At 51.2% G+C, this 57,671-nt stretch carries 51 protein-coding genes (1 of these 51 running past the window's edge); 31 read left to right on the top strand and 20 right to left on the bottom strand.

The window, feature by feature from the left end; all coding sequences use genetic code 11:
- The 3 genes from PGL02S_RS24580 to PGL02S_RS24570 all read left to right on the top strand — a co-directional run.
- Positions 1–205, top strand: partial view of a TerB N-terminal domain-containing protein gene (locus tag PGL02S_RS24580; RefSeq protein WP_036644290.1) — the end only. 1,799 nt of this gene lie to the left of the window's left edge; the window shows 205 of its 2,004 coding nt (coding positions 1,800–2,004); its start codon lies off the left edge, out of view; the stop codon is at positions 203–205.
- Between the two features lie 62 nt (positions 206–267).
- The gene (locus tag PGL02S_RS24575) at positions 268–1,605 is read left to right on the top strand and encodes an ATP-binding protein (protein ID WP_036644292.1); all 1,338 of its coding nucleotides are present in this window, start codon (positions 268–270) and stop codon (positions 1,603–1,605) included.
- Positions 1,602–3,794: a DEAD/DEAH box helicase gene (locus tag PGL02S_RS24570; RefSeq protein ID WP_036644294.1), complete on the top strand. Its 2,193-nt coding sequence runs from the start codon at positions 1,602–1,604 to the stop codon at positions 3,792–3,794. The genes PGL02S_RS24575 and PGL02S_RS24570 overlap by 4 nt, the downstream gene beginning before the upstream one ends.
- Before the next feature lie 103 nt (positions 3,795–3,897).
- Here PGL02S_RS24570 and PGL02S_RS24565 read toward each other — a convergent pair whose 3' ends face one another.
- A complete protein-coding gene (locus tag PGL02S_RS24565) occupies positions 3,898–4,584 on the bottom strand; it encodes a hypothetical protein (RefSeq protein ID WP_051449359.1) in 687 nt (228 codons plus the stop codon).
- Between the two features lie 19 nt (positions 4,585–4,603).
- Complete coding sequence (locus tag PGL02S_RS24560) at positions 4,604–5,092, bottom strand: DUF7689 domain-containing protein (protein ID WP_051449360.1); 489 nt, start codon at positions 5,090–5,092, stop codon at positions 4,604–4,606.
- A 333-nt stretch (positions 5,093–5,425) separates the two neighbouring features.
- Here PGL02S_RS24560 and PGL02S_RS24555 point away from each other — a divergent pair, with 333 nt between their 5' ends.
- The 5 genes from PGL02S_RS24555 to PGL02S_RS24535 all read left to right on the top strand — a co-directional run bounded on the left by PGL02S_RS24555 (position 5,426) and on the right by PGL02S_RS24535 (position 11,680).
- Positions 5,426–6,445, top strand: coding sequence for a LacI family DNA-binding transcriptional regulator (locus tag PGL02S_RS24555; RefSeq protein ID WP_036644296.1), 1,020 nt, complete (start codon positions 5,426–5,428; stop codon positions 6,443–6,445).
- A gap of 135 nt (positions 6,446–6,580) precedes the next feature.
- Positions 6,581–7,570, top strand: coding sequence for an ABC transporter permease (locus PGL02S_RS24550; protein WP_173937125.1), 990 nt, complete (start codon positions 6,581–6,583; stop codon positions 7,568–7,570).
- Between the two features lie 23 nt (positions 7,571–7,593).
- Complete coding sequence (locus tag PGL02S_RS24545) at positions 7,594–8,478, top strand: carbohydrate ABC transporter permease (protein ID WP_006207602.1); 885 nt, start codon at positions 7,594–7,596, stop codon at positions 8,476–8,478.
- Positions 8,479–8,570: 92 nt separating this feature from the next.
- Positions 8,571–10,217: a type 2 periplasmic-binding domain-containing protein gene (locus tag PGL02S_RS24540; RefSeq protein WP_036644299.1), complete on the top strand. Its 1,647-nt coding sequence runs from the start codon at positions 8,571–8,573 to the stop codon at positions 10,215–10,217.
- Between the two features lie 116 nt (positions 10,218–10,333).
- Complete coding sequence (locus PGL02S_RS24535) at positions 10,334–11,680, top strand: glycoside hydrolase family 30 protein (RefSeq protein WP_036644301.1); 1,347 nt, start codon at positions 10,334–10,336, stop codon at positions 11,678–11,680.
- 130 nt (positions 11,681–11,810) lie between these two features.
- Here PGL02S_RS24535 and PGL02S_RS24530 read toward each other — a convergent pair whose 3' ends face one another.
- Together PGL02S_RS24530 and PGL02S_RS24525 are read right to left on the bottom strand one after the other, a co-directional pair.
- The gene (locus tag PGL02S_RS24530) at positions 11,811–12,170 is read right to left on the bottom strand and encodes a DUF4181 domain-containing protein (RefSeq protein ID WP_036644304.1); all 360 of its coding nucleotides are present in this window, start codon (positions 12,168–12,170) and stop codon (positions 11,811–11,813) included.
- 13 nt (positions 12,171–12,183) lie between these two features.
- Complete coding sequence (locus PGL02S_RS24525; RefSeq protein ID WP_036644308.1) at positions 12,184–13,107, bottom strand: ArsR/SmtB family transcription factor; 924 nt, start codon at positions 13,105–13,107, stop codon at positions 12,184–12,186.
- Between the two features lie 155 nt (positions 13,108–13,262).
- Here PGL02S_RS24525 and PGL02S_RS28400 point away from each other — a divergent pair, with 155 nt between their 5' ends.
- From PGL02S_RS28400 to PGL02S_RS24510, 4 genes are all read left to right on the top strand, one after another.
- Entirely contained in the window at positions 13,263–13,400 is a 138-nt protein-coding gene (locus tag PGL02S_RS28400) for a hypothetical protein (RefSeq protein WP_164481471.1), read from the top strand.
- A 239-nt stretch (positions 13,401–13,639) separates the two neighbouring features.
- A complete protein-coding gene (locus PGL02S_RS24520) occupies positions 13,640–14,011 on the top strand; it encodes a sigma factor-like helix-turn-helix DNA-binding protein (protein ID WP_244892321.1) in 372 nt (123 codons plus the stop codon).
- 365 nt (positions 14,012–14,376) lie between these two features.
- Positions 14,377–16,017, top strand: coding sequence for a methionine--tRNA ligase (gene metG, locus PGL02S_RS24515; RefSeq protein WP_036644312.1), 1,641 nt, complete (start codon positions 14,377–14,379; stop codon positions 16,015–16,017).
- 1,009 nt (positions 16,018–17,026) lie between these two features.
- Positions 17,027–18,700: a glycoside hydrolase family 13 protein gene (locus PGL02S_RS24510; protein ID WP_036644316.1), complete on the top strand. Its 1,674-nt coding sequence runs from the start codon at positions 17,027–17,029 to the stop codon at positions 18,698–18,700.
- An 82-nt stretch (positions 18,701–18,782) separates the two neighbouring features.
- On the opposite strand, the gene PGL02S_RS24505 is transcribed toward PGL02S_RS24510, so the two are convergent.
- The 4 genes from PGL02S_RS24505 to PGL02S_RS24490 form a co-directional block, all read right to left on the bottom strand.
- Complete coding sequence (locus PGL02S_RS24505; protein WP_036644318.1) at positions 18,783–19,637, bottom strand: alpha/beta fold hydrolase; 855 nt, start codon at positions 19,635–19,637, stop codon at positions 18,783–18,785.
- Between the two features lie 220 nt (positions 19,638–19,857).
- Entirely contained in the window at positions 19,858–20,976 is a 1,119-nt protein-coding gene (locus PGL02S_RS24500) for an ATP-binding protein (RefSeq protein ID WP_036644321.1), read from the bottom strand.
- Positions 20,977–21,267: 291 nt separating this feature from the next.
- Positions 21,268–22,323 (bottom strand): hypothetical protein, encoded by a 1,056-nt coding sequence (locus PGL02S_RS24495; RefSeq protein WP_036644324.1) that lies wholly within the window; start codon positions 22,321–22,323, stop codon positions 21,268–21,270.
- A gap of 294 nt (positions 22,324–22,617) precedes the next feature.
- On the bottom strand, positions 22,618–23,382 hold the full coding sequence (locus PGL02S_RS24490) for a DeoR/GlpR family DNA-binding transcription regulator (RefSeq protein WP_036644326.1): 765 nt from the start codon (positions 23,380–23,382) through the stop codon (positions 22,618–22,620).
- Between the two features lie 253 nt (positions 23,383–23,635).
- Here PGL02S_RS24490 and PGL02S_RS24485 point away from each other — a divergent pair, with 253 nt between their 5' ends.
- The 5 genes from PGL02S_RS24485 (at position 23,636) to phnX (ending at position 29,236) form a co-directional block, all read left to right on the top strand.
- Positions 23,636–24,388 (top strand): ABC transporter ATP-binding protein, encoded by a 753-nt coding sequence (locus tag PGL02S_RS24485; protein WP_006207616.1) that lies wholly within the window; start codon positions 23,636–23,638, stop codon positions 24,386–24,388.
- The gene (locus tag PGL02S_RS24480) at positions 24,381–26,000 is read left to right on the top strand and encodes an ABC transporter permease subunit (RefSeq protein WP_006207617.1); all 1,620 of its coding nucleotides are present in this window, start codon (positions 24,381–24,383) and stop codon (positions 25,998–26,000) included. The genes PGL02S_RS24485 and PGL02S_RS24480 overlap by 8 nt, the downstream gene beginning before the upstream one ends.
- 309 nt (positions 26,001–26,309) lie before the next feature.
- Positions 26,310–27,305 (top strand): extracellular solute-binding protein, encoded by a 996-nt coding sequence (locus PGL02S_RS24475; RefSeq protein ID WP_036644328.1) that lies wholly within the window; start codon positions 26,310–26,312, stop codon positions 27,303–27,305.
- 21 nt (positions 27,306–27,326) lie between these two features.
- Positions 27,327–28,421, top strand: coding sequence for a 2-aminoethylphosphonate--pyruvate transaminase (gene phnW / locus PGL02S_RS24470; RefSeq protein WP_036644332.1), 1,095 nt, complete (start codon positions 27,327–27,329; stop codon positions 28,419–28,421).
- On the top strand, positions 28,418–29,236 hold the full coding sequence (gene phnX / locus PGL02S_RS24465; protein WP_036644335.1) for a phosphonoacetaldehyde hydrolase: 819 nt from the start codon (positions 28,418–28,420) through the stop codon (positions 29,234–29,236). Before phnW ends, phnX begins: the two co-directional genes overlap by 4 nt.
- Before the next feature lie 67 nt (positions 29,237–29,303).
- On the opposite strand, the gene PGL02S_RS24460 is transcribed toward phnX, so the two are convergent.
- Entirely contained in the window at positions 29,304–29,972 is a 669-nt protein-coding gene (locus PGL02S_RS24460; RefSeq protein WP_036644336.1) for a DUF2306 domain-containing protein, read from the bottom strand.
- A 381-nt stretch (positions 29,973–30,353) separates the two neighbouring features.
- On the bottom strand, positions 30,354–31,301 hold the full coding sequence (locus PGL02S_RS24455; protein WP_036644337.1) for an alpha/beta hydrolase: 948 nt from the start codon (positions 31,299–31,301) through the stop codon (positions 30,354–30,356).
- 224 nt (positions 31,302–31,525) lie between these two features.
- Here PGL02S_RS24455 and PGL02S_RS24450 point away from each other — a divergent pair, with 224 nt between their 5' ends.
- Entirely contained in the window at positions 31,526–31,969 is a 444-nt protein-coding gene (locus PGL02S_RS24450; protein ID WP_036644338.1) for a DUF3888 domain-containing protein, read from the top strand.
- Positions 31,970–32,098: 129 nt separating this feature from the next.
- Here the strand turns inward: PGL02S_RS24450 and PGL02S_RS24445 are convergent, their stop codons facing one another.
- Positions 32,099–33,847: a M28 family peptidase gene (locus PGL02S_RS24445; RefSeq protein ID WP_036644339.1), complete on the bottom strand. Its 1,749-nt coding sequence runs from the start codon at positions 33,845–33,847 to the stop codon at positions 32,099–32,101.
- Positions 33,848–33,906: 59 nt separating this feature from the next.
- Positions 33,907–34,668, bottom strand: a complete 762-nt coding sequence (locus tag PGL02S_RS24440) for a kanamycin nucleotidyltransferase C-terminal domain-containing protein (RefSeq protein WP_006207626.1) — start codon at positions 34,666–34,668, stop codon at positions 33,907–33,909.
- A gap of 196 nt (positions 34,669–34,864) precedes the next feature.
- On the opposite strand from PGL02S_RS24440, the gene PGL02S_RS24435 reads away from it, so the two are divergent.
- Positions 34,865–35,578, top strand: coding sequence for a methyltransferase domain-containing protein (locus PGL02S_RS24435; protein WP_036644340.1), 714 nt, complete (start codon positions 34,865–34,867; stop codon positions 35,576–35,578).
- Positions 35,579–35,673: 95 nt separating this feature from the next.
- Here PGL02S_RS24435 and PGL02S_RS24430 read toward each other — a convergent pair whose 3' ends face one another.
- The 3 genes from PGL02S_RS24430 to PGL02S_RS29155 form a co-directional block, all read right to left on the bottom strand.
- Complete coding sequence (locus PGL02S_RS24430; RefSeq protein WP_036644342.1) at positions 35,674–36,291, bottom strand: GyrI-like domain-containing protein; 618 nt, start codon at positions 36,289–36,291, stop codon at positions 35,674–35,676.
- Positions 36,292–36,378: 87 nt separating this feature from the next.
- Complete coding sequence (locus tag PGL02S_RS24425) at positions 36,379–37,167, bottom strand: helix-turn-helix transcriptional regulator (protein ID WP_051449361.1); 789 nt, start codon at positions 37,165–37,167, stop codon at positions 36,379–36,381.
- On the bottom strand, positions 37,149–37,349 hold the full coding sequence (locus tag PGL02S_RS29155; RefSeq protein ID WP_081742873.1) for a helix-turn-helix transcriptional regulator: 201 nt from the start codon (positions 37,347–37,349) through the stop codon (positions 37,149–37,151). The genes PGL02S_RS24425 and PGL02S_RS29155 overlap by 19 nt, the downstream gene beginning before the upstream one ends.
- A 214-nt stretch (positions 37,350–37,563) precedes the next feature.
- On the opposite strand from PGL02S_RS29155, the gene PGL02S_RS24415 reads away from it, so the two are divergent.
- Both PGL02S_RS24415 and PGL02S_RS24410 read left to right on the top strand, forming a co-directional pair.
- Positions 37,564–38,172 (top strand): TetR family transcriptional regulator, encoded by a 609-nt coding sequence (locus PGL02S_RS24415; RefSeq protein ID WP_376165456.1) that lies wholly within the window; start codon positions 37,564–37,566, stop codon positions 38,170–38,172.
- A 314-nt stretch (positions 38,173–38,486) separates the two neighbouring features.
- Entirely contained in the window at positions 38,487–39,230 is a 744-nt protein-coding gene (locus PGL02S_RS24410) for an SDR family oxidoreductase (protein WP_036644343.1), read from the top strand.
- Between the two features lie 173 nt (positions 39,231–39,403).
- Here the strand turns inward: PGL02S_RS24410 and PGL02S_RS24405 are convergent, their stop codons facing one another.
- Positions 39,404–39,982 (bottom strand): LOG family protein, encoded by a 579-nt coding sequence (locus PGL02S_RS24405; protein WP_036644344.1) that lies wholly within the window; start codon positions 39,980–39,982, stop codon positions 39,404–39,406.
- Positions 39,983–40,207: 225 nt separating this feature from the next.
- Here PGL02S_RS24405 and PGL02S_RS24400 point away from each other — a divergent pair, with 225 nt between their 5' ends.
- Entirely contained in the window at positions 40,208–40,525 is a 318-nt protein-coding gene (locus tag PGL02S_RS24400) for a MazG nucleotide pyrophosphohydrolase domain-containing protein (RefSeq protein ID WP_036644346.1), read from the top strand.
- A gap of 184 nt (positions 40,526–40,709) precedes the next feature.
- Here the strand turns inward: PGL02S_RS24400 and PGL02S_RS24395 are convergent, their stop codons facing one another.
- The 3 genes from PGL02S_RS24395 to PGL02S_RS24385 form a co-directional block, all read right to left on the bottom strand.
- On the bottom strand, positions 40,710–41,687 hold the full coding sequence (locus PGL02S_RS24395) for an electron transfer flavoprotein subunit alpha/FixB family protein (protein ID WP_036644347.1): 978 nt from the start codon (positions 41,685–41,687) through the stop codon (positions 40,710–40,712).
- A 270-nt stretch (positions 41,688–41,957) separates the two neighbouring features.
- Positions 41,958–42,725 (bottom strand): electron transfer flavoprotein subunit beta/FixA family protein, encoded by a 768-nt coding sequence (locus PGL02S_RS24390; RefSeq protein ID WP_036644348.1) that lies wholly within the window; start codon positions 42,723–42,725, stop codon positions 41,958–41,960.
- A gap of 38 nt (positions 42,726–42,763) precedes the next feature.
- Positions 42,764–43,354, bottom strand: coding sequence for a TetR/AcrR family transcriptional regulator (locus PGL02S_RS24385; RefSeq protein WP_036644349.1), 591 nt, complete (start codon positions 43,352–43,354; stop codon positions 42,764–42,766).
- Positions 43,355–43,805: 451 nt separating this feature from the next.
- Here PGL02S_RS24385 and PGL02S_RS24380 point away from each other — a divergent pair, with 451 nt between their 5' ends.
- The 3 genes from PGL02S_RS24380 to PGL02S_RS24370 all read left to right on the top strand — a co-directional run bounded on the left by PGL02S_RS24380 (position 43,806) and on the right by PGL02S_RS24370 (position 49,860).
- Positions 43,806–45,986 (top strand): heterodisulfide reductase-related iron-sulfur binding cluster, encoded by a 2,181-nt coding sequence (locus tag PGL02S_RS24380; RefSeq protein ID WP_036644350.1) that lies wholly within the window; start codon positions 43,806–43,808, stop codon positions 45,984–45,986.
- The gene (locus PGL02S_RS24375) at positions 45,983–48,424 is read left to right on the top strand and encodes a 3-hydroxyacyl-CoA dehydrogenase/enoyl-CoA hydratase family protein (RefSeq protein ID WP_036644351.1); all 2,442 of its coding nucleotides are present in this window, start codon (positions 45,983–45,985) and stop codon (positions 48,422–48,424) included. The genes PGL02S_RS24380 and PGL02S_RS24375 overlap by 4 nt, the downstream gene beginning before the upstream one ends.
- A gap of 245 nt (positions 48,425–48,669) precedes the next feature.
- Entirely contained in the window at positions 48,670–49,860 is a 1,191-nt protein-coding gene (locus PGL02S_RS24370) for an acetyl-CoA C-acyltransferase (RefSeq protein ID WP_036644353.1), read from the top strand.
- Between the two features lie 449 nt (positions 49,861–50,309).
- Here the strand turns inward: PGL02S_RS24370 and PGL02S_RS28925 are convergent, their stop codons facing one another.
- Complete coding sequence (locus PGL02S_RS28925; RefSeq protein WP_255308667.1) at positions 50,310–50,432, bottom strand: hypothetical protein; 123 nt, start codon at positions 50,430–50,432, stop codon at positions 50,310–50,312.
- Positions 50,433–50,518: 86 nt separating this feature from the next.
- On the opposite strand from PGL02S_RS28925, the gene PGL02S_RS24365 reads away from it, so the two are divergent.
- From PGL02S_RS24365 to rnr, 6 genes are all read left to right on the top strand, one after another.
- The gene (locus PGL02S_RS24365) at positions 50,519–52,309 is read left to right on the top strand and encodes an acyl-CoA dehydrogenase family protein (RefSeq protein WP_036644355.1); all 1,791 of its coding nucleotides are present in this window, start codon (positions 50,519–50,521) and stop codon (positions 52,307–52,309) included.
- A gap of 76 nt (positions 52,310–52,385) precedes the next feature.
- Positions 52,386–54,065 carry a long-chain-fatty-acid--CoA ligase gene (locus PGL02S_RS24360; protein WP_036644357.1) on the top strand — a complete coding sequence of 560 codons (1,680 nt, stop codon included), beginning with the start codon at positions 52,386–52,388 and terminating at the stop codon, positions 54,063–54,065.
- Positions 54,066–54,068: 3 nt separating this feature from the next.
- Complete coding sequence (locus PGL02S_RS28395; RefSeq protein ID WP_036644360.1) at positions 54,069–54,254, top strand: hypothetical protein; 186 nt, start codon at positions 54,069–54,071, stop codon at positions 54,252–54,254.
- 20 nt (positions 54,255–54,274) lie between these two features.
- Positions 54,275–54,724 (top strand): PaaI family thioesterase, encoded by a 450-nt coding sequence (locus tag PGL02S_RS24355; RefSeq protein ID WP_006207642.1) that lies wholly within the window; start codon positions 54,275–54,277, stop codon positions 54,722–54,724.
- Positions 54,725–55,044: 320 nt separating this feature from the next.
- Positions 55,045–55,275, top strand: a complete 231-nt coding sequence (secG, locus tag PGL02S_RS24350; protein ID WP_006207643.1) for a preprotein translocase subunit SecG — start codon at positions 55,045–55,047, stop codon at positions 55,273–55,275.
- A 195-nt stretch (positions 55,276–55,470) separates the two neighbouring features.
- Positions 55,471–57,671, top strand: a 2,201-nt coding sequence (rnr, locus tag PGL02S_RS24345) for a ribonuclease R (protein ID WP_255308666.1), incomplete at its 3' end; no start/stop codon positions are given.

Genomic DNA, 57,671 nt, shown 5'->3' with positions numbered 1-57,671 from the left:
CCACCTGGAAGTTCTCCATGCCCTCAAGGATGGTCCGAACCGCCCGGGGCTGCAGCGGATTGCGGAGAAAGCCGGCTCCATGCCGGCGCTATTGCTCGATGAGATCAATGATGCCGCAATGGATACCATCGGGGACCTACTGATTGATGGGGAATCGATTGCGGATGATTATATAGAGATGCTGGAAACGTTGAAGTCCGTGTAAACGAACGGATTGAAACCCATTGGAATTGTTAGGTTTGTAAGCTGCTTGAGAGAGGTGGAACCATGACTGAATTGAAAATCCCCAAACGGCTCACAACGGCCCTCGTAAACTCTTTAACGGCAGGGGTTGTGCCACGGGTGGGGCTGGAGTTTATTGCTGTTGGACGGAAGCCGGAGGTGGAGTCTATCCTGCTCGATATGGATAATATCGCCGAGGGCGGGGCTGCCTTCCGCCTGATTACGGGCCGCTACGGAAGCGGCAAAAGCTTCCTGCTGCAGATTATCCGCAACTACGCGATGGATCGCGATTTTGTAGTGGCGGATGCGGATCTGTCGCCGGAGAGGCGGCTGGTGGGTACGAAGGGGCAGGGGCTTGCCACGTACCGGGAGCTGATGACCCATCTGTCCACGAGAACCAGGCCGGACGGCGGTGCGCTGGAAGCTATTTTGCAGAAATGGATCGCCGCGATCCAGCAGGATATCATGCAGGAGACGGGCATGCGCCCGGATGACCCTGCGCTGAACGAAAGCGTGGAGCTGCAGATTTATACGGTGACTAACGGCATGCAGAACCTGGTGCATGGGTTTGATTTTGCGAAGGTGCTGGCTGCTTACTGGAACGGCTATAAACTGGGCGACGATGACCGCAAGGGGGCAGCGCTGCGCTGGCTCCGCGGAGAAGTGCCAACGAAGACAGAAGCACGCAAGGACCTCGGCGTGGGGGTCATTATCGATGACGACAATTGGTATGACTACATGAAGCTGTGGTCCGAATTTACGGCGGCCATCGGTTATAAGGGACTGCTGTTGTTTATTGATGAAGGGGTTAACCTCTACAAAATTACCAATAGTGTATCCCGCCAGAGCAACTACGAGAAACTGCTGACCATGTTCAACGACACCATGCAGGGCAAGGCGGAGCATTTGGGCATCTATATGGGCGGAACGCCGCAGTTTGTCGAGGATGAGCGCCGGGGGCTGTTCAGTTATGATGCGCTGCGCTCCCGCCTGATCGACGGGCGCTACGGCGGCGGTTCGCTGAAAACCTACACCTCGCCCATCCTGAAGCTGGACATGCTGTCGTACGAGGAAATTCTCATTCTGCTGCAAAAGCTGCGGGATATTCACGCCCTCCACTTCAAGTATGAGCCGCAGCTGACGGATGAGCAATTGATCGCCTTCATGCAGATCGCCGTGAACCGGCTGGGGGCTGAGGAGCTGCTTACCACCCGCGAGGTGGTGCGGGACTTCATGGATCTGCTGCATACGCTGCATCAGCATCCGGAGGCCGTCTTCGAGGAGCTCCTGGGAGAACGCGCCGCGGCGCAGCCGCAAGGCAAGGGGAATAATGAAGCGGCTGCGGACGATTTGGACGATCTGCTGGCGGAGTTTGAGCTATGAGTGCGAACCCTTTTACCAGGCTGGCCCCGTTCATTCAGGAATTTATCTATAAAAAGAGATGGGACACGCTCCGCGAAGCGCAGGTGGAAGCCTGCCGCGTCCTGTTCGATACGCCGAACCATCTGCTGATCGCTTCCGGTACCGCATCGGGCAAGACCGAGGCCGCGTTCTTCCCGGCGCTGACGGAGCTGTACAATGAGCCTTCCAGTTCGGTAGGCATTCTGTATATCGGGCCGCTGAAGGCACTGATTAACGACCAGTTTGAACGCATCACCGACTTGTTGAAGGAGGGTCAGGTGCCGGTGTGGCATTGGCATGGCGATGTGTCCCAAGCCGAGAAAACCAAGCTGATGCAGAAACCTTGCGGCGTGCTGCAGATTACGCCGGAATCGCTGGAGGGGCTGCTTATGAACCGGCCGAATGCCATTCCGGCGTTGTTCCAGGATTTGCGGTACGTAATTATTGATGAGGTGCACGCCTTCATGGGGGCCGATCGGGGCATTCAGGTGCTGAGTCAGCTGACCCGGATCGAGCGGATGGCTTCCTGCTCGCCTCGCCGCATCGGGCTGTCGGCAACGCTTAGCGATTATGAGACCGCAGCCAGCTGGCTGGGCGCAGGCACGAAGAATGCGGTCGAGGTCGTTTCGCCGCAAGGAGGACGCAAGCTGCGGCTGTCGGTCGAGCATTTCTCCTTCCCCGATGCACGGGACGAGAAGCAGGCGGAGCAGCTCGCGCTTGCCCGCAAAGCCTACTACGATTTTGTATACGACAGCACCCATCTGAAAAAAGCGCTGGTCTTTACCAACAGCCGCTCGGATGCCGAGCTGACTACGCTTGAGCTGCGGCGGATTGCGGCCAAGCGCGAGCAGCGGGATGTCTTCCATGTGCACCATGGAAGCATCTCGGCCATGCTGCGCGAGGAAGCCGAGGCCGCGCTCCGCGAAGGTTCGGGGCCAGCGGTTGCCGCGGCCACCCTGACGCTCGAGCTCGGCATTGATCTCGGCGAGCTCGAGCGGGTCATCCAACTGGGCGCGCCGTACAGCTGCTCCAGCTTCGTTCAGCGGCTCGGCCGCTCCGGCCGGCGCGGGGATCAAGCCTCCGAGATGATGTTCCTCTGTCCGGAGGATGAGGACGAGGAGGCCATGCTGCCTGCACGCATGCCATGGATGCTGCTTCGGGCCATTGCCGTCATTGAGCTGTATATTCGCGAGAAGTGGGTCGAACCGCTGGCCTTGCGGAAGAAACCGGTGGGCGTGCTCTACCATCAGACGATGAGCACGCTTAAGAGCATGGGGGAGGCCGAGCCGCCGGATCTGGCGCGAGCGGTGCTGACGCTCCCGGCCTTCCGCGGCATCGAGCCGGAGGAGTACAAGGAGTTCTTGCAGTATTTGCTCCAGACGGACCATATCCAGCGTACGGAAGAAGGCAGTCTCATCATCGGTCTTGGCGGAGAGAAAATCGTCAACAACTACCGCTTCTATGCGGTGTTTAAAGACGATGAAGAGCATGTCGTCTATAACGGGTCGGAAGAAATCGGATCGATTACGACGGTACCTCCGCCCGGCTATTGCTTCTCGCTGGCAGGTATGCTGTGGAAGGTGGAGGAAGTCGATACGAAGCATAAGGCACTGTACGTAAAATCGGCCAAGGGCAAGGTCGATACGTTGTGGCTTGGCGCAGGCGGCGATGTGCATACCCGCGTGGTGCAGAAGATGCGGGAGGTGCTGGCGGACAGCACCATCTATCCGTACCTGGCACCGGGTGCGGTAAACCGCCTGGAGCGGGCTCGCCGGCTTGCCCGGGAGAGCGGACTGCTGAAGCAGGTGGTCATTCCGGCGGGGGGCGATTCCCTGTTCATTCTGCCTTGGGCAGGGAGCAAGCAGTTCCGGACACTGGAGCGATTGCTGAAGCATAATCTGTCGGAGCGGCTGGCCCTTCGCTCCATCGTGCCGATGGAGCCGTATTACATGGTTGTCGCGGGCAAGGTGGATAACGTGACGCTGATGGAGGAAATCCGCAAGGAGCTGACGGATTGCGAGGATGCCGGGGCGCTTCTGGGCCCGGATGAGGCGCCGTATCTCGGCAAATATGACGAGTTTGTTCCGCCGAAGCTTGTCCGCACCGCTTTTGCCGCCGACGGACTGGATCTGGAGGGACTGGCTGAGGCGCTGGGGATGGCAATGTTCTGAAAGGCTTGCGTGACAGACGTAATGATTTAGCATGAATTTGTTTTATACTAAATACAGCCATGAATAGGGGAGCCCCGTGTTCATGGCTGTATTATTTTTTGTTTTATTTCGATAGGACGTATGCCTTTAAGTCTTCAAATTTTGTTTCGTTGTCCTTAATCCATACTGCTTCATCCCCTGGCTGAGATGATTGAATTGTATTTTCTTCTCCTAAAATGAGTGGTATTGCAGGGAATAACTCGTTATTGCCTTCTTTAACTTTCTCTATTATGAATGGAATGGCAGGTATGCCAAGAGTCTCTAATGACTTGATTTTCTCATCAACTGAGAGGTTTGAATTAGCGATATGATTAACTTCTTGTGGAGTTTGCTGAAGCTGCTTTTTCCACTGTTGTGAAAATGCATTACCAGTATCCCAGAATGTCTTTGAGTTTTTCTTAAGATCCACTTTAGCTATCTTTTCAGCAGCAATAGCTAAAATGTAATCCATAAGACCACTGCCTTCGCTCTCATCAATATTCTGTTCAATATAAGGCAATGCCCTGTACCCTAAATCAACAATGTTCTCAACTTCTTTGATGTTATTCACGTAATCGTAAGGGTTGCTGCTCGCTGCTAAGGTAGAATGATTTTGTATTTCCAGTTCTATCTGTTTTTGAATTTTAATAATGGAGTTCGTCATTTTTTCCTCTACTGACGCTTGAGCGACTAAATTATATACTGAAGTGGTAGCAAAACCAATGATGAACATGATCGATAATAATATTAACACTTTTTTTGATTTAAACATATTTCTTCACCTCGGAATTTTATTTATATATTCTGAGAGCACTTCCGTAAGAAGAACTACTGTATGGATCCCAGCCTAGGGATTGTAATCTTTCCAATTGTCCCCACTTGGCGTTGGAGTAATTATTATCTGCTGGCTTAGCGACATGTGTTATGTTATTTGTGGAGGTGCCATATGCAATAATTTTAGTACCGCTAGATCCTTGCGAATAGCTATAAGCAAGATAACCATCTTGATTCATGTATAAATCCATCTGTGAAAGTGTAGGGTTACTAGTTCCCCATGGCCAAAGCCATATATCTGTATATCCTTTAACGTAAGCTAAACAATTGTATGATCCCGTAGCAGCTGCAAGATAGCTATAATTATCTGCTGTTTTTACAATTGCATCATAGGTGCTTTTTGGATAATAAAATCTACTATCATATCCTGCAAATGCTGCTAAACTCCCTGTAAATAGAGCACTAACAGCTAATGCACCTATAATTATTTTTTTTTTGATTCCCATAAAAACGCCTCCTTTTTCCGTAAAAAGTACTTATTACATATATAAGAACGCTGCCAGCAGAGGATTAGTTATACTGATTTACTATATTTTTCAAAAAAATATACACAGACGTCAAAGTTTTAGCTTTGTATTCCCCCCTTTTACACTTGGATTCCAATTAATCCAAATGCCAATATTCACATAAACATTTAAGCTCAAGGGATTTTTTTCGATAAACTATATGGCTCTAAGTAAAAATCTCTGCAGTCGTCGAAAAAAAGCATTGTGTTCACCTCATATGTATGGTAACTTATGTACATAAAAACGTTTTTATCGCAAAGGAAGAATAGTTATATGGGTAAGGTAACGATTAAGGATGTGGCAAGAGAAGCCGGAGTTTCCATTTCTACGGTTTCCAATGCTTTGAATGATGTAGATGTATTGAACCCGGAGACCAAATCACATGTGCTGAAGGTGGCGGAGCGACTAAACTATGTACCGAACCTGAACGGGAAGCTGTTGAAGTCGGGAAAGACCAATATGCTGGGCTTCTTTACAACAAGCGTGTCAGGGCCTTACTTCTACACACTGGTTGAGTCGATGTCACGTGAATGTGACCGTCTGGGTTATGGATTGAACGTGTTTGTTACGAAGGATAAGCAGGTCATTATGAGCAATATTATGGGCGGCCGAGTGGATGGCGTTATTATCTTTGAAGAGCTGAAGATCGACGATAAAGACATCGCCGCCATGGAGAAAGACAAGATTAAGGCTGTATTCCTGGACCGTGAGGTTCAGAACGAGACGATGGGCAGCATCATATTCGACTCTTACGTAGCCGGTTATGAGGCAACCAAATACCTGATCAGCCTGGGTCATAAGAAAATTGCGTATATTTCCGGCGTGGATACGATGTTTGACAGCGTTCAGCGCAAAGAGGGATATTTGGCTGCACTGCGAGAGTGCCAGTTCCCGATCGATGGCGACTACATACTGCAAGGTTATTTTGAGGAGGAAGGCTCCTATTCTGCTGTAAAATCGCTTCTTCATCTCCATCCCGGCAAAGTGCCGGATGCTTTCCTTGCCGGTAACGATGTGAGTGCCATTGGCTGCATCAAGGCCCTGAAGTCCCTTGGTTACGAGGTTCCGCAGGATATCAGCGTTGTGGGCTTCGATGATATCGATATCGCGCAGTATTTCACCCCGCCTCTCTCGACTGTACGCAATCAGATTGCCAGACAAGGCATTCTGGTCGTGGATCATCTGGTTCGCATGATTCAGAAGAAAGAGAAGGGCAGGATTCAGAAACTGCCGGGGGAGCTGGTCGTTCGCGGCTCCAGTCACGTGAAGATGAATCGGAACGAATCGGTTTAAGTGAAGAAACGGAATTTTTTGTATCTGTTTTTTTAAAATGATCATCATATCATGGTGATTTTTTCGCCAAAAATAAAAACGTTTTTATTGAGGCTGATTATTATATCGATTTTATGATCAAAGGAGGCTAAGCAGGTGAGCAAAACAGCTGCAGTTCAGTCAACTGGCACGGGTACGGTTCAGCCAACCGGGAAGAAGCCGATGGGGCAGAGAATCAAGGAATTCTTCATTGATTTCAGGCGGCAATGGGAGCTTCAGTCGATGATTATTCCGGGCGTTATTTTTATGTTTATTTTTTGCTACATTCCGATTTACGGTTTGACCATTGCTTTTAAAAATTACACCGTGATCGATACACTGGATTCTGCTCCATGGGTTGGCTTCGATAATTTCAAAATTATTTTATCTGATAAGTATTTTTGGGATTCCGTGGTCAATACGCTGGGCATCAGCTTCCTGAAGCTGGCGATCGGTTTTGTCATCCCGATCATTCTGGCCATTATGATTTACGAGGTGGGCATGGGGCGGTTCAAGAAATTCGTCCAAACGGTCTCCTATCTGCCTCACTTCTTGTCCTGGATCGTATTGGGCGGCATGCTCATTACCTGGTTCTCGACATCTGGCCTATTCAACGAAATTTTGCTGAGTCTCGGGTTAATCTCGCAGCCGCAAAATATTCTGCTCGACCCGAGCAAGTATTGGTGGATCGCAACGTTATCGGATATATGGAAGGAAGCCGGGTGGGGAACGATTCTGTACTTGGCGATCATGGCCAAGATTGATCCTACCTATTACGAGGCTGCCAAAATTGATGGGGCGAGTCGGCTGAGACAAATCTGGAACATCACCCTGCCGAACATGAAGATGATTATTAGCTTGAATTTGATCCTTACTGTAAGCGGTTTATTGGGATCGAATCTGGATCAAACCCTGGTGCTCATGAATTCGCAGAACCGGGAAAAGGCCGAAGTCATTAACTCGTACGTATACCGGATGGGTATGACGCAAGGCGATTTCTCTTATGCCACCGCCGTTGGTTTGGGTGTATCCATCATATCTGTCATTCTGCTCGTTACGGCTAATAAGGTGACCAGTAAATTGAATGATAATCAATCCGTTCTATAGGTCATGCAGAAGGAGGTAATACGGTGAATTTGAAAGCAGCAAAAGGGGATCTCGACAGCAAGATCTTTGATACGATCAATATCATTCTACTGGTTACGTTTACCATCATCATTGTCGTTCCGCTGTGGAACGTGGTTGTTTCATCCTTCAGCTCGGGCAGGTCGCTGGCCGAGGGCGGGTTCATCTTCTGGCCTACGGAATTCTCGCTTGAGAATTATCAGGCCGTGTTCCGGGATGCCAACATATGGAATGCCTTTTTCATCTCGGTTGCCAAAACCGTAATCGGGGTCATCACGCACGTGTTCTTCTGTGCCATGGTGGGTTATGGCTTGAGCAAAAAATACGTCCGCGGCCGTAAATTCTATGTGTCGATGGGTGTCGTCACCATGTTTTTCTCGGGCGGCATGATTCCGACGTACCTGTTGATGAAGGACTTGGGGCTGCTAAACAGCTTTTGGGTTTATATCATTCCCGCTCTGTTGAGTTTTTACGATGTTATTATTCTGATGAACTTCTTCCGCAACGTACCGGATTCGCTGGAGGAATCGGCGAAGATCGACGGCGGGGGCGACTGGAGAATTTTCCTGAGCATCTTCATTCCTCTCTCCATGCCAGCTATGGCGACTATTGCCTTGTTTAACGGGGTCGGTCAGTGGAATGATTTCATGACCACCAAGTTGTACATCACGGATCAATCGCTGTATCCGTTACAGATGATGCTGTATGAGATAATTGTGCAGTCCCAGACCCAATCGATGCAAAATATCGGTTCGGTTGCGATTCAGACGACCACCAAAGGGGTCCAACTAGCAACCATTGTCGTGACAACGCTGCCAATTGTTGTGATGTATCCAATATTACAGAGATATTTTATCTCCGGCATGATGCTGGGGGCAGTTAAAGAGTAGAGCTGCTGCTCTTAGGGGAGTGGAACAGAAGCATACCTGTACAGGTTAGGGCCTAATAAGAAAGCGCTTTTATTTAAAGGGAGGGTTACAGGATGTTGAAGAACAAAGCTTTTGGCAAGAAGGGACTTACGCTGATCACCGCATTGATGGCTGTTGTATTGGTTGTAAGCGGATGCGGCGGATCTGGCGGCAATTCCGGCTCCAAGAAGGAAAACTGGGTTTCGATCGAGGACCGCTATACACCGGACGCAGAGACCCCTGCTTGGCAGCTGGATAAAAAAGAGGAGGCAACCGAGCTTACTTGGTACGTGAATGCAGACTGGTGGAACACGGATTTTGGCAAGGACGTTGTAACTAAAAAAATCAAGGAAGATCTGAACATCAACATCAAATTCATTACGGGTGACGACACCAAATTGAATACGTTTTTTGCAGGCGGAGAAATGCCGGATCTGATCACAACGTTTGACTCCAACTCCCCGGTTGTGCAAAAGGCGGCCACATGGGCGCTGCCGTTAAACGATCTTGCCGAGAAATATGATCCTTATTTCAATACAGTAGCAGCACAGGATACGATCAACTGGTTCCAGTTGAAGGACGGCAAAACGTACGGATATCCGAACTATTCCAATACGCAGGAAGATTATGACAGCGGTAACATTCCTGCCAAAACGGCATTTATTATCCGCAAGGACGTATATGAGGCTATAGGGAAGCCGGCTATGGGAACGCCGGAAGAATTCCGGGCCGCTCTCGCGGACATCAAGAAGCAGTTCCCAGCTCTGATTCCACTGGGCTTTAACTCCATCGGTGAAGGTACCGGCTCGCTTGGAGACGTCCTGCAGGATTTCATCGGCGTGCCGCTGGAAGACGAGAACGGCGGTTTCTATAACCGTAACCTGGATGAAGACTATCTGACTTGGGTGAAGGCATTCAATACCGTATATCGTGACGGAGCGATCAGCGATGACAGCTTTGCCGATGACGGAACAGCTTTTGAAGAGAAGGTCAAAGCAGGCAAATACGCAACGATGATGCTGGACGGCACGCCGCAGCAGGGCGGTAACCTGCAGAGCTTCTACAGCAACAACAAAGGCAGTGAGTACATCGCGATTGACGGACCGCAAAGCACGGTCGGACATGCGCCGACCCTGAACCAATCCGGTATCACCGGCTGGATGATCAGCTTTATTACGAAAGAGAATGCAGATCCTGCCAAATCCATTCAGCTCTTCACGTACCTGCTAAGCGAAGAAGGACAAATGCTGATGAACTATGGGATTGAAGGCGAGACCTACCAGGTGAATGCAGATGGAAAGGTAGAGTTCCTTCCTGAGGTGAAGGATCTTCAGATGAACAATCCGGATACGTTCAAGAAGGACTACCGTATGGGCGAATTCATGTTCTTCGGTCATGACCGCCACAAAGCGCTGAGCGGGGATGCATTCCCGGATGCCATCAAGCAGATGCAGGAATGGGGCAAAGGGAAGCTGGTACCGCACTTTATTTTGGAGAATATCAACCCGGACCAGGGAACACCGGAAGCACGCTCCCTGACAGCCATCAATACGAAATGGAACTCAACTCTCGTCAGTATGATCCGTTCGAAGGATGATGCAGCATTCGATAGCCTTTTGAACGAATACAAAAAGTTTCTGGACGATAACCACTGGGATAAAATCACCGAAGTCCGCAACGAGAAGATGAAAGCGAACAAAGAAAAGCTGGGGCTGAAATAAGTAAATCTCTTGCCGGGAGAGCTCCTTTCTTGATAGGAAGGGGCTTTCTCTATGTCAGCGGTTCAGAGTAAAGCCATGGGATAGGAAATATAAACAGAACACTGGAGGGAAACAACATGTCGAACATCACAATCTACCAGTCAAACGGTGAAGAGCAATTATTCGTTAAGAGAACCAAGGAGCAGCTGGCGCCCGTATCCCCGGAGGCACAGCAGCATACAATTGTTATCGATGAGGAGCAGACGTTTCAGGAGATGGATGGCTTTGGAGCGTCCTTTACGGATTCCGCTGCGTATCTGATTCATCAAGTGCTGGAGACTGAGCAGCGTTCGGAGCTCATGACACAATTGTTCGATCCGAGCGAAGGGATCGGTCTGTCGGTACTGAGGCAACCGATGGGCGCGTCTGATTACGCTCGGGATTTCTATAGTTATAATGATCTGCCGGAAGGTCAATCCGATGAGGAGCTGAAGCAGTTCTCCATCGCACACGATGAGGATGATATGATTCCACTCCTGCAGGAAGCGCTGCGATTGAATCCGGATGTGAAGCTGATGGGCTCGCCCTGGAGTCCCCCAGGCTGGATGAAGACGAGCGGCTCGATGATTGGCGGAGAGCTGAAGCCGGAATATTATTCGGTGTATGCTGATTATTTTGTGCGCTATATTCAGGGATATGCTTCACACGGTCTCCCGATTTATGCCGTTACCCCGCAAAATGAGGCACTGTATTCACCCGGGCATTATCCGGGCATGATCATGCTGCCTGAAGCGCAAAGCGAATTCATCAAGAATCACTTGAAGCCGAAATTCGTGGAGAACCGGATCGATACAAAAATCCTCTGTTATGATCATAACTGGGATAAGCCGGATTACCCGATGACGGTATTCGAGCAAGCGGAAGATGCAGTGGATGGTGTTGCCTGGCACTGGTATGGCGGCAAGCCGTCGGCCCAATCGGACGTATTCGAAGCTTTCCCCGGCAAAGAGGTGCATTTTACGGAAGGGTCGGGCGGTGAGTGGATTCCGCCGTTTGAGCAGGCCTTCTCCAATGTGATGCGGACGGGTATTGAGATTCTGCGCAATCATAGTAAGTCCTATGTGCTGTGGAATATGGCCTTGGATGAGAAGAATGGTCCTACCGTGCCTGGCTTTGGCAAAAGCACCTGCCGCGGCATCGTGACCGTTAATCAGCAGACGAAGGAGCTAACGTATACGCTGGACTATTATGCGCTGGCACATTTCAGCAAATGTGTCCGTCCGAAAGCGCTGCGTGTTGCTTCCACCAGCAATGATCTGATCCGCTCTGTTGCCTTCAAGAATACGGATGGTTCAATCGCAGCCGTATTGTTCAACGACAGCGAGGCACCGGAGAGCGTGGCGATCCAGCTGCGCGGGGAAGAGGCATTGCAGCTGGAGATGCCGGCCAAGAGCGCTCTGACTGTCATGCTGGCGAACAGCTAGTGAACGATAGAGTCGAGATTAGCGGTCGGCTCCATATTCGTACGGAACTATAAAAACAGCCGCCGGGATGTCCTCGGCAGCCTGGAGCCTGGAACCTTGTGTTCCAGGCTTTTTTGTGATGAGCATGAACTTATTTTAACAAAAAGAAAAATACAGAAAAAAGAAGCAGGGTGCCTAATAGGATCAGCGTGGCTTTATGCTGGTTCGTATTGCGGAGGTACTTCCATTCCATATACGCGCGAAGGGCCAGAGCAATAATCAGGGAGACGAGAAACATCCGCTGAATAGCTGCCGCCGTGATTATGTCCAAGAAGCTGATGATTGCAATTACGATAATCACGATGAAGAAGATCATGCTTCCACGGAAATAATATGAGGCTCCGGCGGTATCGTACATTTTTTTGAACTTGCTTTCTTCTTTGTCAACGATAATGAAGTTCAATAACGTTTGCATGACGCCGAGGACCGCACCTACAAAGATGATAAACACCCATTATTCCTCCTCACCGATCATTGTGGCCTGTAAGTCCGAATACATAAGACTCCAGTAAACCCTTCAGTTGATTGAATGACTCGGGTCTTGCGCTGTATTTATATTTTTCGTTTGGCATTTTGAAATGCATTCGCAAGAGCCCCGCGGTTTTGAGCAGGGACAGGTGATAGTGGAGATTGCTCTTGGAAAGCTTGGTCTTCTGCTGTAATTCGGTAAATGTGACCGGTCCATTAGCCAAAATGTGCAGCAGCGTCAGCCTCTTCTCGTCAGCCAATCCCTTGGTCATGCGCAGCAGCTGATTGGTTGGTGTATCCTCGTCAACCTGCTCATCGTCTACGGCATAGCTAACGATGAGTTGATTGCTCACAAAGTCCAGCCGGTTCAGCGGCTTGATGTGATAGGTGGGGATGAGAAGCAGGCCGTTGTATTCGTCTGAGGAATCCAGCACAATGCCGCTCGTTGCTTCATCAATCAGATCGATGTATGAAAGTTGTGGCTTCAATTGTTCCATACGTGCGGCGGAGCGCCCCAGTAATTCATGAATCTCAGGCGGGATGGTATAGGCCTGTTGCCACTCTAACATGACCTCATGGCTAAGATCACGGAACGTTTTAAGCCCCATGGGTATTCCATCCTCAAGATAAGGCGCCAAGAGCTCATACAACTGACCTTCGCCTAAGCTTTTGAACCAGCTGAGAAACCGCTCGACGTTGTCTTTTTCCGGGCTGTCGACAATGATCAGATGCAGATAAGCAATGGTTTCGTACAGGTTCATCTCTTCCAGCTTCTTCTTAAAAGATGCAGGCAGCTTCTTCTCAATTTCCTTCCTCCATTTATTGCCGAGATCGTGCAGTTGATTTTTATTGTCTGTATATGCGAACAAGCTGGTTACCAGCTCGTGAACAGGCGAATAGTCAATTCTGATTAAGGTCATGGTCATTCTCCTTCAAGGGCTCATCTATCCGTTTTTATGATACCACAACCTGGGAAAAATAAATATTGAACTTATTATTAGTTCGTATATAATTGAACTAAATTATTTAGTTCAAAAAAATATGAACTTATGAGCCGGGGAAAGGAGAGAGGTGGATGAACAATTGGTTTGTTGTTGAATACCTCATACGGCAGCAGCAGATGGAGCGGGATCAGGAGGCTGGAGTGGCTTGGAAATACAGGCAAGTCCGAAGCTTGATCTCGATAACCCGACATGGGGTGCTTTATTCCTGACACTGCGGTCCACTTTCGAGTCCACTCGGACACAGGTTCCGTTAATGTGCCAGAATCGAGGATTAATCATCGAAAATCCTGAAATAACGGATCTCTTGTCCTCATATTGTTACAAACCAGCAGAAAACAGCAAAATAGCGGAACCACGGTCCTCAAAGACCGGCCAATCAACTCCTGAACTACGCCATGTAAGGCCATTTCGACCGATCAGTAAGCGGGCCTGAGTTCAACCTTAAGGGGTGATAAGGAAGAATGGATCGACCTATGACGAAATGGAGCTGATATCGATGGACTTTCTTTCTAGGGATCGTTTAAGCGAATGCACCATGCAGACACCTCTGGAATTGGCTATTGGTAGCGAGGATCCAGGCGATGCTCTGCTGTCCGCTGTGCTTGCATTGCCTGAAACCTTGAGACAGCCGATGTATTTGTATTACTATGAGAAATTCAACACCTTGGAAATTGCGGAAGTCCTTCAGATTGAGCCTGTCAATGTACGGAATCGCATGAGCAGAGCCCGCAAGAAATTGAATATCATGCTGGGCAAGAAAGTGGGGGCGCTGCGGGACGGCAGAACGAGAGTAAGAAAGGCTTCGCCTCCTTCCTCTTGACTTCTTGAGTTAGGATCGTGTATTATTTCCAATAACTTGAATAAGTCGAGCAAAAGCAATGAAGAGAAAGAGTACCTTGGCGACGTCTTTGAACAGAGAGCCCCGGCTGGTGAAAAGGGGTAAGGAAAGAACCTTGGGAATATGGTCTCTGAGCTGTGCACCGAAACCCGTAAGCGGGTTGTAGGCTGTGCCGGAACCCGCATCCGTTAACGTGCTAGGGTATACCCGCGATGATTCGCGCCGTACCCGAAGAGGTGAATGCCGCGAGGCATGAATGAAATTGGGTGGTACCACGTGAGCGACAAGCTCTCGTCCCTTTGGGATGAGGGCTTTTTTTGTTGTCCACTAAAAGGAGGATGAACGATATGACAAACATTTTTATTGGCGGTGCCTGGCCTTATGCCAACGGTTCCTTACATTTGGGCCGGCTCGCAAGCTTACTGCCCGGCGACGTGTTAGCGCGTTATTTCCGCGCGAAGGGAGAGCAGGTGTTGTATGTGTCCGGCAGCGATTGCCATGGTACGCCGGTGGCAGTGCAGGCGATTCAAGAGGGGGTAACGCCTCGGGATATTGCGGATCGGTATCATGGAGAGTTTGCGAAATGCTTCGAACAGCTGGGATTTTCCTACGATTTGTATACGCGAACCGATCAGGAATTTCATCATGGCGTGGTTCAGGAGCTGTTTCTGAAGCTGCTGGATAACGGCCATCTGTATCGGAAAACGATCCAGCAGACGTATTGCGAGACCGATCGGCGGTTTCTGCCGGACCGTTATGTGGAAGGAGACTGTCCGGTATGCGGCAGCAGGGCTCGCGGTGACCAGTGCGACGTCTGTTCAACCCTGCTGGATCCGTCGGATCTGAGTAACCGAGCCTGCAAAATCTGCGGCAACCCGCCAGTAGAACGGCCAACCGAGCATTATTATGTTTCGTTGTCGCATTTTCAAGCAGAGCTCACCGATGACCTGAATAACGCCAAGGGCTGGCGGGAGAATGCGATCCAGCTGACGCGAAGATATCTGGAGGAAGGGCTTGTGGACCGGGCGGCGACGAGGGATCTCACTTGGGGAGTGGATGTACCCGTCCCTGGCTTCGAGGATAAGAAAATCTATGTATGGATTGAGGCGGTGAGCGGCTATCTATCCGCCAGCAAGCAGTGGGCCGCGGAAACGGGCGGCGACTGGGAGTCCTTTTGGCTTAAAGAGAGGGAGGATATAACAGCTTATTATGTTCATGGGAAAGACAATATCCCGTTTCACACATTGATCTGGCCAGCGCTGCTTAAGGGTGCCGGAGGACTGCATGTACCGGATCGGATCATTTCCTGTGAGTACATGACGCTGGAAGGGAGGAAGTTCTCGACCAGTCGGAACTGGGCGATCTGGGTACCGGATTTGCTGAGTCGCTATCAGCCGGATTCGATTCGCTACTTCCTCATTGCGAACGGTCCCGAGAAGCGGGATACCGATTTTTCCTGGCGGGAGTTCATTCATAGCCATAATGGGGAGCTGCTCGGGGCTTTTGGGAATCTCGTGAATCGAACTTTGGTGTTTGTGAACAAATCGTTTGACGGGAAGGTACCCGAAGGGCGCATAACAGAAGAGTGGCAGAGACGCATGGAGTCATTGTACCGGGAGGCCGGAACGCTCATCGAAGAGGGGCGATTGAAGGAGGCGCTGGAATTCATTTTTAGTGTGGTACGTCGTGCGAACAAATATTTTGATGAGCGCAAGCCATGGATTCAGGTCAAGGAGGATCGCGAAGCCTGCGGGGATACCCTCTTCACCTGTGTTCAGATCATCGCTAACCTTACGAATCTGCTGCAGCCGTTTATCCCGTTCTCCTGTGATAAAATTAGAAGCTTTCTCTCGCTGAAGCCAGCAGCGTGGAACTGGTGCGATGTTCCGGCTGGCGAGCTCCTCCATCACGTGGAGCTATTGTTTGAGCGTATCGATACAAGCCGGATTGAGGAGGAGACCCGCAGGCTGGAGGGCTTGTCCTTCTGAGGAGGGCGGAAGAGTTCCGCCTCCTTAAACCTTGAAGGAAGGTTGAGGCAGATTGGGTTGGGAGGACGGGGTGCTGAATCCGTTGAGTGTGTGCTTTGTACGACGAGTCCTAGGGATTAAGTGCTTAGTATGATGACTTTAGGGATTTTGTGTTCCGTGCGATGACTTGGGGGATTTATGTACTTTGTAACTTTGTAGGATGACCCTTGGGGGTTTGTACTCTGTACGATGACCTTAGGATTTATGTACTCTGCAATGACCCTAGCGGTTGGATGTGCTCTGTACGATCGCCCTAAGAGTTAATGTGCCCTTTATGAGGACCTTAGGGTTTATGTGCTCTGTATGACTTAGGGTGTATGTGCTCTGTACAATGGCCTTATGGGTTATGTACTTTCTACGAGACCCTAGGTGTTAATGTATCTTGCGCCAAGACCTTGGGGAAAAACAGGGCTTCATCAAGGGAGCACGGGTACCATTTACGATCAAGTATGGATTGACCGTTTTTAGAGGACCGTGGTTCCGCTATTTTGTTGTTTTTTGCTAATTTGTAATGATACGAGGACAAGAGATCCGTTATTTCACAATTTTCGGGGTATTTATCCGTGATTTGAGCGAATAACGGAACCTGAGTCCGAGTGGACACGAAAATAGAGTGGTTTTTAGCGAATAACGGAACCTGTGTCCGATTGGACTCGCAAATAGAGTGGTTTTAAGCAAATAACGGAACCTGAGTCCAAATGAACACGAAATAGCCTTGTTAACTTAACCTCAATCATCCACTGATTCAGCAGGCGAAGCGGTCCTAGCCTGAACAGCTACATACGATAATTAGTTGTTTTCCAGGAAATTCTCACGAATTTCTAATTACAGAGTTTCTACACCATAGATGGAACCTTATATGGGGACTTGACGGGGAACGCAGACAATGGATAATGATGAAGGATGTATTTTTAGAGTCCATATAGAGCAAAACGATAACAAACAAGGACAACATACGAGGAGTGCACGAATGACAGAGAGAATTTGGTGGAAAGAGGCCGTAGCGTATCAGATCTACCCTCGAAGTTTTATGGACAGCAATGGCGATGGCATCGGAGATTTGCAAGGTATTATATCGAAGCTGGATTACTTGAAGGAGCTCGGCATCGATGTCATCTGGATTTGCCCGATATACAAATCGCCGAACGACGATAACGGATACGACATTTCCGATTATCAGGACATCATGGAAGAGTTTGGAACAATTCAGGATTTTGATCAGCTGCTCCAAGAGGTTCATAATCGGGGCATGAAACTGATCATGGACCTGGTGATCAACCATACCTCCGATGAGCATCCATGGTTTATCGAATCGCGTTCGAGCAAGAGCAATCCCAAGCGTGATTATTATATATGGACGGATGCCAAGAACGGCGAGGAGCCGAACAACTGGGAGAGCATCTTCGGTGGTTCCGTGTGGGAATATGATGAACCGACGGAACAGTACTACATGCACATTTTCTCCCGCAAACAGCCGGACCTGAATTGGGAAAATCCGAACGTGCGCCGAGAACTGTACGATATGATCAACTGGTGGCTGGATAAAGGTATCGATGGCTTCCGGATTGATGCGATCTCCCACATCAAGAAGGTACCGGGATTCCCCGATATGCCAAATAAATACAAGCTGAGATATGTGCCTTCCATGGACGGACATATGAACCGGGAAGGCATTCATATGTTCCTGAACGAGCTGAAGCAAGAAACGTTTGATCGGTATGACATTATGACGGTGGGCGAAGCGAACGGCGTCAGCGTTCAGGATGCGGATCTGTGGGTAGGAGAGTCCAGCGGCAAATTTAACATGATTTTTCAATTTGAGCACATGGGACTTTGGAGCAAGAGTGTTACCGGGGGCGTAGACATTTATGCGCTTAAGAAAACCCTGACCCGCTGGCAAAAGGGCCTTGAAGGCGTAGGCTGGAACGCTCTCTTCATGGAGAATCATGACCAGCCGCGGTCGGTATCTACATGGGGCAATGACGGTGCGTATTGGGATGCATCCGCCAAGTCGCTGGCTACGATGTATTTCTTCATGCAGGGGACTCCGTTTATCTATCAAGGCCAGGAAATCGGAATGACAAACGTGCAGTTTGAATCCATTGAGGACTACAATGATGTGGCAATCAAGAATCTGTACCGCATCGAATCCGAGAACGGCAAGAGTCATGACGAGATCATGAGGATCATCTGGAAGAATGGACGGGATAATTCCCGAACACCGATGCAGTGGAATGACGGGGAGCAGGCAGGATTCACGAGCGGCACCCCGTGGCTGAAGGTAAATCCGAATTACAAGGAGATCCATGTCGAGAAGGCACGGAAAGATCCGAATTCCATCTATCATTACTATAAAAAAATGATTGAAATTCGCAAGGCTTATCCTGCATTGGTATACGGCTCCTATGAGCTTCTGTTGAAGAATCATAAGCGGATCTATGCGTACACCCGAACGCTGGAAGACGAGCAATTGCTGATCATCACGAACCTGACGGCAGATGAAACGGTATTCCATCTGTCAAAGGATATCAAGTACCGTGAATTCGAGCTGTTGATTTCCAACATGGAGGTCGGCAAGGAGAAGAGCGTCCGCACGCTGCCGCTGAAGCCGTATGAAGCGAGGGTTTATCGGTTGAAACACTAGTACTACAGAAGAGGAGCCCCAGCGGGAATGCTGCGGGCTCCTCTTAGTTCATCCATTGGTATACGTTAGTTACTTCACCGGATTAGCTGTCTGTTTCATGAATCCAAGCCGTCAATATGGCCTCAAAAAGCTCAGGCTCCTCGAACATCATATTATGGCCGCTTTTTTCAAAAATGACCTTCTTCACGTTCTCTTGCGATCCGTCGACAGTATCCCATAGCGATACGGGGCCGACCAGGTAGTCGTAACGCCCAAGACCGAGGAATACCGGCTTGGTGAAGCCTTTCAGTGATTCGATCAGATTGAGCTGCGCGAAAGCCTCTCCCCATAAATGATCCATAACGGGCATGTTCGTGAAAACTCCATCCCACATCGATGCCGCATCAAAGGCATAGTTATAGAAGCTGTGGGCTCCCATCCGGATGCACATATGAACAAAGCGCCGCTCGGGCTCCCTCTGAATATCACCTTCCAGCAGGGCCATATCACCTTCAAACTGCCGCTTCCGGGCAGGACTTGCCGTTTCGTTGAAGCCATCCAAACTCTGCTGCTGTCGTTCCAGGCTGTTGGTCGGCGCAGCATTCAGCAGAATGACCTTCCGGACAGACTCCGGATATTGGGCGGCATACTCCAAGGCCATGAAGGCGTGCCCCGAATGCCCTAATATGATAAAATCCTCCAGTCCCAGCGTTTGTCTTGCCGTTTCGATATCATCCAGAACCTGATCCAGTGTATAGTCTTCCGGTTCCAGTGCTCGAGGGGGCTTCACAAATCCTCTGTGATCCAGGAAAATCAATTGAAATTGGGTATAGAGCAACTCCGAAAATAAGCGGGGATAGTAAATGCTGCTTCCCACCACCAATATGGGCATGCCCCTTCCATGAATGGAAACATTCAAAGCAAATCCGTCGCTCATGATCGTACGCTGTGTGTGCATGTGTATCGTCCTCTTTTCTTATTTTGTTTAATCGCAACATCCCCTTTCCTGTTCGGATTCCATTACATTCTCCATAGAACGTTCCAACATTCTATATCACCTCGATTAGCGTTCGTTCAAGTCAGTATATCACAGGCGCGTAAAGCCGGTTTGCGGGAGCTTACTACATTACTACAGACTGGGAAAAAAGGGGGTGCGAAACCGATCTCCTGCGTTTCTTTTATTCAGCAATGTCACCGATCGTCAGGGTAAGCTCAGGATAATCCGCGTCAATCGCCTTCTTCCGCTCCATGATGTGGTTCATTTCAAAGGCGGAGCCGAATAATTCGGGCTCGGGTTTGAAAGTCACACTGGTGCCAGTGTCTTGAGTCAAACCAACTGTCAAAGGTCCGGTTTGCGGAATGCCGTGGCGGTACTCTTGACGATACACCTTGCCGTCGCGACGAATCTCTACGGCCAGACGCTGAGAGAGGGCATTGACCACGGCGATACTGATGCCTTTTTCCGCGCCAGGGACGAGGAAGTGTGCGCTTGAATTCAAGCGGTGGACATCGGTCAGAATCGATTGGACGGCAGGAATGCTGGAATTCGGAAGGGCCTGCACGGGAATGCCTCTGCCGTTATCGGTCACCGTTACGCTGCCATCCCCATGCAGGAAGATGCCAATCTGATTGCCGTACCCGTTCGTATGCTCCAATATCGAATTCTCCACCACCGCCCAGAGCAGCTGATGAATATCGAAATTCTGCGAGGTTCCGAAATACATCCCCGCATGATTGCGGGTTTCCGTCATTTCCAGATAATCGCTCGTATCAAGAAGATCGCCCGCCGCAGACAGCAGCAGCAGGAACGGCAGGCTCCGGTGCTTGGGCAGAGCGTAGCGTCCACCGTGCTCTTGCACGAGTAAATCCGCGCCGAGAAGCGCCTTGAGGTGATGATACAGCTGGCCGGTCGTCCCCATGTTCAAGCGTTCCACCAGCTCGGAGCCGGTCAAAGGCTCTGTCATGACGGCCTTTAAAATATCGAGGCGCTGCTTATTGCCCAGGGCTGCGAGGATTTTGGCTGCCTTCTCGGTGTTCATGTCCAGCAATTGCTCCATTCGGCGTTCCTGGGGCTCCCACCGGAGTCCATCGCCGTTCAGGTGCACCTGTCCGGAGTAAAAGACGGAGCCGGGTACATGGGTCGAGTCATGTATGTTGGGTGCTGAAGTGATTTCTTGGGGCTGCTGGTTTAATGCGGAAGCTGGTTTTCGTTCCACCAGAGCTTGGTATACAAGCTGCTGCAGCTCCGCCATTTGTTTCTGTAAGACATCCATTTCATGGAGCAGGTCGCGTGTCATAGGAGTCATCAACCTCACTTATCGTAAAATTATGTTATTACGTAATTATTATATTACGTAATAACATAAATGTAAATCCACTTTAAGGAAATTTTCATTCGTTTGAGTGAAAGGAAAGATCATTCGGGGTTTTGGGAAGGGCAAATGCTTCTGCTGGGGGGAACTGTAACCAGCGGTAAAGGCTGGATAGGATGCGTTGTTCTGGCGGTTTGGTGACCAGGAGATCCCCATATACAAAAACAAAGACCACGCCTGCCATATGGGGGCGTGGTCTTAAATTATATAGAAATTCTAGGTCGGCTCTGGGCCTCCTGTTACTTCGGGATTGGCCTCCAGAATCCCCTCCGTGATGTTCCAAAGCATGGGCAGGAAGCGAATGACTTCGTCTGCCCGCTTTTGCAGGTCTGCCGTGGATGTAATGCCAAGATCCGCAAGTATGGCGTCAAAGGCCGGGGCGTATTCCCGTTGAAACTCAGGAGGTCCATCAGCTTCCAAAATGTTGTGGCAGCGTGCAAAGGTGGCGACCATCCAGAAAACAGCCTCTCGATGGCTGCCGTTCAGGATCAGCTCGCGGCTGCCTTCAATGGCAATCGGTCTTGCATCCGCGGTAATATCGCTGCTGAAGAAGAAAGTTGTCTTTGCAATCGCGGCAGCGGCGTCGAAGGTTCGGGACAGTCCATTGAGATGATGCATCGCTTGCTCGGCGGTCATGTCCTTACAGCCCAGCAGCCTTAACAGCTCTTCGTAGATTTCCTCTCGGCCGTATTCCTTAAGCACATCGCGGGCTGCCACATAACGCAGTCTGACGGTTGGGTTCCGAAGAGCGGCAACCAGCAGCAAGTGGGTCGTAACGCCGGTAGGGAAGAGCCAGGAGGTAACCTGTCTATGCCAGGAGGCAGAAGGATCGATGGATCTGAGCCCGGTAATGATGCGTTCTCGCACATTCTCGCAGCGGCGGCTGACCCAGATCCGGTCGGCAAAATGCCGGGAAACCTCTGTTTGCAGCTTGCGGAGCTGCCCGGTCGGATCGGACATCAGGGTGTCCACCCGAAAGCTGCCGGCCAGATGATAGGACGTTAATACCTGCTCGGGCGAGGACAGGTCCCGCCAGGAAAGATAGGTGGCCTCAATCAAGGCGTCCTGGTAGACAAACTTTCCGAGCTTGAGAGGGGGTTCTGCGTCTTCAGTGACAACGACAACGTCGATGTCCGAGGACGGGGCCATCTCGGCATCATCCGGCTTCCCTACGGTGGAGCCGCTAAAATAGGCACCCATAAAGCCGGGCTCCCTGCTGGCATGCTGCAAGACCCAATCGGTGGCTGCTGCTCGTGCTGATCCCACGTTCATGTCCTACTTCCTCCTCTACCTGCATGAGTATCTAAGTAAAATAACAAAAATATCCTATTCTTCATTACATTATATGGGCTTTAAATCTAGAGTACAACCGCATGAGGCTTGATGGCTCTCGTTGTGCCGAGGGATTGGCGGCATTAGGGAAGAAGGGAACATGGTACGGGTGGAGGGATTAGAGAAGTTTGCGCTCATAAGCAGCATCGGTATATCCAACGTGAAATGCCAAAACGGACATTCCCATCATCGCTGAAGCTTCGGCGATGGAGAATGTCCGTTTTGATGTTTATTCTATTCATCCGCAATCACTAGCGTTGTACTGGTTTTTTTGAATTTTGGAATGAGGCTTGCATTGACGTTGGCATCCGTCACGATGGTATCAATTTTGTCGAGTGATGCGATAGAGATGGTAACGTCTTTGCCAAACTTGGTGCTGTCCGCCATAACAAACACCTCTTTGGACAGCTCGATCATTTTTTTACGAGTAATGGCTTCTTCCAGATTATAGTCGGAAATGCCTTTCTCGATGGTAATGCCGCTGCAGCAGATGAAGGCCTTCAGCACATTCAGCTCATGGAAGTTGAAAATGTATTCATACGCTACGATGGACTGTTCCTCGCGCCGGATTTTGCCGCCAATCATAATCAGCTCTACATCGCTGTCCATCAGCTCAATCGCAACCGGAAGCGAATTCGTAACCACCGTCAGCTTCTTCTTATGCTTCACGTATTTGGCGATCTGATACGTGGTCGAGCCGCTGTCGATGTAGATACAATCGCCGTCATGGATGAATTCACTGCTTTTGCGGGCGATCCTGTCCTTCTCTTCCAGCTGGCTGACCATACGCTCATCCATGGAGGATTCGCCGAACCGGGACTCTACGAGTTTAACCCCGCCGTAAATCTTCTCAATCCGGCCTTGCTTGGTCAAGGTGTTCAGATCCCGGCGCAGTGTATCCACAGAGATATTCAGCTCTTCGGTTAGTTCCGTGATCTTTAATACTTTTCTAATCGTAAGCAGCTCTAGTATTTTCTTGTGCCTCTCCAGTGGAAACATTCGCCCTCACCCATTCAATTCGCATTAGTAGTTGACGCTCGCATTCAAGTCTAGTTTACTCATTCGTGCCTCCATATTCAATAGATTTACCCATATTATTCGTAAGTTAGGCATGTGATACAGTTAAATATAGTCAACAATTAGTAGTAATTTATGAATGATATATGCATAATTTACTTACATTTAACAGTTTGCATGATTCTTGTTTACATATGGTTTTTATACTGAGGATGTGTTCAAGGAGGTGAGCCGGTTGTTGAAGCTTCAGCATATAAGTAAACAATTCGACGATAAAGTGGTTTTGGATGACATCAGCGTAGAAATCGGTACAGGTGAGATTGTGTCACTGCTTGGTCCGAGCGGCAGCGGAAAGACCACATTACTGAATATCATTTTGGGACTCACCCGGATGGACCAGGGAAGCATCGTGTTCCATGATCAGGATCTGAGCAGCGTACCGATGAAGAAGCGGGGTTTTAATATTGTTTTTCAGGATTATGCCTTATTCCCGAATTTGAATGCCTACGACAATATTGTATACGGGCTGCGCAATAAGAAGGGAACTGTAAGTGAGCAGGAGGTACAGGAATATATCGATTTTCTGGAGCTGCAGCCCCACTTGAAGAAGAGGATCAGCGAGCTGTCAGGGGGTCAGAAGCAGAGGGTGGCCCTGGCAAGAACACTTGTCACCAAGCCAAAAATTCTGCTGCTCGACGAACCGCTCAGTGCGCTGGATGGCGTCATTAAGGAGTCGATCAAGCAGCGTATCCAGTCGATTGCCAGAGAATTCAAACTCACCACGATCATTGTGACGCATGATCCGGAGGAGGCGCTGACGCTGTCCGATAAAATCCTGATTATTAACCAAGGAAAAATCGCCCAGTTCGGTACGCCACAGGAGATTGTTCATCATCCCCAGGATGATTTTGTGAAGCAGTTCATCATCAAGCAGCTGCATATCAAAAGGCAGAATATTTACAATCTGTTCGGTGAGCATTATGCCTAATGTGAAGCCGGAAATGCGGGTAATCTTCACCGTCATTCTGATCTTGTTCGCTGCGTTTCTGTTCCTGCCGTTGCTTATATTGCTGGTTCGTTCCTTCGAGTCCGATCAGGGGTTTACCCTCGGTCACTATATGTCACTAGGCTCGAACCGGGAATTGATGACAGCGATCGGCAACAGTGTGAAGGTATCGGCTTTAACGGCGCTGATCACAACTATCCTGGGATTTATGCTGGCGTACTCCATTCATTGCACGAGGATATATCAGCCCCTCAAAGGGGTGTTGAAAACCGTCATCATCGTCCCGATGCTGCTTCCGACGATTACGTATGGGTTCGCCATTATGTATTCGTTTGGTAACCAGGGATTGATCACCCGGCTTGCCGGACGCAATTTGTTCGAAATCTACGGATTGAACGGATTACTCATCGGCTATGTCGTATACACGCTGCCTCCCGTATTCCTGCTGATCCATAACGCTTTTCAATACATTGATAAAAAGTTCATCATCGTATCCAAGTTAATGGGAGACGGAACGATGAGAAGTTTCATGAACACCATTCTGCGTCCTCTCGCGGGTGCGCTTGGCGGAGCTTTTGTACTTTCCTTTATTTTAAGTTTTACGGATTTCGGGATACCGGCTTCCGTTGGCGGTACCTATCCCGTCGTGGCAACGCAGCTGTATCAGGTGATGCTGGGCTCCATTCCGGACTTCAACCAAGGCGCTGTTATTGCGGTTCTGATGCTGATACCGGCCGTGTTCGGCATCTGGCTGCTGAATTATCTGGAGAAATGGAATTTTCACTATGACAAGCTGTCGGATATCGAGCTGCCGCGGCACCGAGTGCGGGATATCGCATTCGGAGTTATTTCATCGGTGATCGTGCTTGGGATGCTCTCTATTTTTGCGGTGATGTTCATTGCACCATGGCTGAGCAGTTATCCCTATGACCTGACGTTTACGTTCAAGCATGTACGGGACGTGTTTCAATCGAGCGATTTGACGGGGGTATATCGCAACTCGCTCTGGGTCGCCCTCCTGACGGCTCTGTTCGGAACCCTGATGGCATACGGATCGGCATTGCTCAATGTCCGCACCTCGTTAAAAGCCCGATCGGCGGTAGATATGGTATCGATGATTACCAATACGGTACCCGGCATGGTGCTGGGGATCTCCTACCTGCTCCTCTTTAATGGAAGCAGCCTGAAGGGCACGTTTGTCATTATTGTCTTATGCAATATCGTGCATTTCTTTACGACGCCGTACTTAATGGCCAAGAACTCCCTGTCCAAAATGAATCCATCCTGGGAGACCACCGGGGAGCTGCTGGGCGACAGCTGGTTCAAGACCGTATATCGGGTGATCCTGCCGAACTCGGCCTCAACCGTCATCGAGATGTTTGGCTACTATTTCATCAACGCTATGGTGACGGTCAGCGGGATTATCTTTCTCGTATCGGCCCAGACGTCGCTTGTTGCCAGCAAGATCAAAGAGCTGCAGCATTTCGCCAAGTTTAATGAAATCTTCGTGCTGTCGATGCTGATCTTCTTCACGAATCTGATCATCAAGCTGGTGTGCGACGCATGGCAGCGGAGGACTTCCGTTCGACGCTGAGCTATTGCTGCAAGGGATGAATGTCCGCTGCGATGCCGGATCGTACTTCCGATCGCTGTTGTCTTCAGATTTCTCTGATTGAAATGAATCAACTGCAGAAATCCGAGGACAAAGGCGAACGCATACGCTTCTCCAGTACGATTCCGTCCTCTTTCGCTGGGTGACAGCACGAAGCACCAAGCAAGAAGCAAGAAGTACCGTGCCCAGAAGCATCATCTGCAATTCAATCAAAGATATGCGCAAGCGAGTTAGACCCATCTTTTCACTTGATTTCTAAATATAACAACACAACAAGGAGTGGAGTTACTCATGATCAAAACGTTAAAAGGAATGCTGCTGTCATTAATCGCCATCAGCATGGTGTTTGCACTGGCTGCCTGCGGCAGCGGCAGCGCGGGGGAAGCGAAGAAGGTGGTCATCTACACGAACGGGGATGAAGAAGCCGTCGCCGCAATGGAAACCTCGTTGAAGAACGCGGGATATGACGGACAATATCTCGTGCAATCACTAGGCACTTCAGAGCTGGGAGGCAAGCTCATGGCCGAAGGGAACAAAATCGAGGCCGACTTGATCACGATGAGCTCGTACTTTATCGAGAGCTCGCAGAGCGAGCATTCCATGTTCAAGGACCTGGCTTTTGATACAGGCGCCGTTGACTCCTATCCGGCCTATTACACGCCGATTCTGGCGAATACCGGGTCCATCTTCGTCAATACGGAAGTGTTGAAGGAAAAAGGCTTGCCGATGCCAACCTCCATCACCGACCTGACCAAACCGGAATTCAGCGGACTCGTATCGATTCCGAACATAATGGATTCCTCCACCGGCTGGCTGCTGGTTCAGGCGATCATCAGTCAATACGGTGAAGACGCAGGCCGGCAGGTGCTCCATGATCTGATTGCCAATGTCGGACCGCATCTGGAAAGCTCGGGCTCGGGTCCGATCAAGAAGGTGCAGGCCGGCGAAGTGGCAGCCGGGTTTGGACTCCGGCATCAGGCCGTTGCGGCCAAAGCAGCCGGTGCACCGATTGATTACGTGGATCCGGTTGAAGGCAACTTCTCCCTGACCGAGTCGGTTGCCGTGGTGGACAAGGAGAATGCCACAACAGATTTGGCGATGAAAATGGCGGAAACCCTGATCAAGGACGCCAGAAAAGATCTGATTGTGAACTATCCGGTAGCCCTGTATGAGGGGGAGACTGTGGATGAGGTCAACAAACCAGCGTACGCCATGAAGTTCGAGAAACCATTGACGGTAGAGCTGTTGGAAGAGCACCAGCAATTTTTCAACGGATCTAAAGAATAGGCACCATAGGAGCGATGCGATATGAATAAATATAAACTTTTGACACCCGGCCCTTTGACGACAACCAGCTCGGTGAAGGAGGAGATGCTCCTTGACCGCTGTACATGGGATGACGAATATAAATCCATTACGCAAAAAATCAGATCACAGCTCCTGGCATTAGCCGGGGCGGATGCGGCACAATACACAGCTGTTCTGATGCAGGGAAGCGGAACGTTTGCCGTCGAATCCGTGATGACGTCAACCATATCGAAGGAAGATAAGGTGCTGATCGTGACCAATGGCGCCTATGGCGAGCGACTCGTGAAGATGGCGGAGTACATTGGACTGCATTACACGGAATACAAGTTGAATTACAATGAACAACCAAGCGAGAATGAGCTGCGGTCGAGACTTCAAAAGGATCTGCGAATTACGCATATTGCGATGGTGCATTGCGAGACAACAACGGGGATACTGAACCCGCTGGAGATGGTATCCAGGCTGTCCAAGGAGTATGGGAAAACCCTTATTATCGATGCCATGAGCAGCTTTGGCGGAATGGAGATTGACGTTCAGGGTCTTGGCATCGATTACCTGATCAGCAGTGCGAATAAATGCATTCAAGGCGTCCCGGGATTTGGATTCGTCATCGCCAAGCTGGAGAAGCTTGCGTTATGCGAGGGGATTGCACGCAGCCTGTCGCTGGATCTGTACGATCAGTGGAAGGGCATGGACAAGGATGGCAAATGGCGCTATACCTCACCGACGCATGTGGTGGCGGCATTCTCCAAAGCGCTGGATGAGCTGGATGCAGAAGGCGGCGTATCCGCCAGATTCAGACGCTACCGGAATAACAATCGCCTGCTGCGGGAGAAATTGGCCCGGATCGGCATTCATGCCTATATAACCGAAGACAAGCAATCACCAATTATCACAACGTTTCTGTTCCCTGGTGAAGGGTTTAGCTTTGGGCAATTTTACGCTTATATCAAAGAAAGAGGCTATGTCATATACCCGGGCAAACTGACCGACGTGGATACCTTCCGCATCGGGAATATCGGGGAAATCTATGAACAGGATATCGAGGAGTTATGCCGCATTATCGAAGAATATAGGGGAGTGATGGCACAATGAACAGAATCGAAGGCGTTATATTGGACTGGGCCGGAACGGCCGTTGATTTTGGATGTTTTGCACCTGTGAATGTGTTTGTCGATATTTTCAAGAATGCGGGTATTGAAGTGACGATGGACGAAGCGAGAGCACCAATGGGCATGCTGAAGATCGATCATATCCGTGCCATGCTGTCGATGCCGAGAGTATCGGCTCTATGGGAAGCGAAGTATGGAGAAGCTTATCAAGAGCAGGATGTGCAGCGGCTGTATGCGGAGTTTGAGCCGGCCTTAATGGCTTCCTTATCCGAGTATACGGACCCGATTCCGGGTGTCATCGAGACGGTGGAAGCGTTGAAGTCACAAGGGCTGAAGATTGGCTCCACAACAGGCTATACAAGCACTATGATGGAGGTTGTTGTCTCGAATGCCCGGCAGAAGGGTTACAGTCCGGATGTCTATTTCACCCCGGATGACACACACTCGAAGGGAAGACCTTACCCTTACATGATCTATCGGAATATGGAGTTTCTCCAATTGTCGGCTTCATGGAAAGTCGTTAAGGTGGGCGACACCGTCTCGGATGTAAAAGAGGGCGTGAACGCAGGCGTATGGTCGGTTGGAGTCATCATCGGCAGCTCGGAAATGGGCCTGAGCCTGGACGAATTCCAGGCCTTGTCGGAATCGGAGCGGGAAGCTGCGATCGCGAAGGCCGAGCAGACGTTTATCCGGAACGGGGCGGACTTTACAATTCATACGATGTCCGAGCTCCCACAACTCATTGAGAATTTGAATGGAATGTTGTCCGAGGGAAAAAGACCGGGAATGCAACCATAAAGGAATGATAGTAAAAGGGCCGCGTTCTCACGCGGCTTTTTCTGCTGTGTGGCGGGTATAGGGTCTTCTACCGTGATTTTACATCCCCCAACTGGGGCAGCGGTTCCCGAAACACGGTTCGAACCACAATCTCAGCCAGCAGAAACAGGGACAGAATGGCACTGTACACCCCGATGACATAACTCGTTTTATAGGCGAGTCCGAATCCGCTGTGGAACACAGCCGCAAACAGATGAATGAACAGGTTCGTGAAGCAGAAGGCATAACTTCTCGCCATCCATTGGCGATGTTGATGGATCTGTTTCTTTTTGATTTTTAGAATGGCGATGACCGTTATCGCGGGCCAGATGATGTTCAGCAGATTGAACGGGACACTCGTTAACTTGCCGCCGGTGGCGTAAGGAGCCATATACCCGGAGGTCAGCACAACCACCATGACGGAAGCGACGTAGACATAACCATTCGCCCGGTGAAATCGCCGGTACTTTTGCAGCACCGTGTTCGAGAAGTTCATCGCGCCGCCAACCATGGCAATACATGCAAAAATTACATGTACATACATCACGTTCAGCCAGGCTGACACAGGCACCGTGCGCTTAGGGTTTTCCTTGTGGTTTAGAAATTCACCGGCCTGCGGGTCGTGGATGAAGTTGGCATACAGGATGTACAGGACAAATCCAGCGATCACCATCAGCATGGAACTGTAGAGACGCCGGGAAGTTTTTCTAGGATTCATGTTATATAACCGCCTTGACCTTGATAGAGAGCCAGAGATTGCTAGGTTAGCGTCCAACTCTTCTTTATCTTAGCAGACGGGTAGTGTTCAGCTATAGTTAATTATTACCGGCTTATGCGGAGAGAAATCAAGTAAGGCTGCTCGAACTGTCCGTACAGATTTTCCCGGGATCCTCGAACCTTCATGATAGTCTTGGCGAGATGTATCTGCTTGCGGGTGAACGCGCGCTGGCGCTAATGCATTATGAGAAATCGGTTGAGCTGGACCCCGAGCATGCTGAAGGAATTCGTATGGTGAATGAGCTGCTTCAGTCCAATTAAGTCACGTGTCCGTACAGTTCATCTCAACACAGAAGAGCAGTCCGCATGGACTGCTCTTTCTTTATTGCACGTATGTGCCGATAAACTCCGTTACTTCCCGGTCATACCCCTCGGGATCGAATTGACGCGCCATGCCATGGCCTGCGTCAGGAACGACGAATAACCTCTTCTGCTCCGGACCATTCTCGTACAGTTCATATACCATCTCGGTAGGAACGAATAAATCCCCGCCGCCGTGAATAAACAGCATCGGCGTCTTGGACTTCTTAACCTGCTCCAGTGCCGAGGCTTCGCCGAATGAGTATCCGGCCCGAATCTTGGTCAGCAGGCTCGTGGACTGAACAAGCGGGAAAGAAGGCAGCTTATACATGCGCTTCAGCTGATAGGTCAGCTCATCCGTAACCGAGGTATATCCGCAGTCCTCCACAATGGCCTTTACCTGGGGAGGAAGCTCCTCGCCACTGGTCATCATCACCGTGGCACCACCCATGGATACGCCATGAAGAACGATTTGGGACTTCTCACCCGTACGCTCGATGACTAAATCGATCCATTTCAGATAGTCCTTGCGTTCGGGCCATCCGAATCCGATATAATCACCTTCACTTCTTCCGTGTCCGCGGGCATCGGGCAGCAGCACGTTATAACCCAAGTCCTCACGGTACATTTGGGCGAACCCGCTCATCAGCTCTGAATGCCCGGAATATCCGTGTGCGATAATGACGGTTTTGTCCGTGGGTGCGGCGGCGGGCAAATAGTACGCATGCAGCTTGAGACCGTCGTCCGATGTGAGACTCCATTCCTGCAGGCTTTGCCTGGCCCACCAATCCTTGCTGTCCGCAAACGGATTGTCGATGTTGGAGTTGGCTTCCAGATCCGGGTTGCCGTCCAGGAAGGTTTTGTCGGCACGTGCAATGGCAACGCTATAGAAGTAGAAGCTTGCTGAGACAATAATGATGACTAAAAGTGCAATGATAGTTGCAGACATGATCATAATCCTTTTTTTCATAATGATGGATATCCTCCCCCTCGCAGCCGCTCGTATGCGTCATATGATGGTGGTTACGAAGGAAAATGGGCCGATGCGAAGTAGCAGTTCCTTCCACCTATAATATCGTACGTAATCTGATTAATCTATATGGCAGATCACGCTTCGGCCCTTGTGTTACATCAATTCTATCGGTTGGGGGAACCTAAAACCAAAGAGCTCCGGCAGGAGGTGATTGTAGAATCATGAACAAACGCTTCATGGGGCTGATCCTTGTTGTCGTTATGACTACTGGTTTACCGCTGACATCCCATGCAGAGAATACCTCTCCTTCACCGAAGAGGGACAGCACCGAGCTGCAATATCAAGACATGCTGATGATCGTTCTTCTTCCTCATATTGAGGCTGCGGTTCGTGAGCATTACTCCAAATCGCTTAAAGAGCAGCTCATTGTCTACCCATATTATGTGGATGTGACCGAAGTGAAGAGGGTGAACGGCTTTCGCGGCTTTCATTTCATCCTTACACTCGAGGCACACCCAACGGTCGGTCCGCATATTACAGTCGGAAAGGACCGGCTTGTCTTCGAGGTAGCCCCGACGCTTCCCGGCGGTATGGTCAAACTGGTGGAATTTCAGCATCTGGAGACGCATGAGGTGCCCCCGCATTGGCAGGATATGGTGAAGTAGCATGGGTTTAGCTTGATAGTTGTAAAAAACAAGCAAACGTGATTCGCGTTTGCTTGTTTGGCATTTCATGGTACCCATACCGGGTGTGCCCTCGTACATGGGATCAGCACGGTAGGTGCGAGACGTAGGCTACCTTCTCTCGTACACGGGCCGGTCCGGTCCGGGCTCGGCCTGAGTCCAGCCGATGCCGAGCAGAACGATGATGGCGATGAAGGCAGCGGGCACGGCCCATTTCCAGGATTGCGCGAGCATTCGTACGGCCGGTGACATCAAGGCAAGTATGAACCCGATCAGGACAACACTGAACAGGTGAATCCCAGGCGGCAGCAAGAGGAACACAATATGAAAGATGGAGGCGAACAACAGGATAGGAACGAGCGTGGTGGTGAGTACCACAGCTGGATGATGCAAGGATTGCAGCGGATCCCGGGTAAATGCCGCCCACGCTAAAGCGATGAAATGGACCAGCAGCGGAATCGCAAACAGATAACTTGCACCCGGCAGGAGCCAGGTTGAGCCGACAAGCAGCAGCAGGAATAAGAATGCTCCCCCCAGCAGCATTTCCAGTTCATTCGCTTTCCGTAGGATCCATCGGGTAAGGGCAACATGAACGATGAGTGTTACCAGTATGAAGCTGACACTGTACAGAAGTGAGTCGTAGGTTGCGCCTGAGGGCTGCGTCATATTACCGGCCCACAGCGCATCAATCAGCTTCCATAAGCCATAGCTTAGCGCGGTGGATAGAACAGCTGCCAGAATCGGGATCAGCAGGCCGATCAGGCTCCCCTTTATGCTGAGAGATGAGATGCGGGCAAACATGAACACCAAACCCAGCCATATCGCCGCGAGCACAAGGGTGATGGCAACCACCCATTTTGCAGGGTAGTGAAGCAGCAGTCCGAACAGATTGAAATAGACGCGGTCGCCTGTCGAAGACAGGTCAGACAAGTCGAGATTGCCGAAATGTTTGGCCATGGCGAGTGCGTTCTCCCCTTGATGCTGCATGGTCTCAAGGGAGACGTTGTCCGTGTTGTCCATAGGGGTATGATAAGCTACCCACCCATCACCATAGGCAAAGTTCAGGCCCGGAAGACCGTGCTCCAGCGCCACCGTCAGATCGGTATCATTGGGAAGCTGTTTGTACAGGGCCACCAAGAGCGAGTTGCTGACCGGGTTGGATACAGCCCGGGCATATTCTTCGATGATCCGCCCGTTGCTATCACTCGTCTGGAACATGAAGGACGAGCCCTTCGATCCCCGGGCTTCAAAATTCGCAATCATGCCGATCTCGCGGTGCTGAGGATCCCGGAAGAACACTTCAGCACCCAACAGCCCTTTCTCTTCCCCGTCTGTAAGCAGGATCCATATATCGTTCTGCGGCGACGGACCAGCTTGAATCGCTCGTGCCGTTTCCAGCAATGAGGCAACGCTGACCGAAGCATCATTGGCCCCGGGTCCGGCCGGAACGGAGTCGTAGTGGGACATGAGCAGGAGCGGTTTACCGGATCCTGTGCCCTTAATGACACCCAAGATGTTCGTAAGCTGAACGCTCTGGTCGATGTATTTCGTTGTCAGGCGGCCATTAAATTCTTGAACGTCCGGGTTCAAGCCTAGCTGCTCCATCTGTTCCACCAAATAGGCCCTCACCTCATCATGGGCGGAAGATCCCATCGGATGGGGCTGCTGGGCGATTTGCTCGACATGGACCATTGCGCGTTCAGCAGAGAATTCGGTTGCGGGGGTATCGGTGCTTCTGGCTTGCGGCGGTTTCTCGTACCACAGCATGAGGGAGATCACGAGTATGACGGCGAGGATGGTCGTAAGCGGCAGCCAATAAGGCGGTTTGCGGTCCGGTGGTCTGCTCAATTGAATTCGCATGTTAATACTCACTTCCTTTTGGGATCATTCAGGCCAATGCTGCAAAGCAAAAGCTCCCATTAGAATGGAAGCTCTTTTGATTTATATTCAATATTCATTTTTTCATACCATGTGTTAAGACCGGTCCAGAGCCGTTCACACAGCTCATAGAGATGATCGATCTGGAGAAGCTGGCCGCGCATCACCAATTGCGCCAACTCATCATACCCCGAAGGTCTGGATTCCAAGGACAGCGATTCCTCCAGCGTTTTGGCTCTTGTATTATAAAATGTTCGGTTGGCGAGTCCAATCAGTTTGGCCGTCTGCCATGTCAGATCCTTTGCGCCCAGTGGCAGGTAACAGAGGTTCCCGGCTTGGACATTGTTCCGTATTTTGCCCATCGTTTCGTAGGGCTCCCAGATCATGAACTCCCGCATCGTTTCTCTAATGGCTTCGTCTGAAACCTGAAGGGGCAATTCTCGGATTTCCTCCAACAGATTGGTTGGGTCGTAGAGTTCCTGTAAATGTACGTAGGCGCCGGCTGTAATAGCCCAGGAATCATCCACAGACGATGCTGCTTTGAATATTTCACCTTTTTGTACCATGCCGATTTCGATTTTGAAGGGATCGTATATGAATTCGTGGCCAGGCAGGGATACCCCGTCCTTCGTGACAACTCGAAGTTCAATATCCGAGTATGGGCCATCTATTCCCTGCGCGATCGAGCCGTACAAGCCAATGGCCAAAATATCATCGCCATGCAGTTGAAGCAGTCGGTCTTTCATTTGATGAATGATGTTCATTTTCTCTTCTCTGGTCGTAGCGGCTGGATAAGGTAACATAGGACAATCTCCTTCGAAGAAAGTTAATTATCTACATTATAGTATAAATACGACCGCTGAACCCGTCGTGAAATTCAGGATTCTGTGAAATGATGAAATTGTTATTCCGATTTTCCATGTTATGGTAGTATATACTTGTGGGTAAACAGGAAACTGTAGCGTCCGCAGTCAAATCATATAGCTGAGGTGAGAAGAGATGAGCAGAGATAAGCAGAGTGCAGGTAAGACCAAGCAGGAACTGGATCGGGTTGTGTTCATTGGCCGCACGTTTGAAGAGTATAACAACATGTTTGATTTGCACATGGAGGAGCTTATCGGAAAAAGGATTCTGGATTGTCCCGGGGGAGCGTGTTCGTTCACCGCACACGGTTCGAGGCTTGGACTCGATATTACCGCAAGCGATATAACCTATGATCACAAGCCTGATGATCTGGAGCGCAAGGGATTGCAGGATATCCGGCATGCCATGGAAACGATAGAACGGGCGAAGAGCAATTATGTCTGGGATTATTATGGAGATGTGGAGGGGCTTAGCCGACATCGCCATCAAGCACTCCAGGATTGCGTGCAGCATATGAGGGAGCTTCCGCGGCGCTACGTCGCTGCGGTTCTGCCGGAGCTGCCTTTCAAAGACGAAGAGTTTGATCTGGTGCTGTCCGCCCATTTTCTGTTTATGTACAGCGACCGCTTGGATTATGACTTTCACAAGCAGACGATACAGGAGCTGCTGCGGGTCGCCTCGGAGGAGGTCCGCATCTTTCCGTTAACCGATTTAACGGGATCCCGTTACGACCATCTGGATCGCTTGATTCACGAGCTGGAGGCTGAAGGCCTGCGGGTGACGGAGAACAAGGTGCCTTACGAGTTTATGCGAAACGGCAGCTCGCTGCTGAGCATCCGCAAGTTATAGATATGGGGGAGCCGGTTATGTACCGGCTTCCTCTTTTGGTTGGGGATGGTGGCTGTCGTCAGCACAACAGATTGTACCGTATTCACTGAACCCATCTATTGCTCCTGTCTTACAGGAGCACGAAGAATGGTTTTCATGGAGGAGGAGGCGGCTTTTCGGGGGTCGGATAAATAAATCTCATGGTGCAGTCCGTTCGGGACGTAAGCATGCTGTTTCATGAATGCATACATTTTCGCCAGCGTATCCGGCTCTGTGCTGTAGGGGCCGATATGCATGATTTCGACGCATAGCCCCTCATGTATTGTCTCCAATACCACTCGCTGAATGGGTTCCAGATGATTTTTCTTGGAGAAGGCTTTGTCCCGAGCGGAGTCCACGATCTCCGGGGTGACAAACGCCGGCATCCGAATGAGCAGCTTCCAATACCATTCCTCTTTCGGAACCTCCAAACCATACTGATCCGATTCCACCCACCATTGTCCCTCAAGTTTAGGAACCGTAAAATCCTGAATTTCCGTCTTGCAATATCCCTTAACTCCATAAGCGACCGTATACAGCGCCTCGGTAGCATCCTCGAACATGGAGCTTTCGGGTGCGCCTTGGCCTGCTAATGACAGATAGGGCAGGGGATCATATTGCACAAGCTCAGGCGTGTTTCCGGCTGTGTAATAGGTTTTATCGCTTTTGGTCAGATCGAGTTTAGGAAGCAGCATACGAATCTCTCCTTTTTGCTCATGAATTATGCCTATCATAAAATAACTTCACTGACTGCATGAGAGTCAGTGAAGTTGTTCAAAAGATTATTCATCGTAATAATTCGCAAGATCCCTTGCCGTTTCGGAGAGAGCGCTGCGCAGCTCCTTCGGTTCAAGCACGTTGATTGATCTGCCAAAAGAAAGCAGGAGATACGGCATGTATTTCATCATCCGGCCAGGCTGTATATGGAACTCGGCTTCATACTCAATTCTTCTGACGACAAGATAAGGCTGTAGAAACCACTGGTTGCATATCGCGTCCAGCGCTTCGGTATGACCCTGAAGGCGCACGGTCACAGACGGCGTATCCATGGTTACCTGATCCTGATGTTCATGAACATTGCTCAGGTAGTCTTGGACCGAGAAATGCTCCGGCATTTCAAATGTGCGACCTGTTAACGACAGGCTCTTCATCCGGTCCACTCGGAACACGCGGAGGGCTTTCCGTGTATGGCAGTAAGCAGTCAAATACCACTTGCCGAGACGGTAGATGAGACCATAGGGATCGATGTGGCGTTCTTGAGCGGAACTGCTGGATGACTTCGCATAGTGAAGGATCAGCGTTTCCCGTTTAGCGACAGCTTGCTCTAACTCACGCAATAGGGGCTGAAGCAGGATGCCCTGTGAAGAGGAAAGGACATTAATACTGCCGACATGACGCCTCAAGTCCTCCAATTGGGATTCCTGAAGCCGGTGCTCAATCTTGGAAAGTGCTTTTTCAAGAGCATCCGTAAAAGGGTAGTCCGCATGCCGGGCTAGGAGCGCACTGTGTTCCATGGCCTTAAGCTCGGTTAATTCGAAGAACAAAGGCACGCTCAAAAAAGTATCAGGCAACCTAAAGCCCCCCCATGCCCGGATTCGGATATAATGGGGACTCCGCTCACACCCAGTGTGTCGATATATCGATAGACCGTTCGGACACTTAACTCAAGTCTCTCGGCCAATTGTTCAGCTGTCATTTTTTCATGGGATCGAAGTAACCACAGAATGGAGAGCAGATAGTCCAGTTTAGCCATGGTCCACACTCGCTTTCTTAACGTTATTTTAGGTTGTGGTTTCCGGATGAATGATCATATTATACCAATCCATGCATGGGAGTGACCAAGAAGATGAAGAAGATCCATATGGATATCGAAGGCTTGTTTGTTATAATGTGTTCAGCAGAGAGAGGGGGCGTGAGAATGGGGTTGAGGGATGATGTCTATCATTCACCATCGCTCATTGAAATATATGTCACATGATCAGCCTTTAACGAAAGAAGCCATATTAGATGCGGCCGAACAGACGCTGCGGCGTTATGGTCCTGAGAAAACATCGGTTGTCGACGTTGCCAAAGCGCTTCAGGTCAGCCATGGCTCCCTGTATCGGCATTTTCCCAGCAAAGCGGCCCTCAGGGAAGCCGTTACCGAGCGCTGGCTGCAGCGGATTGCAGATCCGTTGCAAGAAATTGCAGACGGAACGGATGGCAGCGCCGCTGATCGATTGCGGTTATGGATGGATACTCTCATCCGGACCAAGCGGAATTACGTTCTGGAAGACCCCGAGATGTTTGCCATGTACACCACCGTGACGCTGGATGCCGTCATGATGATTGATACGCATGTGAAGTTATTGAGCGGGCAGATTGCCCAGATCATCAAGCAAGGAATGCGTGCCGGTGAATTTAAGTCGGGCGAGCCGGAGCCGGTGGCCAAGGCCTTGTTCATGGCAACGTCCCAGTTCCATCATCCGGCGCATGCCTATCAGTGGAGCTCCAGCGAGATTGAAGCAGATTTTGACTCGGTATGGGCGTTATTGCTGTCGGGAATCATGAAATCAACCGTTAACGGGTCTGAATAATGCGAAAAATGGAATAAGGCCTGTTCGACGGTCATCCTAAAGGTTCATGCTGCCCTTGGAGAAGCGTGGTAAGATCGTTCCCTATGTAAAAAAGATGCTGATCCTGGCGATACTCGCATGGAAGAGCATCTTTTTTGTATGCATTTATCAAGTGAATGAATGACAAATATATAAAATTGTCACTTGTTATTTGTTAGGACTCGGCATATAATCAATGGCGAATAAGATACCTATAGGTCCTTGATCCATCCTGATGACATATTCACGCACCAGCATTTACAGATATACAAATTCGCATGCGGGGGGCTTTTATCATGAAAAACAGCTTGATTGGCAAAGTAGCCATCGTAACCGGCGCATCAAGAGGCATAGGACGCGAAATTGCAATAGTGCTTGCGGAGAACGGGGCCAAGGTCGTTATAAACTATGCGAACAGCCCGGCCAAAGCAGAGGAAGTTGTGAGCAGCATTAAGTTGCGCGGTGGCGAAGCAGTGGCGATTCAAGCCGATATCAGCCAAGTGGCGGAGATCGAGATGCTGTTCCGTCAAACCTTGGAGGTTTATGGTGGAATGGATATCCTGGTGAACAATGCGGGGATCATGACAACCAAGCCGATCGCGTCCATGACGGAGGAGGATTTCGATAAGCAGTTCGCGATTAACGTGAAGGGAACTTATTTTGCGATTCAGCAGGCCTTTCAGCATATGAATTCGGGCGGCCGCATTATCAATTTCTCGACGTCGGTGGCTGGACAGATGTTCCCGTCTTACAGCGTATATGCAGGCACGAAGGGCGCTGTGGAGCAGTTTACGCGTCAGTTGGCCAAAGAATTCGGTCCCAAAGGCATCACGATTAACGCGGTGGCTCCCGGGCCGATCCATACGGAACTGTTCATGGAAGGCAAGTCGGAGGAACAGATTGCGGGCATCGTGAACATGAATGCCTTCGGACGTCTGGGTGAACCGGATGATGTCGCAGGAGTGGTATTGTTTCTGGCTGGCGAGGAGTCAAAATGGATCACGGGTCAAACACTCCGCGTGAACGGGGGATTCGTGTAAAATCCGCGACGTTAATCAGGATGTGCGAGGATAAGAGAAAAGCACCGGGATTCCCGGTGCTTTTTGTGTACCCAATGACAGTGATGGCTGTTGTTGGATTTCCTTATGAGCCTGCGCATTCAAGGATGTATCCTGACCGAGGGAGTCCGGTGGTCATATCCGGCAAATGGTTTCTACTCAAGGTCTTTCCACTTCATGTCCAGCGTCGGCGGCGTGTAGCTGTCCATGAGTTCCAGCAGCTTGAGCGGGTCATTGGATATATTGATCAGGTTTAAGTGGGAGGCATTGGAGAAGCCCTCTGTGATGCTGTACTGAATCAGCTTCATGAACGGTTCGAAATAATCCCGGATGCTCAGCAGTCCGATCGGCTTCTGGTGAATCCCGATTTGGGACCAGCACAATACCTCGAACAATTCCTCATAGGTTCCAAAACCGCCCGGCATGGCAATAAAACCGTCGGACAGTCTCGACATCGTTGCTTTGCGCTCATGCATGTCAGCGACTTCAATGAGCTGGGTCAGCTCGGTATGTACAATCTCGCCTTTGAACAGCCCCCTGGGCATGACTCCGATGACCTCGCCGCCATTTTGCAATACGGCATCAGCCACTTCGCCCATCAATCCGATTCTGGAGCCGCCGTACACAAGCTTGTATTGGCTGTGGGCAATATGTCTGCCAAGCTCGGCCGCCCTCGCTTTATAATCGGGATGTTCACCCATGTTGGATCCTGCAAATACGCATATAGATTTCAATTCGCACACTCCTTAACCAGATGTTGATATTATAATGAAGTAATTATACTATATATAGTGATCTATGTCATGGAACGCAGGGATACATATCGCTTCAATGTTAGGTTTGCCTCTCTTAGCTTATGACATACGTGTTAACATGATCTTGAGTTTGATCTCGAATTATGTAAAAAAATTAGGGGATGGGTTGGTTCATCCCAAGGAATCGCGGAGGTAGCACAAGCTATGGATATGAATGAGGCGCAGCAATGGATTAAGCAGTTTTACGGGGAGCGAGGCTGGACCGGGTACGGCCCCTTTATTCGGGTCGGATTCTTGATGGAGGAGACAGGGGAAACGGCACGTGCCGTCCGCGCTTATGAGATTGGCAGGGATCGGCCCGATGAGGAGGCCCAGTCCAGGGAACGGCTCAAGCAGGATTTGGTGGAGGAGATCGGCGACGTGCTCGGTAACATTTCGCTGCTGGCCGATCTCTATGATATCACGCTGGAAGAAGCATTCACGGCCCATCAGCACAAGCTGCTGAAGCGGTTTGGCTCTTAATGGAGATATGGGATAGAGTCTGTTTCGCAAGCAGGTGGTAAGGAAGTCCCTGGAAAACTCTTAATTCCAAAGGCGTGCCTACCACAGAATGACGCAGCAAAGAAGGCTGCCCCCAAGGTCCCTTGGACGATGGGGTGCAGCCTATTGACGTTGTATGATCACATGAAGTCGTTATGACAAAATGTTATGACACCAGCACTTTGCGGAACTCCTGCGTCAGCAAGGGAACGATATCGAACAGGTCGCCGACGATGCCGTAATCCGCCACTTTGAAGATAGGAGCCTCGGGGTCTTTATTGATGGCAATAATGACCCGGGATTGGCTCATGCCCGCCAAATGCTGGATGGCTCCGCTAATGCCGCAGGCAATATAAATTTCGGGTGTGACCACTTTGCCCGTCTGCCCGATCTGGAGCGCGTAATCGCAGTAGCCGGCATCGCACGCACCGCGCGATGCGCCGACGGCGCCGCCGAGCAGGTCCGCCAGCTCCTCCAGCGGCTGGAAGCCTTCCGCGCTCTTGACGCCGCGACCGCCGGAAATGACGATTTTAGCTTCCGAGAGGTCGATTTTTCCCGTGGTCTTGCGAACGACGTCCTTTACCACGGAGCGGAGGGAGGGGGCCGGGTAAGCGATGTCCTCAATGCTCGTGCTTGCACCTTCTACGGCTTTCGCGGCAGGAATATTGTTCGGACGCACCGTTACGACCCATGGCCCGTTCTGGAACACACGTTTCTCAAAAGCTTTGCCCGCATAGAGCGGGCGAGTGAACACCGCTTCTCCAGCTTCGTTCTCGATTGCCGTCACGTCGGAAATCTGTCCGGCATTCAGGGACGCGGCTACCAGCGGGGCCAAATCACGGCCAATGGCCGTATGCCCGAAGAGCACCGCATCCGGCCGCGCCTGATGAATAACGGCCTCAATGGCCGCCATATAAGCCTCAGGATTATAACTTTCCAGATCATCATGCTCGACAGTATAGATCGTATCAGCACCATATCCGTTCAGGGCCGATACGGCTTCCGTAATGTTGGCTCCTGCAACCAGAATGCGGATGCTGTCATCATCAGCTGCAATTAAACGGGCAGCGCCCAAGGTCTCAAGGGCAACCTGCCGCAGCCGTCCATCCCGATTCTCGGCATATACTAATATCGTTTTGCTCATATCATAACCTCCTAAGTTCCAATTGAGATTGAAGTGAAAAGAGTTTTACGATTCCGACTTGTCTTAACAACCAAGCGAATGCAGATGATACTTCAAAATCGCTGTTGGCCCAGAACAATAAAGCAATCAGGCGAAAAGCGTGCATGACGGACAGCCTGTAAACCATACAATCAGAATACATAAGGAATGAGGGCAGGGTGCACTATTGATGTCATGTAACCGCATTCAGAAGTGAGATTCAAAGGGATTCATACGCTCATTCCCTAATACTCAGATCACCTTCGACTGGGTGCGCAGCAAGGATACCAGCTCATGTGCCACTTCGGCAGGCTCACCCTTGAGAATGACTCCGGCACTGCGCTCCGGCGGCAACGACAATTCGCTTTGCTTCGTTGCTGGCTGAATGTCGCCTTCCGATAATCCGAGATCATCCAGCGACAGCGTCTGAAAAGGCTTCTTCTTGGCCTTCATGATACCTGGCAGCGATGGATAGCGAGGTTCATTCAACCCCTGCTGTGCCGTGAAGATAGCAGGCAGCTGAACCTCCAGCACCTCGAGATCGCCTTCGGCGTCCCGGTGTACTTCGGTCGTGGTACCGTTCAGCGTAAGTTTGGTGATGGAGCCGGTATGGGAAATACCGAGGAGACGGGCAAGGCGAATCGCCACTTGGCCTGAACCGCGGTCCACCGAGAAGTTGCCGCCGAGGATCAGGTCCGGGTTTTCCCTGGACAAATACGCATGCAGCACCTTCGATACCGCATACTCATCGTCTGGAATCCGCTCATCGGAGATCAGCACGGCATCATCAGCACCCATCGCGAGCGCGGTCCGAAGGGCCTCTGCGGTACGTTCCGGTCCGACGGACAGGAGTGTTACGCTGCCGCTATGGTCATCCCGAAGCTTCACGGCTTCTTCCACAGCATATTCATCATACGGATTGATTACAAATTTCACCCCATCCTCGGCAATCGATCCGTTTTCAATCGTGATTTTTTCCTCTGTGTCAAAGGTCTGTTTAAGCAGTACTACAATCTTCATCGGTTAAACTCTCCCTTCAATATGAATATCAGCAGGACTTATTGTCCGCTGGAAACACCGTTCAGAAAAAAGCTGAGCGTCTCCTCCGCCTGATCGGACAGAGAATATTTGCGGCCGGAGATCAGCCAAGAGGTTACCGCTTCGTCCATGGCGCCAAATATCAGATTGCGCACCAGCTTGATGTTCAGATCGGAACGGAATTTCTGTTCTTTAATACCCTGTTCCAGGATATTCTCGATCAGCACAATATATGGCTTAAGCGCGTTGCCAATTTCCTTCCGAAGTTCCAAATCGCTCTGCCGCAGCTCAATCTGTGTGACATAAGCGAATTCGGGATTGCTCTCCAGCTCGGAAAAATGAATGCTGCACACCGTACGCAGCGCTTCCACCGCGTCCGCGGTGCCTTCCACACTTTCGTGGAATTTGCCGACCAGCTCGCCGAGCTTCTCCTGGAACAGGCAAATGAGGATATCCTCTTTCCTCTTAAAATACAAATAGATGGTGCCGTCTGCTACGCCGGCAGCCTTGGCAATCTTGGATACCTGGGACCGGTGATAGCCGTTTTCGGCGAATACTTGCAGGGCGCCCTGGAGAATAAGGTAATATTTATCATTTTTTTTACTTGTCATCTGCTCACCCCGATGTTAGAATACAGTTAAAATTATGAATGAATACTCATTCATTTCTTGTATCCATCATAAAATACGTTCATGTCGTTGTCAACGATGGGTTGCGAAGACCCGGGAATTTGATGAAGCAGGCGTAGAAGGGCAGCAATTAAGGCGTTCATATCAGAGCAATCGACAGCAGTTCAACCGGAAGAAACGAAGCAGCTGGGTATCCGTTAGGCTAGTACAGATGAAGTGATGCAGCTAAGAATTCATGTTCGGTTTAGAGTGGTCGGCAAGGCACGATGTGGAGGTCTATTTTTGCAGCCCCAATGAAAGCGCTTTATATATTGTCCCGACATGGACACCGTGACGAGCCGGATTGTGGAAGGAGTGAACGAGTCTTCGAAATTAAGACTGCACTATTAGAAGAACCAGGGCAGATGATTCTAACGCAAGGGGCTGAAGAGAGATGATTCTACAACTAATCAACGCGCTTCTCTTTGTCGGGATCACCGGCTGGGCAGTGTACATGTTCGCTACGGTGGTGTATCGACGGTACCTGTATATCCGTCTGGGCAAGCCAGCGAATTTGAAGAAGGATATGAAGGAACGCCTGAGCCAGTTCGCCATTCAGGTGTTCGGACAGAGCAAGCTGTTCAAGGACCGCAAGAGCGGTATCATGCACTTTATCGTTTTTTATGGCTTTATCATTTTGCAGTTCGGTGCGCTCGACATTATATGGAAGGGGCTGTCAGGGCACAGCTTGCCGATTCCGGGGCATGGCGGCTTCATCCTCATGCAGGAGATAACGGTGACACTGATCCTGCTGGCAATCGGTTATGCAGCTTACCGGCGTTACGGCGAGAAGCTGAAGCGGCTGAAGCGAGGGTGGAAGCCCAGCATTGTCGTGTTTTTCATCACGGCGCTGATGGCCTCGGTACTGCTGACGATGGCTTTTGAACGGCTTCGGGAAGGACTGGCGTGGTCTGTGATGGCGCCCATCTCATCCAGCATTGCGGCTGTTTTCACCTGGATGCCGCCGGTGGCGGTCACGGTTGGTTATTTCGTGTTCTGGTGGCTCCATCTGCTTATTCTGCTGTCGTTCCTCATCTATGTACCGCAATCGAAGCATTTTCACCTCATTACGGCACCGATCAACATTCTGGTACGCCGCACGGATCCTCCGGGCAAGCTCAGCAAGCTCGATCTGGAGGATGAAGAGGCTGAGGAATTCGGGGTGGGCAAGATTGAGGACTTTACGCAGAAGCAGATGCTCGATTTCTACGCCTGCGTGGAGTGCGGAAGATGCACCAACGTATGTCCGGCATCGAATACAGGCAAGCTGCTGTCGCCGATGCACATGATTGTGAAGCTCAGGGATCATCTGACGGAAAAAGGAGCCGCACTCACCTCCAAATCGGCGTGGATGCCAGCGTCGGTGTTTGGATCGCCCGGTGTTCACTCCATGGCTGCTACGGATTTGGCTCTTGTCGGCTGGAAGGGCGAGGGGATTACTGATATCGGTCCGACAATGGACGTGCAGAAGAGCTCCTGGCATCAAGTCGAGGGGGTAGACCCGAAGGATGTTCAATTGATCGGCGGCGTCATGACGGAGGAAGAGATCTGGGCATGCACCACCTGCCGCAACTGTGAGGATCAATGTCCGGTAGCTAACGAGCATGTCGACAAAATCGTGGATCTCCGGCGCCATCTCGTTCTGATGGAGGGCAGCGTGCCGCAGGAAGGACAGCGCGCGATGCAGAACATCGAGCGTCAGGGCAACCCTTGGGGGATCAGCCGTGCGGATCGCAGCAAGTGGGTGAAGGAGGTTGATCCCGAAGGAACTCTGGAGCTGAAGATTCCTACCGTGAAGGAGAATCCGGATTTTGATGTGCTGTTCTTTGTCGGGTCTATGGGCTCGTATGACAATCGCAGCCGCAAGATTACCCGGGCCTTCGTCCGGCTGATGAACGAAGCAGGCGTCAACTTCGCCATTCTTGGCAACGAGGAGAAGAATTCGGGCGACACGCCGCGCCGCATGGGCAATGAATTTCTGTTCCAGCAGCTGTGCATGGAGAACATCGAGACGTTCCAGAAGTACGATGTGAAGCGAATTGTCACAGCTTGTCCGCATACATTCAATATTTTCAAGAACGAATATCCGGAATTTGGTCTCACGGCCGAAGTGATTCACCATACGGAGCTGCTGGATCAGCTGGTGAAGGAAGGACGTCTTAAGCCACAGTATCAGGTTCAGGAGAAAATCACGTATCATGACTCCTGCTACCTTGGGCGTTATAACGACGTGTATGATCAGCCGCGCGATGTGCTGCGCGCCATTCCGGGCGTCGAGCTGCTGGAGATGGAGCGCAGCCGGGAGAACGGGATGTGCTGCGGCGCCGGCGGCGGTCAGATGTGGATGGAAGAGGACGCTGGCAAGCGCGTGAATCTGGCGCGTACCGAGCAGGCGCTGTCCGTGTCGCCGACCATGATCAGTTCGGCTTGTCCGTTCTGCCTGACGATGCTGGAGGATGGCACGAAGCTGAAGGAAGTGGAAGAAAGCGTCAAAACGCGAGATATCGCGGAAATCTTGGAATTATCCGTATTCGGTCTATCTGAAATCCATGAACAGGAGGTCGTTGTGCAATGAGTAATACCATTACCAAAGAAGTCGTCAGCGGTTCCGGTGTCGCAGGTCGAAACATAACCAAAGCAGCCGTAATCGGCTCTGGTGTCATGGGGTCGGGTATTGCCGCCCATCTAGCCAATGCAGGAATTCCCTGTCTGCTGCTCGACATCGTTCCGAATTCCTTGACCGCCGAGGAGGAGAAAGCCGGCTTGACGCTGGATCATCCCAAGGTTCGAAGCAGGCTTGCAGCCAAGGCCGTTGCGGCACTGCCTAAATCCAGCACGGCCCCGCTGTACAGCGCCGACTTTGTGAGCCGGATCACGCCGGGGAACACGGAGGATCATCTAAGCCAGTTGAAGGATGCAGACTGGATCATTGAAGTGGTCACGGAGCGCCTGGAAATCAAGAAAAGCATCTTCAAGCAGATCGAAGGGGTTCGTAAAGAAGGGGCCATCGTCAGCACGAACACCTCCGGTATTTCCGTTAATGCCATGGTCGAGGATTGCAGCGAGGAATTCCGAAGTCATTTCCTGGGGACCCATTTCTTCAATCCGCCGCGTCATATGAAGCTTCTGGAGATTATCCCGGGCTTTGACACCGATCCGGATATTACGAAGTTCATGGTTGAATTCTGTACGAAGCGCCTTGGCAAAGGGGTTGTTCTGGCAAAGGATACGCCGAATTTCATCTCGAACCGGATTGGCACCTACGGACTCCTCGTTACGCTCCAGGAGATGGTGAAGAACAGCTACACGGTGGAGGAAGTGGATGCGGCCACGGGTCCGATTCTGGGACGCCCGAAGAGTGCAACCTTCCGTACGCTGGATCTTGTGGGCATCGATACGTTTGTCCATGTGGCGAGAAATGTTTACGACTCAGTGCCGGATGGCGCCGAGAAAGACGTGTTCACGGTACCTGATGTGATGAATGAGCTTGTCACCCGCGGCTGGATCGGAGAGAAGGGCGGCCAGGGTTTCTATAAAAAAGTGAAGGGCGATAAAGGCAGTCAGATCTTATCGCTCAACCTGTCAACGATGGAGTACCACCCGAGCGCCAAAATAAGCTCCGCTTCCATCGAAGCCGCGAAAGCGGTGAAGGGAGCCAAACGGAAGATCAAAGCATTCCTGAGTACGCAGGATCGCTACTCGGAGTTGGCCTGGAATGTATTGAAGCAGGTGCTTGTATATGCTGCCGATAAGCTTGGTGAGATCGCGGATTCCATTCAGGACATCGACAACGCGATGAAATGGGGCTTCAACTGGGAGCTCGGTCCATTCGAGACCTGGGATCTGATCGGACTGCCGGAATCGGTGCAGCGCATGGAAGCAGAAGGACTGACCGTCCCAGCTTGGGTGAAGGATTGGATTGCCGCCGGGAATAAGACCTTCTATCAGCAGAAGGACGGCGAGGCGTTCCATTATTTCAAAGGCGAGTACAAAGGGGTGGAGGTTCAGCCGGAGCTGATCTCGCTGCAGACTTTAAAGTCGCAAAACCGGATTATTCGCTCAAACACGGGCGCGAACCTGATTGATCTTGGGGATGGTGTAGCGTGTCTGGAATTCACATCTCCGAATAATGCGATTGGTGCCGATATTCTGGTCATGATTCAGCAGAGCGTCGAAGAGATTCGGGCGAATTACCGCGGGCTCGTGGTCGCAAACGAAGGCCGCAACTTCTGCGTTGGCGCGAACCTGATGCTCATGCTGATGGAAGCGCAGAGCGGTGACTGGGATGAGGTGGATGACATCATCCGTCTGTTCCAAGGCAGCATGATGAAGCTGAAGGGGCTGGAGAAGCCGGTTGTGGCTGCGCCTCACCGGATGACACTCGGCGGCGGCGTGGAAGCGTGCCTGCCGGCCGACCGAATCATCTTCTCGGCGGAGACGTATTTCGGTCTCGTGGAGACAGGGGTGGGTCTCATTCCAGCAGGCGGCGGCTGCAAGGAGCTGGTGCTCATGACCAGCAACCGGCATCCGGATGCGGACCATGATCTCCAGCCGGAGATCAACAGGATCTTCGAGATGGTGGCGATGGCGAAGGCATCGACCAGCGGACATGAAGCGATCCGCATGGGTTATGGACGCAGCGGAGATACGGTGGTCATGAATCAGGATTACCGGATCTATGAAGCGAAGCAGGCGGTCCTTGCGATGGACCGGGCAGGCTATGTGCCGCCACAGCCGGGCAAAGCCCGCGTTGTCGGCCGCGACGGCCGTGCCGTGCTTCAGCTGGGCGCCATCGATATGAAGCGAAGCGGCTACATCAGCGATCATGATCTGCTGATCGCGAAGAAGCTGGCTCATATTCTGACAGGCGGCGATGTTCCTGCTGGAACTATAGTAAGCGAGCAGCACCTGCTCGACCTGGAACGCGAAGCGTTCCTCAGCCTGCTCGGCGAGGCCAAAACCCAGCAGCGCATGCAGCATATGCTGGCAAAGGGCAAGCCGCTGCGTAATTAGGAGTGATGAGAGCTGTTTTGGAGAGAGCTGCTTTACAGTTAAAGATTAGTTATCATTCGTCAAACGCGATTCGATAAATCAACCGGCATACAGTGCGTGGGTGGCAGTTATCCGTGCTGTTGAAGTTAGATCATGGAGGCTCTTGAATTAGCTCCACCCGTTACAAATTCATATCATGGCCGATTAGTGTCCAGCAATCATATCCGAATTGGATTCAACCATTTCAAGTTGATGAGGTGAATGGCATGAGAGAAGCAGTCATAGTATCCCTTGCCCGTACTCCGGTAGGGAAAGCAAAGAAAGGAAGTTTCGCCCAGACGCGCGTAGAGGATCTTGGCAAGGCGGTATTGGAAGCCGTCATTGAGCGTGCGCCGGGTCTAAAAAAAGAGGATGTCGAGGACATCATTCTCGGCTGTGCAATGCCGGAGGGTGAGCAGGGTCTCAACGTAGCGCGGATCATCTCGCTGTATGCAGGATATCCGGTGACGGTCCCTGCCCTGACCGTCAATCGCTTCTGCTCCTCGGGACTGCAAGCGATCGCCTTTGCGGCAGAGCGCATTATGCTTGGCTATGCGGAAGTCATCGTGGCAGGCGGCGTCGAGAGCATGAGCCATGTGCCGATGACCGGCTTCAAGCCAGCACCGCATCCGACAATTGTGGAGGAGATGTCTGAGGTATACATCGGCATGGGACACACCGCAGAGGAGGTGGCCCGCCGCTTTGGCATTACCCGCGAAGCGCAGGATGCCTTCGCGGCCAGCAGCCACGCTAAGGCAGCGGCTGCCATCGCTGAAGGGAAGTTCCGGGACGAGATCGTACCCGTGAACGTATCGCTGGCTGCCGCGGATGAGCAGGGCAAGGTCCGCAGCAGCAACTTCGTCGTGGATACGGATGAAGGGGTGCGGCCGGATACCTCCCCGGAGGTATTGGCAAGGCTCAAGCCGGCCTTTGCCCTCGGCGGTTCCGTTACCGCAGGCAACGCGTCCCAGACGAGCGACGGTGCAGCAGCCGTAGCCGTCATGAGCCGCGAGAAAGCGGAGGAGCTGGGTCTCACGCCGCTGGCTACCTTCAGATCGTTCGCCCTGGCGGGCGTTGAGCCAGAGATTATGGGGGTAGGACCCGTCGAAGCGATCCCGAAAGCGCTGCGCATGGCAGGGATCGAGCTGGATCAAGTGGATGTGTTCGAGATTAACGAAGCGTTCGCTTCGCAATGTCTGCACATCATCCGTGCCTTGGGCATTGACGAGAGCAAGGTCAACGTCAATGGCGGTGCCATTGCGCTCGGTCACCCGCTCGGCTGCACTGGCGCCAAGCTGACCGTCAGCCTCGTCTCCGAGCTCGCCCGCCGCGGCGGCGGTTACGGCGTCGTGAGCATGTGCATCGGCGGCGGTATGGGCGCCGCCGGGGTGTTCGAGGTGCACGCCGCCGGAGCGTAAGGAAGAGGTTAGTGATAGAGGGAAGAGGGACTTGGAGCGTCTCAGCCGGGGCCAATCCCCGAAATAAGTCCACAAAAGGGACTTATACCTCCTGACCAAGGTGCTGAAGGCAGGGAGGGATAGCCACAGTCTAGTATCGGTGAGATCACCTGAAGAACGAATCAATACCTCAACAGTAGTTGATCCCTTAAAGTAGAAATTCCAGATTTTCAATCTATCAAATTCTGTCACGTTACTTATCTGGTCATGGAGCGATGTCCGCTCCGTACATGGACCGGACATCGCACCACTTACTCCAAACCACAGGCGAATGCAATGATAGCCGCAAGTTGGGGGCTTCCGGCAGAGCGTCAGCCCAGCGGAGAGGGCGGAATTGTACTGGAGAAACGAAGTGGTCGCCTTTGATTTTGGATTTCTACTATTAATAGACCCATTCCGGAAATCCAAAATCAACAGCGATCGGAAGGACAATCCGCACGCGCAGCGACCGGTACTATCACCGGATGTACTTGATCGATCGAATGGTCACATACCAGTACAATCCGCGCACGCAGCAACCAGTATTTTTTCACAGCCATGCATTTAAATAGCATCCCAGCACCACCAAGGCAATCCTTGTTTTTCGCCTAATTCCACATTCCGAAAGGGGAAACCAATCATGAGCGATAACCAAACCAAAGAACCGAAAATCAAAGGCGGCAGCTTTGTCATCGACAATCCCGATGTGCAGCGCATTCTGACACCGGAGGATTTCACGGAGGAGCACCGCATGATCGGTGAGACGGTACGTGACTTTATCGAGGGCGAAGTGGTGCCGCATGATGAAGAGCTGGAGAAGCTGAATTATGAGATGACGGTAGACCTGCTTCGCAAAGCCGGTGAGCTGGGCCTGCTGGGGGCGGATGTGCCGGAGCCGTTCGGCGGCATCGGGTTGGATAAAGTCAGCTCCACGATTATTAACGAGAACCTGGCCAAAGGCTCGTCCTTTGCCCTTTCGTTCGGTGCTCATGTCGGAATCGGCACGCTGCCGATCGTGTTCTTCGGCACGACCGAGCAGAAACAGAAGTACCTGCCGGATCTCTCAACCGGTACCAAAATCGCAGCTTACTGTTTAACGGAGCCGACCTCCGGCTCAGATGCGCTGGGTGCCAAAACCACGGCACGCCTGTCCGATGACGGAGAGTATTATATTTTGAACGGATCGAAGCTATATATAACTAACGCCGGATTTGCGGATATCTTTATCGTATACGCCAAGATTGACGGAGAGCACTTCACCGCTTTCATTGTCGAGAAGGAGATGGAAGGCTTCACGCTGGGGCCGGAAGAGAAGAAGATGGGCATCAAGGGCTCCTCGACGCGTCCGCTCTTTTTTGAAGACGTGAAGGTACCGAAGGAGAATCTGCTGGGCGAGATTGGAAAAGGACACCGGATTGCCTTTAACATCCTGAACATCGGACGGTACAAATTGGCAGCCGGCACCGTCGGTGCAGCAAAGGAATCCATTGAGCTGAGCGCGAAATATGCTAATACACGCAAACAGTTCGATACGCCAATCTCGCAGTTCCCGCTCATGCGCAAAAAGCTGGCCGAGATGAACATCACCGCCTTTGTGATGGAGAGCATGGTGTACCGTACCGCAGGACTGCTTGACGAAGCGATGCAGGACATCGATTACAACGGAGAGGATGCGGGAATCCACTCGGCTGCAGCGATCTCCGATTATGCGATTGAATGCTCAATCAACAAGGTGTTCTGTTCGGAAGGACTCGATTTTGTGGCAGATGAAGGGGTTCAGATTCACGGGGGCTACGGGTATATACAAGAATATAAAGTGGAACGCATCTATCGCGACTCCCGCATCAACCGCATCTTCGAAGGCACGAACGAGATCAACCGGCTCCTGATTCCCGGCACACTTGTGAAGAAGGCCATGAAAGGCGAAATCGCGCTTCTGCAGAAAGCGCAGAGCCTCCAAGGCGAGCTGCTGCAGCTGGTGCCAGGTCAAACCTTTGAGGGCACACTGGAGCAGGAAACGCATTTCCTGGACATGAGCAAGAAGATTTTCCTCCTCGCTGGCGGTCTGGCGGTTCAGAAGTTTGGAACGAAGCTGGAGAAAGAACAGGAGGCCTTGTCCAATCTGGCGGATATGATGATTGATATTTATGCCCTCGAGAGTGTATTGCTCCGTACCCGCAAGCAGATTGCCCGCACGTCGGAGGAAAAAGCAGCCAGCATGATCGAGATGACGCAGGTGTATGCATACGAGGCGTTCCAGCGCATGGAAGCACTCGCAAAAGAGACGCTTGCCTCGGTTGAAACCGGCGATATGCTGCGCATGCAGCTGTCGGTGCTCAAGAAACTGACACGCAGCAATCCGGTTGATACGGTGGCGCTCAAGCGCAGCATCGCAGCACGCGTAGTCAAGAACGAACGGTACACGGTATAAACCGCTACCTCAACAGAGAGAGATTTTTCTTGGAGTAGGAAAGAAGGAGCATTCCTTAGGAAAGGGTTGGTTTTGTATGGATGCAAAGCCTTGGCTGCCATTTTATCCACCGGAAGTAGCCCCCGCTTTTGATTATCCGAAACAGAATTTGGCTTCATTTCTCGTGACGTCGGCGCAAAAGTTTCCGGATCGACCGGCGATGTATTTTATGGGCAAAACGATCAATTACAAAAGTCTGCTGGAGTCGTCCTACCGTATGGCGAACGCGCTCCGCAGCAAAGGGATCAAGAAGGGTGACCGGGTAGCGATTATGCTGCCCAACTGCCCGCAGGTGGTCATTTCGTATTATGGCGTGCTCCTTGCCGGAGGCGTGGCCGTGATGACCAACCCGCTCTACATGGAGCGGGAAATCGCGCATCAGATGAAGGATTCCGGTACCAAAATCATCATCACCATGGATATGTTTGTGTCCCGGGTCGAGAACGTGATTGAGGAGACGGAGCTGCAGCATCTCATCGTCACATCCGTGGCGGACTATCTGCCGTTCCCCAAGAACCTCCTGTATCCGATCAAGGCCAAGAAGGATGGTCCTCTTCCTGTTGTCCATTACAGCGACCGTGTTCATGCCTTCAAAAAGCTGCTAGCCGCCTCTTCGAATGAACCGATCTGCGAATCCGTGAACGCCGAGAAGGATTTGGCCCTGCTGCAGTACACCGGCGGCACGACCGGTGTCCCGAAAGGCGTGATGCTGACGCATATGAATCTGATCGCCAATACCGTACAGTCGGCGAACTGGTGCTTCCAGGTCGAGGATGGGAAAGAGCGGTATCTGGCGGCACTCCCTTGTTTTCACGTGTTCGGGCTGACGGTGCTGCTGAATCAAGCGATCTTCCGGGCAGGCTTGCTGATTCTGGTGCCAAAATTTGAAGTGACCATGATCCTGGACCTCATTAAAAAAATGAAGCCGACACTCTTCCCGGGCGCGCCGACCATGTACATTGCCCTGATCAATCATCCGCGGATCAAGGAATATGATCTGTCTTCGATCAATGCCTGCGTCAGCGGCTCTGCCGGGCTTCCGGTTGAGGTGCAGGATAAATTCGAGGAGCTGACGAAGGGCCGGTTGATCGAAGGGTATGGCCTGACCGAGGCTTCGCCGGTGACCCATGTGAATCCGATCTGGGGAAGACGAAAAATCGGCTCGATCGGCGTTCCGGTTCCGGATACCGATGCCAAGGTGGTCGACCCGGATACGGGCGATGAAATGCCGATCGGCGAACCCGGCGAGCTGATCGTGAAAGGGCCGCAGGTGATGATGGGTTATTGGAATCGGCCCGATGAGACCTTTGAGACGCTTCGCAACGGCTGGCTGTTCACGGGCGATATGGCAACGATGGACGAAGAGGGGTATTTTACGATCATCGACCGCAAGAAGGATATGATTATTGCAAGCGGTTTCAATATTTATCCTCGGGAAATCGAGGAGGTGCTGTATGAGCACCCTTCCGTGAAGGAAGCGGTAGTCGTTGGAACCAAGGACGAATATCGCGGAGAAACGGTAAAAGCGTATATCGTTCTGAAGGACGGGGCTTCCCCGGACCCTTCGGGCCTTGAGAAGTTTTGCCGCAGTCAACTGGCTGCGTACAAGGTGCCGCGTCAGTATGTGTTCCGCGACTCGCTGCCGAAGACGATGGTAGGCAAGGTGCTGCGCCGCAAGCTCCTCGAGGAGGAAGAGGAAGGCAGACCGACAGGCTGATGCATGGAATGGGTCATGTTGGATGCTGTCGAGACGGGCGGATTTAATGGAGAAATCGGTCGGAATTATCCCGGACGCAGACCGTTTGCCGTGCAAGCCTCGAGCGGGATGGGAGCGACCGGAATTTCACATCATCACCCCATAAATGGTATGCGGCAGGAATGGAGACCGTATGTAATAATGTCATAAGAAAAAAAGGAGGCGGCCTGATGAATCATACCAATACCAACCCGGACACGAAGGCCGGACAGCCGGAATTCGACCGTGAGGCATACATGGAAGCCATGACCAAAGCGGCAGAGCCCACCTTCTGGGGATATCTCGGCTGCAAGCTTGCGTCTGCCAATTCGGAGGCGGTTGTTGTAACCCTGGATGCACAGCCTCATCATATGAATATGATGGGGATCGTGCATGGAGGCGTGCTCTCTTCATTGATGGATAATGCCATGGGCATTGCGGTCATGCTGGAGCGTCCCGGCGAGTCCACGGTAACTAGCAATCTTAACGTGCATTTTGTCATGCCCGCCAGGGCAGGAATGCTAACCGTAACGGCAAGCATTGTGCACCAGACCCACCGTTCGGTGACAACGGACTGCAAGATTACGAATGAGAAGGGCGATCTTGTCGCGATCAGCACGGGGTCGTTCCGGGTGAAATAAAGCAGCGCAGCTGCTATGGAACCGATGGTCTGTCATCCTTATCCTTTGAAGGAGAAGGAGGCAGGCCGTTTTTTTAAGCGGATTATTTTCAAGGGACATGCTATTGAAGCATGATAGACGTTTAAACCTCACTAGGAAGCTCTGATAGGGGAAAAAACCGATCGAGCAGGGAACAGAATGTTCCGGCCCTTGTTAATCCCTGTTATTCTTGTCAAGTCGATAAAGCTGTGGTACAATGAAAATGCTGTTTTTCATGTAGAATCTAGAATGTCTCTTAAGATAATAAATTCAGATGTTTACATACGTAGGAGGTGGAAGTCATGGTTATTTTTTTTGAAGTGTTGCTTGTTATTTTCTCCATCGGGTTGATTACTGTCGTTCTTCTCCAAAAAGGGAAAAGCGCAGGTCTTGCCGGTGCCATCTCCGGCGGTGCGGAACATCTTTTTGGTAAAACGAAGGCTCGCGGTATGGATCTCGTACTGCAGCGCACAACGGTAGGTCTTGCAGCTGGATTTATGATTTTGGCCATCGTTGTTGCTATGTTGAAATAACAAGAATGTTACCCTCGCTTTTTCACTCTTGGAAGAGCGGGGGTTTTTTATTTGCCTAAAAAATGGAAAATTATATCTTTCGTGTGGATCCGAAGGATACCGCAGATTAATTTCGTGTATACTAGGGTATGTGTATATGAAGGTAAAGAATGGATAGAGGAACGATGAAATTGCAGGTTCCCCGAGGTGATAATCATGATAACTGAACAAATTTTATTGGACTTTATGCGGGAAACTGCATACAAACCGATGACGTACCAGGAATTGGAACAACATTTTGCGATTGAAGACGCCCATGAATTCAGGGAGTTTCTGAAGCTGCTGAATGAGCTTGAGCAATCCGGAAAAATCATCCTGACAAGCACCCAGCGCTATGGCGTGCCGGAACGGATGTCTTTGCTGCGCGGACGTCTGCAGGCCCATGCGAAGGGCTTTGCTTTTCTGATTCCAGACGACCGGGAGCACCCGGATGTGTACATTCATGCCAATGATCTCAAGAGTGCCATGAACGGAGATATCGTCTTAATCAAGATTAGTTCCAAACAAAACGACGGCGGTAAAATGGAAGGCGAAGTTGTCCGTATCTTGACGCGCGCTGTGACGCAAGTGGTCGGCGTGTTCCAGAACCATGAAGCCTATGGCTTCGTGCTGCCGGATGACAAACGGATCAACCGGGATATTTTTATTCCGAAGCATGCCATAAACGGTGCTGTTGATGGCGTGAAGGTTGTGGTGAAGCTGGTCAGCTATCCGGAAGGAAGAGCTGCGGCCGAGGGCGAAGTTGTGGAGATTCTGGGTCACAAGGATGATCCGGGCATCGATATTTTGTCCATTATCCGCAAGCACCAGCTGCCGGAGGGTTTTCCGGAGGAAGTGCTGGCCGAGGCGGATGCAGCGCCGGATTCCATTACGGAAGATGAGATTGTACAGCAGGGCCGCCGCGATCTGCGCGGGCTGAACATTGTGACGATTGACGGCGAAGATGCCAAGGATCTCGATGACGCAGTGAATGTAGAACGTTTGCCGAACGGGAACTTCCGTCTGGGCGTTCATATTGCCGACGTCAGCTATTACGTGCGTGAGCGCTCTGAGCTGGATAAGGAAGCCTATAACCGTGGCTGCAGCGTCTATCTGGTGGATCGGGTGATTCCGATGCTGCCGCACCGTCTATCCAACGGGATTTGCAGTTTGAATCCGCAGGTGGATCGTCTGACAATGTCCTGCGAGATGGAATTCAACGAGCAGATGAAGGTCGTGAAGCACGACATCTTCACCAGTGTAATTCGTACGAAGGAACGGATGACGTACAATAATGTGCGCAAAATTTTGGTGGATGAGGATCCTGAGCTGATCGAGCGCTACAGTGACCTCGTCGATGATTTCCGCTTGATGCGTGAGCTGGCGCTGAAGCTGCGGAATCGCCGGATGCGCCGGGGCGCGGTGGATTTCGATTTTGTGGAATCCAAGGTTATCGTGGATGAGAACGGCAAAGCCGTGGATATCGTCAAAAGAGAACGCTCCATCGCGGAGCAGATCATTGAAGAATTCATGCTGGCCGCCAACGAAACCGTGGCTGAGCATTTCCACTGGCTCAAGGTGCCGTTCATCTACCGGATCCATGAGGACCCGGATCAGGAGAAGCTGCAAAACTTCATGGCGTTCGCGGCCAATTTCGGGCATCAGGTGAAGGGACGGGGCAACTCGATCCATCCGCGCGCCCTGCAAAACCTGCTGGAGGATATTCAAGGCACGAAGGAGCAGACCGTGCTCAGTACGATGATGCTCCGTTCGATGAAGCAGGCGAAATACGATGCGGAGAGCACGGGCCACTTCGGCCTTGCGGCAGAGTATTATTCCCACTTTACGTCTCCGATCCGGCGTTATCCCGATCTGGTCATTCATCGGGTCATCCGGGAAGTGCTGGAGAGCGGCGGTGCGCTCAATGAGAAGCGCCACGAGCATCTGTCCGGCCGGATGGCTGACATTGCGCAGCAATCCTCGGAACGGGAACGTGTGGCCGTGGATGCCGAGCGGGATACGGAAGCGCTCAAGAAAGCGGAGTTCATGCTGGATAAGGTCGGCGAAGAATTCGAAGGCATTATCAGCAGCGTGACCAGCTTCGGCATGTTCATTGAGCTGGAGAATACGGTTGAAGGCTTGATTCGCCTCAGCGCGATGACCGATGATTATTATCACTTCGATGAGGGTCATATGGCGCTCATCGGGGAGCGGACCTCGAAGGTATACCGCATCGGTGATGATGTGAAGGTTCGCGTGGCGAAGGTGAACATGGACGATCACACCATCGATTTTGAGATGGTGGATATGAAGCCGCGCCGTCAAGGGCGCGGCGAAGGCGACCGCGGCGGCAACGGCGGCCGCGGGTTTGGTGCCCG

This window comes from Paenibacillus glucanolyticus NBRC 15330, from assembly GCF_004000885.1.
In the GTDB taxonomy this organism is placed as follows: domain Bacteria; phylum Bacillota; class Bacilli; order Paenibacillales; family Paenibacillaceae; genus Paenibacillus_AQ; species Paenibacillus_AQ glucanolyticus.
The sequence above is the reverse complement of the archived record's forward strand: the minus strand, read 5'-3'. Positions and strand labels throughout refer to the sequence as shown.

Coding starts and splice junctions, on each gene's coding strand:
- PGL02S_RS24575 (WP_036644292.1), top strand. CDS start 268: ATGACTGAATTGAAAATCCCCAAACGGCTCACAACGGCCCTCGTAAAC.
- PGL02S_RS24570 (WP_036644294.1), top strand. CDS start 1,602: ATGAGTGCGAACCCTTTTACCAGGCTGGCCCCGTTCATTCAGGAATTT.
- PGL02S_RS24565 (WP_051449359.1), bottom strand. CDS start 4,584: ATGTTTAAATCAAAAAAAGTGTTAATATTATTATCGATCATGTTCATC.
- PGL02S_RS24560 (WP_051449360.1), bottom strand. CDS start 5,092: ATGGGAATCAAAAAAAAAATAATTATAGGTGCATTAGCTGTTAGTGCT.
- PGL02S_RS24555 (WP_036644296.1), top strand. CDS start 5,426: ATGGGTAAGGTAACGATTAAGGATGTGGCAAGAGAAGCCGGAGTTTCC.
- PGL02S_RS24540 (WP_036644299.1), top strand. CDS start 8,571: ATGTTGAAGAACAAAGCTTTTGGCAAGAAGGGACTTACGCTGATCACC.
- PGL02S_RS24535 (WP_036644301.1), top strand. CDS start 10,334: ATGTCGAACATCACAATCTACCAGTCAAACGGTGAAGAGCAATTATTC.
- PGL02S_RS24525 (WP_036644308.1), bottom strand. CDS start 13,107: ATGACCTTAATCAGAATTGACTATTCGCCTGTTCACGAGCTGGTAACC.
- PGL02S_RS28400 (WP_164481471.1), top strand. CDS start 13,263: ATGAACAATTGGTTTGTTGTTGAATACCTCATACGGCAGCAGCAGATG.
- metG (WP_036644312.1), top strand. CDS start 14,377: ATGACAAACATTTTTATTGGCGGTGCCTGGCCTTATGCCAACGGTTCC.
- PGL02S_RS24510 (WP_036644316.1), top strand. CDS start 17,027: ATGACAGAGAGAATTTGGTGGAAAGAGGCCGTAGCGTATCAGATCTAC.
- PGL02S_RS24505 (WP_036644318.1), bottom strand. CDS start 19,637: ATGCACACACAGCGTACGATCATGAGCGACGGATTTGCTTTGAATGTT.
- PGL02S_RS24500 (WP_036644321.1), bottom strand. CDS start 20,976: ATGACACGCGACCTGCTCCATGAAATGGATGTCTTACAGAAACAAATG.
- PGL02S_RS24495 (WP_036644324.1), bottom strand. CDS start 22,323: ATGAACGTGGGATCAGCACGAGCAGCAGCCACCGATTGGGTCTTGCAG.
- PGL02S_RS24490 (WP_036644326.1), bottom strand. CDS start 23,382: ATGTTTCCACTGGAGAGGCACAAGAAAATACTAGAGCTGCTTACGATT.
- PGL02S_RS24480 (WP_006207617.1), top strand. CDS start 24,381: ATGCCTAATGTGAAGCCGGAAATGCGGGTAATCTTCACCGTCATTCTG.
- PGL02S_RS24475 (WP_036644328.1), top strand. CDS start 26,310: ATGATCAAAACGTTAAAAGGAATGCTGCTGTCATTAATCGCCATCAGC.
- phnW (WP_036644332.1), top strand. CDS start 27,327: ATGAATAAATATAAACTTTTGACACCCGGCCCTTTGACGACAACCAGC.
- phnX (WP_036644335.1), top strand. CDS start 28,418: ATGAACAGAATCGAAGGCGTTATATTGGACTGGGCCGGAACGGCCGTT.
- PGL02S_RS24460 (WP_036644336.1), bottom strand. CDS start 29,972: ATGAATCCTAGAAAAACTTCCCGGCGTCTCTACAGTTCCATGCTGATG.
- PGL02S_RS24455 (WP_036644337.1), bottom strand. CDS start 31,301: ATGAAAAAAAGGATTATGATCATGTCTGCAACTATCATTGCACTTTTA.
- PGL02S_RS24450 (WP_036644338.1), top strand. CDS start 31,526: ATGAACAAACGCTTCATGGGGCTGATCCTTGTTGTCGTTATGACTACT.
- PGL02S_RS24445 (WP_036644339.1), bottom strand. CDS start 33,847: ATGCGAATTCAATTGAGCAGACCACCGGACCGCAAACCGCCTTATTGG.
- PGL02S_RS24440 (WP_006207626.1), bottom strand. CDS start 34,668: ATGTTACCTTATCCAGCCGCTACGACCAGAGAAGAGAAAATGAACATC.
- PGL02S_RS24435 (WP_036644340.1), top strand. CDS start 34,865: ATGAGCAGAGATAAGCAGAGTGCAGGTAAGACCAAGCAGGAACTGGAT.
- PGL02S_RS24430 (WP_036644342.1), bottom strand. CDS start 36,291: ATGCTGCTTCCTAAACTCGATCTGACCAAAAGCGATAAAACCTATTAC.
- PGL02S_RS29155 (WP_081742873.1), bottom strand. CDS start 37,349: ATGGCTAAACTGGACTATCTGCTCTCCATTCTGTGGTTACTTCGATCC.
- PGL02S_RS24415 (WP_376165456.1), top strand. CDS start 37,564: ATGTCACATGATCAGCCTTTAACGAAAGAAGCCATATTAGATGCGGCC.
- PGL02S_RS24410 (WP_036644343.1), top strand. CDS start 38,487: ATGAAAAACAGCTTGATTGGCAAAGTAGCCATCGTAACCGGCGCATCA.
- PGL02S_RS24400 (WP_036644346.1), top strand. CDS start 40,208: ATGGATATGAATGAGGCGCAGCAATGGATTAAGCAGTTTTACGGGGAG.
- PGL02S_RS24395 (WP_036644347.1), bottom strand. CDS start 41,687: ATGAGCAAAACGATATTAGTATATGCCGAGAATCGGGATGGACGGCTG.
- PGL02S_RS24390 (WP_036644348.1), bottom strand. CDS start 42,725: ATGAAGATTGTAGTACTGCTTAAACAGACCTTTGACACAGAGGAAAAA.
- PGL02S_RS24385 (WP_036644349.1), bottom strand. CDS start 43,354: ATGACAAGTAAAAAAAATGATAAATATTACCTTATTCTCCAGGGCGCC.
- PGL02S_RS24380 (WP_036644350.1), top strand. CDS start 43,806: ATGATTCTACAACTAATCAACGCGCTTCTCTTTGTCGGGATCACCGGC.
- PGL02S_RS24375 (WP_036644351.1), top strand. CDS start 45,983: ATGAGTAATACCATTACCAAAGAAGTCGTCAGCGGTTCCGGTGTCGCA.
- PGL02S_RS24370 (WP_036644353.1), top strand. CDS start 48,670: ATGAGAGAAGCAGTCATAGTATCCCTTGCCCGTACTCCGGTAGGGAAA.
- PGL02S_RS24365 (WP_036644355.1), top strand. CDS start 50,519: ATGAGCGATAACCAAACCAAAGAACCGAAAATCAAAGGCGGCAGCTTT.
- PGL02S_RS24360 (WP_036644357.1), top strand. CDS start 52,386: ATGGATGCAAAGCCTTGGCTGCCATTTTATCCACCGGAAGTAGCCCCC.
- PGL02S_RS28395 (WP_036644360.1), top strand. CDS start 54,069: ATGGAATGGGTCATGTTGGATGCTGTCGAGACGGGCGGATTTAATGGA.
- PGL02S_RS24355 (WP_006207642.1), top strand. CDS start 54,275: ATGAATCATACCAATACCAACCCGGACACGAAGGCCGGACAGCCGGAA.
- secG (WP_006207643.1), top strand. CDS start 55,045: ATGGTTATTTTTTTTGAAGTGTTGCTTGTTATTTTCTCCATCGGGTTG.